Below are 57,415 nucleotides of genomic sequence, written 5' to 3' on the forward strand. Positions count from 1 at the left end.
GGGGTGTTTTTCGCCCCGCCCCCCCCACTCCTGTGGATCAATCTCTTTTATTCAGGAAATCCCACGCCACCGACGAGAGAAGAGAGGCTCCGTCGGCCAGGACCGACTCGTTCACCCTGAACTTCGGATGATGATGAGGCCAGTCCGCTCCTCCTTCGCCTCCCATCCCCAGGAAGACGAAGGCCCCCGGCACCTTCTCGAGATAGAAACTAAAGTCCTCCGACGCCATGGTCGGACGGATCTTTCTCACCCTGTCCTCCCCGAAGAGCCCCGAAGCGACCTCGGAAATCCGCCGGGCCATTTCCCCGTCGTTTATGACCGGAGGCAGGTTTTTGAGATATTCCAGCTTCGCACCGCATCCAAAGGCCCTAGCGGTGTTGACCGCCAGTGTCTCGATCCTTCCCGGCAGCTCGTCCCTTATCTCCCTAGAGAGGGTCCTGGCAGTTCCCTCGATCGTCACTACGTCGGGGATCACGTTGAACGCCTCTCCCGCCCTCAGGTTCCCCACGCTGACCACCACGCTGTCGAGAGGGTCGGTCTGACGGCTGGCGATGGTCTGCAACGCCATTAGGAAGGCTCCGGCAGCCACTGTAGGATCCGCCGTCTGATGGGGCATGGCTCCGTGACCTCCCTTACCCTCGATAGAGACCTTCCAGAAATCGGAGGATCCCATGAGGGGACCGTCCGACCATCCGAGGATCCCCGACTCCAGAGGCTGCCAGACGTGAAGACCGAATATGCCGTCGACTCCGTCCAGTACGCCGGCATCCACCATGGCGTCCGCACCGGATCGAGGCACCGAGGCCTCCTCCGACGGCTGAAAGACGAGTCGAATCCGACCGGGAAGAGATTCTTTCCTCGACGAAAGTATCTCGGCGGCACCGAGCAATATGGCCATATGGGCGTCGTGTCCGCAGGCGTGCATCACCCCTGCGTTCTCCGACTCGAAAGGGAGCCCGGTATCCTCGACTACCGGAAGGGCGTCCATATCGGCCCTAAGTGCCACGGTAGGCCCTTCTTTCCCTATCTCGGCCACTACGCCGGAGGGAAAATCGCCGCACCCTACTCGGACGTCGTCGATTCCCATCTCCTCCAGCCTCTCGGCTATCCAACGGCTCGTCTCAATTTCCCTGAAGGAAAGCTCCGGATATCTGTGTAGATGACGATACCAGTCTGTCATCTTTCTCTCTATATCGCTGGCATGGTCTTTAAACGAATTCGAAACGGACAAAACGGAGACCTCCCCTTACGCCGGACCCCAGTTTATCGCCACGGCGGCCGCCAGGAAAACCCAGCTCATGACGAGTATCTTCAGAGCCAGAGGAAAGGCAAAGCGGAACCAGCGATCGAAGGGAACTCTGGCAAGAGCGATCATGGCGAGAAGGCCGCCCAACGTCGGGACCAGGAGGTTCATCACCCCGTCTCCCACCTGGAAGGCCAGTATGGCGGTCTGACGAGTCATGCCTATGAGGTCGCTGAGGGGAATCATTATGGGCAGGGTAGCCATTGCCTGACCGCTGCCGGAGGGAATGAAGAAGTTGATGACGCTGTGCACCACCGTCATCAATATGGCAGAGAGGGTGACAGGCAGATCGGCGAGCGGGGCCGCCAGGGTCTGGACTATGGTATCGCCTATATGACCGGCGTCCAGTATGACCTGGATTCCTCTGGCCACGCCTATGATCAAGGCTCCTCCCACTATGTCGCCCGCTCCCTTTACCATCTTGGCTATAATCTCGTCCGAGTTCATACCGGCCAAAAGCCCGGCCACAACCGCCATTATTATGAAGACCGCCGAGATCTCGGTGATATACCATCCCCAGGTGAACACGCCGAACAATATGGTGGCCATCCCCAGAAGGAAGGACGCGAGGACGATCTTGTCCTTCCCGCAGAGAGAATATTCCTCTATGGGATGGGTCAGTGAAAGTCCCTCAGTGCCGATCCCTGTGACCAGGCTGGCGGAGGGATCCTTCTTTATCTTGCCCAGATATCTACAGGTATGATGGGCCACCAAAGCCAGACTCGCCACGCAGAAACCGGTCCTCAACAGGGCTCCTGAGAACATGGGGAGACCGGCTATGACGTCTCCTACCCCTACGGTGTAGGGATTTATAGGCGACGTGGCGAATCCCACACCGATACCTGCGACGGCCATTCCCGCACCGACCATGAGATCTCCGCCGAAGGCCAAAGCCACCAAAACGGCTATGGGAACCAGAGCGATGTTGTTCTCAAAGCCTACAGTAGCGCCTAGAAATCCGAACACGAAGGTCATAAGCCATATGAGGCGATTGCTCTTGTTCACCCCTATACGGCGGACTATCACTCCCACTGCGTTCTCCAAAGCCCCTGTGGCGTTAAGAAGGTTGAAAAGGGCCCCGGAGATAAGGGTGATGAATATGATGCTGGCAGCCTTGACCATCCCCATGGGAAGGGCCTTGAAAAGGTCGAAAAAACCGACTGGAGACTGCTCCACGTGATGATAGGTACCGGCTACCACTCCCATACGGGTACCCACCTGAGCCCTATCGAACTCCCCGGCCGGAACTATATAGGTCATTATCCCTGCCGCTATTATGATCATGAAAAGAAGGACATACGGATTGGGTATTTTATGATACCAACGTTTTTTCTCCACCTGGAACCACTCCCTATTTAGTTTTATAAAAAAGACTTCGGGAACTACGACGCCGTAGAGGACGGGTATTCTCGTCTTTATCGGGCCTCCTTCTCGTAAATTGAATACTATTCCTTTCTGTAGGACGCCATTCCCATTTCGAAATTCTATCAATTTGTAGGATTATGTCAATTGACTTTACCTCCCCTATGAGTGGAAAATGTTGTCTGCCTCTTGAAAAAAACGGGTAATTCGGAGGGAGGACTCTGAAAATGTCCAACGGACTGACGGGAAAGGTCATGAAGCTTCTCGAGATCCTCTTTCTGGCCGGAGGAACCATGGACCTGAAGGAGCTATCGGAAAGAAGCGACATACCGAAGAGCACGGTGCACCGCATATTGACGTCCCTCGGAAAAGACAGATGGGTTATCCAGGACCCCAGGACCAGACTCTATCGCCTCGGACCGAGGATGATGATCTTCGCGAAGGGACGTCAGATGAGGCAGGAACTTGTCAGGCAGAGCGATATCCCTATGAGGGATCTGGTGAAAGAGGCAGGAGAGACCACGGTCCTGGCCGTACCGGATGGCGAGGTGGCTCGATGCATCCACATAGTGGAGACCCCCAAGGCGATAAAGTTTTCCTTCTCGGTGGGAGGAGAGCTGCCCATATACGCCGGAGCGATGGGAAAGATCCTCCTGGCGTACTGTCAGGAGACCTTCAGAGAGTGGATGCTCGATCAAACTCTAAGACCTTTTACGGAAAACACCCTCATAGACTCAATAAAATTGAGGGAGGAGCTGTCAGCGATTCGAGAGAGAGGGTATTCCATCAGCATCGAGGAGATAAATCCTGGAGGAATGGCCATAGGAGCTCCGGTATTGTCTCCGAGGGGAGACCTCATCGCCGGACTCATCCTCTCGGGACCGAGATTCAAGTTCGAGGATAAAAGCGAAGATCTCGTGATCCCGGTAATGGAGACGGCCAAGAGGATAGAGAGAAATCTGGCGTAGATCGGACCTTGATCGAGAGATTTTATTTCCGAAAAGAAAGGAAAATGCAATGAAGGGAAACAGAAAGACCAACGCCGTCAGGGAACTGGAGAGGCTGGGGATCTCCGTAGAACTCCTGGAATACGAGGTGGACGAGGAAGACCTCAGCGCCGTAGCCGCGGCGAGCAAGGTGAGCTTACCGATCGAGAGGATATTCAAGACCCTGGTGGCCCGGGGAGACGACCCCAAGAGGGACATCGTGATGGCCTGTATCCCCGGAGCCTCGGAGCTGGACCTGAAAAAACTGGCCGCGCTGAGCGGAAACAAGAGGATGGAGATGGTCCACCTGAAGGAGCTGCTGCCTCTGACGGGCTACGTGCGAGGAGGCTGCTCCCCGGTAGGTGCGAAGAAAGGCTACCCGGTCTACCTGGACGAGAGCGCCGTAGGACACGAGACAGTGGCGATAAGCGCCGGTCAGAGGGGGCTTCAGATGATACTGTCCCCGGAGGACCTGATAAGGGCCACCGACGCCACGGTGGGGAGGATCACCAGATGAGATCCCTCTTCGGGATTCTGAAAACCCTCCTGGTGGGCTCGGCGACGGCCCTCATGGCTATATCGGCCTATGCGGCATCGGAACCGCCCTCGGATATGGACTGGGGCATGGATCTGCCGGGGATATTTAAGGGGATAGACACCGACGAAAAGGTCCTGGCCCTCACCTTCGACGCCTGTGGCAAGAGCTCCTACACCGGAGAAGAAAGGGACTACGACGAAGAGCTCATCGCCTTTTTGAGAAAAGACGATATACCAGCGACCCTCTTCGTAAACGAGCGATGGGTCAAGGCCCATCCGGACGAGTTCGCGTCCCTGGCGGAAGACCCTCTATTCGAGATAGGCAACCACGGGACCAGACACGTGCCTCTTTCCCTGACGGGAAGATCGGCCTACGGCATAGCAGGGACTAAAAATCGGGAAGAGGTTATCTCAGAGGTAAAGACCTGCGGGGACACCATCGAAAGATCGACGGGGAAGAAACCTCGATTCTTCCGGGCCGGAACGGCCCACTACGACAGGGCCTCGGTGAAGATCGTAACGGAGCTGGGATACGTCGTGGCAGGTTTCTCCGTCAACGGCGACGGAGGCGCTACCTTCTCGGCCGATCGGGTCAGAGACAGCGTATCGTCGGTCAGGCCCGGCGGAGTGGTGCTCTGCCACATGAATCACCCCGAGTCCGGCACCGCCGAGGGAATTCGGGCCGCCGTGGAGGATCTCACCAAAAGAGGCTTCCGCTTCCTAACGTTGAGTGAGCTTTACGACATGGGTTGGTAGATTACCCTCTTTTCCACGACTCGTTTAAGTGCTATCATGTTTGACAATAAAATATGCGACCCTGTTCCCATCACCGGATGGGAACTTTAAAGGCGTTCATGGTTTTGCCGTAGGTACGGCACACCGACAGGTGTGCTACAAGGCAGGCCGTGAACGCCTTTTTGTTTTAGGGTCCGAGAAACCACGAAGGAGGAGTTTACGTGAAAATCGAGCCTTTCAAGGTGGAAGAATGGATGAACGCCTACGAGGTCGGAGCGAAGTACAACATCGCCGAGACCTGCGTCGATTCCATATCGATCGACGAGCTATTCGAGCTGGTCGGGGAGGACAAAGCGTCCTTTCTGGACGCTCTTTGCTCCAGACGCTTGACCTACGGAGACATAGAGGGAGCCGCACCTTTCCGCGAAGGGGTATGTCGGCTCTACAGGAGCCTCGAGCCACAAAACGTGGTCCCCACCCACGGGGCGGCGGGGGCCAACCACCACGTCTTCTACTCACTTCTCGAGGCAGGAGACGAGGTAGTAAGCATAATGCCGACCTACCAGCAGCTCTACTCCATTCCGGAATCCTTCGGAGTGAGGACGAAGCTTCTGAACTTAAAAGAGGAGGACGGCTATCTGCCGGACCTGAAGAAACTCGGCAACTTGGTCACGTCGAAAACGAAGATGATCTGCCTCAACAACCCGAACAACCCTACGGGATCTCTCATGGACCTCGATACCCTGAGGAAAATAGTCGAGATAGCCCGTTCGGCCGACGCCTACATTCTGTGCGACGAGGTATATCGCCATCTGACCCAGGAGGATGGATGGAACGAGTCCATAGCCGATCTATACGAAAAGGGAATATCGGTCTCCAGCATGAGCAAGGTCTTCTCCCTGGCCGGGTTGAGACTGGGCTGGATAGCTACCACCGACTCGGAGGCTATAGGGAAACTTCTCTCCCACCGAGACTATACCCTGATCAGCTGCGGCCTACTGGACGAGGCCCTGGCGGGAGTCGCCCTGAGACAGGGAGACAGACTACTCGACCGAAACCGGAGTATAGTTCGTCGAAACCTCAGGATACTGGACGAATGGGTTCAAAGACAGCCGCACGTCCGATACGTCAGGCCCAAAGCCGGGACGACCGCCCTGGTCCATTACGATCTGGACATGGAAAGCTACGACTTTTGCCGTGAGATGTACCATGATACCGGAGCCTTCGTCACTCCAGGTGACTGTTTCGAGATGGGACGCTGCATGCGTATAGGCTACGGCTCCGACACGGAGACCCTGATGGATGGCCTGGCGGCAATAGACAGATACATAGCCCACAAGGTCGAAGCGGAAACGGACAAACTGAATGAACAGGAGGGAACTCTATGAGCGAAATCCGCATACTGAGCCGATCGAACATAGCTCATCTGCTCGCCCTTTCGGAGGTGATCGAGGCGGTGGAAAGAGCCTACGTCCAAAAGTCGACGGGGAAAGGATCCCTGTGGCCGATGGTTTTCCACGAGTTTCAGTCCGGTCGTGCCGATCTGGACATAAAATCGGGAGACCTGGGCGAAGAGGGAATCTTCGGCTTCAAGTTGGTTTCCTGGTTCGGAGACAACCGCGACAAGGGGCTTCCAGAGCTTTTCGGAACCGCAATGATCTTCGACATAACCTCGGGAAAACCAAAGGCCCTTCTGGACGCCGGGGCTATGACCCATCTCAGGACGGGAGCAGCGGGAGCCATAGGTGCAAAATACCTCGCCCGCCCCGACTCGAAGAATCTCCTGATGGTCGGGACGGGAGGGCTGGCTCCCTTCGAGATAGCGGCGACCCTGTCGGTATTACCGGACATTGAGAACGTCTGGATTTCCAATCCCAGGAATCCCAGACGGGCCATCGACAGGATCGACTCCATAAAAGAGAAGGTTCGCTCTATCTTGGCGGACTCCGGCACCGGAGACCATGGTGCCCGGATTTCCGTCGCTGACGACCTGAAAGAAGCCGTCGTAAAAAGTGACGTCATAGTGACTGCGACTCCCTCGACCAAGCCGATTATTCGGGCCGAATGGATAACCCCGGGAACCCATCTCAGCTGCATGGGCTCCGATATGAGCGGAAAACAGGAGCTGGAATCGTCGCTCTTTCGGAGGGCGAAGGTAGTCGTGGACGACGTGGAACAGTGCTTGGCGGTTGGGGAATGCGAGATACCGACGAAAGAGAACATCTTCTCGAGGAACTCCATTCACTGCGAGATCGGGGAGATAATAGGAGGCCTAAAACCGGGCCGCACCGATCGGGAGGAGATAACCCTTTTCGACTCGACCGGCATAGCCCTACAGGATCTGGCCTGTGCCGCTCTGGCTCTAGCGAAAGCCGAAGAGAGAAAAATGGGAACGGTGGTCGAGCTCTAAGAACGAAGCCACCGTCGAGTCGGCAGAAACTCGATCGAAACTATTCGAGTTCCTGCCGACCCAACCCGTTCAAGGCCCTTCTCTGGGTCAGTATCTTACTTCGTCGGTCCTCGATATCGTCGCATATGAACTCGTGGGTAAGATAGTCGGGCTCCAACAGATCCAGCAACCGGCGACAGGCCGAGGTACTGAACGGACGATGCTGGTCGATCTTGGACATCCTTCTCCAGGCCCTGTCCAGTCGAACCATAAAGTCCTCCTCAGGATCGTGATCCAGCCAATCATGGGCCTCCCTCATCTCACCGGACAGACTCAAGCTCAAATGAACCCCCTCTATGCGACTGCGAATCTCCTTTGGTAGCCCCCCCAAAACTGACGCCAGATAATCCATGGCATCGTCCTCGTCTCTACAGGTCGTCGTGGTGTTCAGAAGATGGCCAGTGTCCAGCAGAAAGGCCCAGTTGGAGAAGTTCAAAGACGACGCAAAGAGGTCTAGCAAATCTAGGTCAAGAAAGGTCAAGCCCTCCCACCACAAATTCTCGAAGAAAATCCTCACGGGGGGCTCCCCCTGGGGAAAAACCGACACCGCCTCGTTCACCATCTCCGCCGCGGAGAGAAGCACCGAACGGGAGCCGTTGGCCTTTACTCCCCCGAGTACCTCCCCTACGGAGGTGTTGGTTAGGTGGAATACCCCGTAGGCCGGATCGAGGGACGACGCGTCGAAGAGATAGCGTCTCAGATTGGACACCAGATCGTCCCTGGAGGAACCTCCCCTGAAGTAGACCTCCTCCTCCGGGGAGAACGATCCCTCAAGCTCCCCTCCGTTCCAAAGAGACATCCAGTCCATGCAGAATGGCAGATGGACCGCGGTGACCACGTCTTTAGGAACCTCCATGGTGCCGTCGAATGCCGTCAGGACCTCCAGACCGTCCAGCCCCAGAGACAGATGGAACTCCAGCGCCCTCTCCCAGGAACCGAAGGGCTCCAGGTCGAAGGGATACACAGATATGTTGGCCAATTCCTTCAAGATCTTTCCTCCTCCCGCCCATAGCCACAAATTCTGACACTCCATCGGTCGCACCGCAAGAAAAAACCCCGCCGAATGCTCTCGACGGGGCGATTTCGCCTATTGAAAAATCATGATCTACACAACGTGAAGAGGCACCACCAGGTCGAACACGTCGCTATCGACGTTTATCCTGTCTATTCTGACGTTCACGGAGAAACTGGAGCGCATGGCCTCCTCGTTTATTATCGACTTGCTGTCGCCGAAACTGGCGTGGCCGCAGCCGTCCATGAGAAGGGATTTCGTCGCTATCCTGAGAGCGTGGGCGGGATAGTGGGTGTTGAAGATGGAACAGATTCCCCTCTCTCTGGCCAATTTCTCGATCACGTCCAGAACGATAAGCTGATTTCTGTAATCCAGATTGGACTCCGGCTCGTCCAGGACCAAAAGCTCGGGCTCCGCCGCCAAGGCTCTGGCTATCAGGACCATCTGGAGCTCCCCTCCGCTCATCCTGCAACAGGGCTTATCCCTCAGATAACTTATCCCGACTATCTCCATAGCCATCCTGGCAGAGGCGAGATCAGCCTTGGAGGGTTGCCCTATCGTGCTCACATAGGCACTTCGACCGAGGAGGACCATCTCCTCGGCACTGTAGGAAAAAGCCATACCCTTGGCCTGAGGGACGTAGGCCACCTTCCGCCACAGTTCCCCGGCGGAGAGTTCCCTTATATCCCTACCGTCGAGACGGCTACATCCCGTGCGCCACGGCAGAAGTCCCATCATACAGCGCAGCAGGGTGGTCTTTCCCGCTCCGTTGGGACCAAGGACCGCCATGACGTCCCCCTCCTCCACGGAGAAAGAGACATCGTTCAGCACGCCGTCGCCCGAAGGATAGGAAAAACAACCTTCCTCCACATCGAAAATCATAGTCTGTTCCCTCCCGTCTTTTTAAGCAGGAATATGAAAAAGGGAGCCCCTATGGTAGCGGTCAATATGGACACTGGAATCTCCGCCGCGGTGGCGCTTCTGGCTACCGTGTCTATTACCAGCATGAACACCGCTCCCAGGCTGATGCTAGCCGGGACCACGTAGCGATTGTTGCTCCCGAAGAGCATCCTCGCCACGTGAGGTACAAGAAGTCCGATCCAGCCCACCTGGCCGCACATGGAGATGGCCGAGGCAGTTATCATGGTCGCAGCGACCACTATCACGGCCCGCAGGGTATTTACGTCCAATCCCATAGAACGGGCCTCGTCCTCCGACAGGGACAGGACGTTGAGCTTCCACCTGGTCGCAACGAGCACCGCCAACCCGAAGAGTATAAAAGGCGCCCCTATGGCGAGGCTCTTATAGGTTATGCTCGACAAGCTCCCCAGAAGCCAGTAGGTGATGGCAGGAAGCTTGTCCTCCGGATCGGCCAGATACTTCACCAAGGAGACGAAGGCCTGGAACATGGAGGAGACCACCACCCCCGACAGTATCATCATCAAAACGGACGATTGGCCTCTGCTCCTGCTTATCCAGAAGGTAAGCGAGACCGCAGCCAACCCCGAGACAAGGGCCATCGCCTGAATCCATAACAGATTGTCCCAAAAAAGCAGGGCCAAGACCGCTCCGAAGGAGGCCCCGGCAGCCACGCCGAGAGTGTCAGGGGTGGCCAAAGGATTCGTGAAGATGGACTGAAACGCCGCCCCAGAGGCCGCCAAGCCGGCCCCGCACAGAAGAGCAAGCAGGACCCTGGGCAATCTTATGTTGACCACCACGCTGTAGTTCATGGGATCCACACCGTCACGACCGAAAGCCAAGGCCCTGGCAAGCACTTTAAAGGACTCCCCTACGGTCAATGAATAGCGGCCCACGCCGATGCAGAAAAGCCCCGCCAAGAGAGGAAGCAACACCAGGGCCCAGAGCAGGACCAACCTAAAGTCGAACCGCTTCGTCACCGATCAGACCCCTCCGGCTGCCTCTCTAACGGGATGGAAGATCCTGTCCACCTCTTCGTCGGAGAGATCCATGTGATAGAACCTCCTGTAGTAATCCCGTACCTCCTTATCGAGATCCATGTCCTCGAAAAGCTCCGGGTGGTTGTGCTTGGCCAGGAACTTCAGGTTCAGAGGAGAGTCTCCCGACGGGGGAAACCAACGGTATATTCCCAGAGGAAACTTGTACACCCTTCCCTCTCTTACGGCCTTGACCCCGCTCCAATCGTGGTTCGGCAGGGCCTTGTTCTCGTAGAGATCCTCCGGCATGAAGCTGGAGAAATTCGTTATGTATATTATGTCGGGATTCCACTCGTAGACCTGCTCCATGTTTATATCCGTCATTCCCCTCAGCTCGGAGGCCACGTTCACAGCACCGGAGGCATCGCACCAGTACTGGCCGTAGAAGTTGCTCCCGGAGGTCATGAACTGGGTCTCGCTGTAGTGAAACAGTATCAGCACCCTGGGCTTGTCCTCCTCGGCCAGTCCGGCCAGACGAGACTGTATGGCATCGTAGGTCTGTCTGCCGTAATCCACTATCTCCTTAACGGAATCCTCCTTCTGGAAGACCTCACCCAAAAGCTTTACCCAGCTGTTCAGGGTATTCATCACGTTGAACTTCTCCACCGAGGTACTGAAGGCCACCGCGGGAATTCCGGCCTTCTCGAATATGGCCTTGTTCCTGAGGTTGGAGGCGTTGTAGAGCACCACGTCAGGTCTCATTTTCAACAGCTCCTCCACGTTGATCTCCCCGTTTTTTATAAAGGACGAGTCGACCTCCACGACCTCCGGAGCGATCCGGGGCAACAACGAATACTTGGCGGCGCTGAGAGAGGCGGGGTGCATCCCTATCAGCTTATCCGCCGACCCGTGAAAGAGTACGTACACCGAGGGGAGAGGCCAGGGGGAGGTTATAACCACCCTCTCGACCTTTTCAGGGATGGACACCTCCGTCCCGGTCTGATCGACCACGACCCTGCGAGAATCGGTCGCAAAAGCGGCACCCGCAGCCAGTTGGACCAAAAGAGAGACCGCGAATATGGATAAAATCGTTCTTCTCACTCTAGAACTACTCCTTTCAATAAACCATCCAAACCGTCTCCGACCAGTCTGATCGGATCGTTCCAATGGAGCTTACTGGACACAGCGACATGAGGGACATCTACGAAGATAGCGGACCGGCGAAGCAGGGACCTGTAGAGAGGATCCCCGACCACCAGCGAATACCCCTCGTCCTTCAGAACCGCCTCTACGGACTCCTCGGAGGGGAGAGACAGGACTCCGTCGCCCTTAAGAGGAGGGATCGTCATGAAGGGACAACCGACATTAACCGGTATCCCGTAATCGTCCTTAAGACATCGTCCGATAGACATTGCGGTAACCTGCTCCCCTATCAAAAAAGCGGAGGCCTCGGCTGAACATGGAGACTCGGGCAGACGGGATTCCCCTGAAAATTCGGCCTCCTCGATTAACCGGCATAGACCCTCTCTCTGGGCCCTGCCCACCGGCTGCCCCACCACGAAGGGGATGCCGTGGCGATCGAAAAACCATTCGGCCAGACGATAGCCCGAGGCGGAAATCACCACGTTCACCGAAGCTGATGCGGCCTTCGACAGATCGTCAAGAGACGATCCCATGGCGAAGGTGGACAGCACTCGATAGCCCATATCCTCGAACTCGGTCCTCATGTCGGGGACAAGGTTTTCTATGCCGAAATCCAAGGGAGTGGCCCCGAGGAGGTTCAGGGTGCCGGAGGCCCGATCTCCACAGGGACGGACGAACCTCTCGGCTATGCGGATCAGGGCATCGGAAACCCCTACGTCGTACAGCTGTAACCCGGTCGTGGCGAAACCGAAGGAAGGGATCCCGCTCCTGGCCTCTATCTCCCTGGCTATGCCGTGGAAATCGACGCCTATAACGGTGGGAACGGGACTGCCCATGAGACCGATAAACCTCGGATTCAGGTCCTCAGCAGCCTCCAGAATTCTGTCTATCAGCTTATCGTCGTTTCCAAGAACGGCATCCAGCTCCCTAAGAGCCGTACAGTACACCTGGGCCCTGGAGCCGTACCATCTGGGCTCGTCGTACCCCGTGTAGTTTCCCGTACAGCCCGAGGCATCGTGGATAAGCAGCATGCCCCCCAGCTCGAACAGGGCGGAACAGACCCCGGAATAATCGGGCGAGAAGGGCGGAAGAGAGACCGTAAGCTTATGCATGGCCCTAGACCACTATCCCGTAATCGTCCAACAGAGCCCTGAGGTCCGTGGGACGCTCCACCGCCCGAGCCATCATGGCCGCCAACTTGGAGACGCCGTGATAACCGTACAGGGTCTCGTCGTTGGCCACGTTGGCCACGTACCGCGCTCCGGAAAGATACGCCCCCTCGAACCCCACCGCCAGGCGGAACGATTCGGCCTCCCTCGCAATGGGAGACCTATGATGCTCCGGCTGAAGCACCTCGGTATCGGGAAAATTCTCCGATATCCATTCCAGATAGGGCCGGTCCAGCGGTATGCACTTCTGGGCGTAGACCGTCTCAACCTTGAAACCGTTCATTAGGAGGGTCCTGGCCAAACAGAAGGGTCGGACCGTGGCGGAGGCATCCACCACCACAGGCAGTCCGTCCAGCCTATTCGCCGTCTCGTCCAGCGATCTCTGGGCCTCCCTACGGTAATCCCCCAGATCCATGGACCTTCCGGACCGAGAGAGCAGTCTGCCGTAGCACTCGTCTATCTCGTCGAAATCGTAGCTCACGGGAACGTACTCGGAATCGATTCCCAACGCCCTCTCTGCGTCCTTCGCCGCCAGCCGCCCGGTCGGGGTCGGCGCCAGGTTAAGGGACATCCTGGAGAGCTCGTCAAAATCGTCGAAATCGGAACAGCCGGAGATATGACGTACGTCGTGAAATCCGGAGGTCCTGAGGACCTCGAAGATCTCTCCTTCTTCGTCCAGAGGCACGTTGTTGCCGTAAAAGGCCGCAGTCCCAGGGATGGACGGCTCGTCGGAACGTTCCAGAAGACCGTACATGGACCTCTGTATATTGACCGCCGGCGGAACGTTGCCGTCCAGGGAGATGGGGTTCATATGCCCTACTCCCACTCTTAGCCCCGGATGACGTTCTCTTATGACAGCCAGAAAAGCCTCGTGGTCGGTACAGAGCAGGTCGTCCAGACAGCTGACCACTATCATCAAGGCCCTCGGCTCCTTAACCAGACGATCCAGAAGACGATCCACCGCCTCGGGGATCAACTCCTCGTAGCCACCGGAGACTATGTCGGCCTCGTCGATATAGAGGTAGGAAAGTCTGTCCTTGAAACCCTGAACTAAAGCCCCCAGAGCTCCGTGACGACCGCAGGCGAAGGGTGACACGAAAAGCTGATGACACTCGGGAACAAGCATGGCGGTCCTCACTATGCCCCATCCGCCGTGAGAGGGGGAACAGTAGCGCACCGTATTTCGGAATATCCCCGACGCGACTGGACAACCGCAACAGCTACGCATCGTCGACGCTCCTCTCCAGGACCTTCTCGGCCAGTGAAACGTACTCCTTCGCCATGGGGCTGTCGGGGAAAAGGCCAACGACGGTTCCGTTCCCGTCCTCGGCCCTCTGAACCATGGGGCTTCTGCTGAGCACCTCCACCACGGACGTACCTATGCGGCCAGCCAAATCTTCCACCATCTCGACCTCTTTCTCGATGTTTCTCGAGTTGAGGATCAGGCCGGAGAGCCTGGCATAGCCCCTGGACTTGAAGTTAGACAGAGCCGTGGCTATGTTGTTCGCCGCGAATAGGGCCATCTTCTCTCCCGAGGTCACTATGAACACGTCTCTGGCGTAGCCTCCCCTTATCGGCATGGCGAATCCTCCGCACACCACGTCGCCCAACACGTCGTACAGGACTATGTCGGGCCTGTATATCTCGTAGGCGTCCAGCTCCTCCAGCTTCTCGAAAGCCGTTATTATCCCCCTGCCGGCACACCCTATGCCGGGGGTCGGTCCTCCCGCCTCGACGCAGAGAACCCCTCCTGCCCCCTGGACGACTATATCGTCCAGGGTCACTCCTTCCGGGTTGTTTCTCAAAGCGTCCAGAACCGTCGGAACATCCCTTCCGCCGTTCAAACCGGTGGTCGAGTCGGACTTGGGATCGCACCCTATCTGCATGACCCTGTACCCCATGGACGACAGAGCCGCAGAAAGGTTCGAAGTCGTCGTGGATTTTCCTATGCCGCCCTTACCGTATATAGCTATTTTTCTCATGACCCCTCCAAAGTAATTCCTATAACAAAACTATGTTTGGCATATCAAACACAAGAAGTCTAACCTTTTTCCTTCGGACAGTCAATAACGGGAGAATCGCTGGAGGGGACGATAAAGATATCGGGCCTCGTCCAAGTGCGACGAGACCCGATATCCTTACGAATCTTATTAAAGAAAGAATCCGTTACCTATTGTTTTCTCACTTAAAAATAGACATGTCACCGACGGAGAAGGACAGACCGACCATCTCGTCGTTCTGGAAACCCTCCCTGTCGGTCGGCAGATCGACCTTGATCGGTACGTCGACCTCATCCAGCTTCACAGAGTAACGGACAACCGCCCCCATGAAAGTCCTCTTGGCTATCCTTCCAACGGGATATCCTTCGGCTGGACGCGATAGATCGATTTTCTCCGGCCTTATAGCCACGAGGCAATCCGACGGCAGAGAATCGAGGTCTTTGCTAAACGATCGGAAAATCGAGGGATCGAGCATGTTCACCCTTCCCAGGAAATCGGCGACGAACGGGGTTGCCGGTCTCTGATAGAGGTCTCTCGGCATTCCCTGCTGCTCTATACTTCCGGAATTCATCACCACGATACGATCCGCTATGCTCATGGCCTCCTCTTGATCGTGGGTAACCAACAGAGTGGTCACCTTCAGATCCTCCACCACCGTTCTGAGGTCCTCCCTGAGATCGGATCGAAGCCTGGCATCCAGGTTCGAAAGCGGCTCGTCCAGGAGCAGCAGTTCCGGCTCTATAACCAGAGATCTGGCCAAGGCCACTCGCTGCTGCTGTCCCCCCGATAACTCGGATATCCTTCTTTCCTCGTACCCTTTCAGACGGACCATGGAAAGGGCCTCTGCAACCTTGGCCGCGATCCTCTTTTTGGAGAATCTGCGCCGTCTCAGACCGTAGGCCACGTTTTCGTACACGTCCAGATGAGGGAAAAGAGCGTAGTTCTGAAAGACCATTCCTATATTTCTAGCGCCGGGAGGCAGTTTTGTTATATCCCTTCCTCCGAGCAGGACTCTGCCCTCGTCGGGAGCCAGAAGTCCCGTGACTATGCGGAGAGCCGTCGTTTTTCCACATCCCGACGGTCCCAGAAGGCAACAGAGCTCTCCTGAAGGGACCTCCAAGGAAAACCCCGACAGGACTTTCGTCTTTCCGTACCCCTTGGATATTCCGTCCAATCTGAGTCCTTCGGCGTTCATCTCGACACGTTCTCCCTGAACATCCAACGGTTACCCTCCCTTTTCCCCGATAAAAGCACTATGGCGGACATTCCTGCCGCAGAAAGACATATCATGACCACGGAGAGGGCGGCGGCAATACCGATATCTCCCTTAAAGACGGCCTCGAAAACGTCTATCGACAGGAGTTTCGTGCCTGGAGAGACTATAAATATCAACGCTCCTACGGTCTGAACCGTTGCCACGAAAGAATGAAGAGCTGTGACGATCATAGCGGGTCGAGCGATGGGAAGCACTACCCTGAAGAAGACTCCAGAGGGGGAGTCTCCCAGCGAGACCGCCGCATCCTCCACCGCGCCGTCCATCTGACCCAGCATACCGACCCCGGCCCTAACGCCCAGAGGAAGCTCTCTTACGACGGCAAGGACCAACACCAGGACCCACGTTCCGGACAGAAGAAGAGGAGGTCCGTTAAAGGCCAGTATGTAGCCGACACCGAAGAACGTCCCCGGTATGGCGAAAGGGACGGTGGAGAGGAAGTCGAGAACCCTTCTTCCGAAAAAAGTCCTCCTCGCGATCAACCAGGCTATGACCATTCCGATCATCGCGGACGCAAAAGCGCTGGAGGAAGCGAAGATCACCGTGTTGACCATCCCACGCCATCCCCGTTGAAATGCGGCGACGAAGTACGACATGGTAAAGTCGAAATTGGCCCCCAGATGTTTCGTAAAGGCCGCTACGAACACCGATAACAGAAGAAACCAGACGGAGACGGAGAACAAGGCAGAGGCGGACCAGATGCAGGCGGAGGGCAAAGCCGGAAAATCAATCGCCTTGTGCGATCCTCCCGATGAACGTCGCACCCGGTCGGAATTCCTCTGGAACATCCGAAAGATCCAGAAAGCGACCAGACAGATGAAGAGCAACATGGCGTTCATGGTCGAGGCCATCTCGAGATCGTAAGACCCTATAAGCTGAGTGTAGGACGTAGAGGCCAAGGTCCCGAATCTCCCCCCGAGAAATAGAGGCGTGCTGAAATCCGCCATGGAACACATGAATATCAAGACCGCCGAAGCGGCCAACCCGGGACGCAAAAGAGGAAGTGTCACGGTTCGAAAGACATCCCACTCGGACGCCCCCAGCGTTCTGGCTGCGTCCTCTTCCCTGCCGTCGATGGAAAGCAGGGCCGCCGAGAGGATTAAAAAAGCCGTGGTCGTGAAGTTCATCGTCTGGACTATAGCGACGCTTTTCCAGCTGTATATCGCCAGCTTGAGATGAAGCATCTTATAGGTTATAAGGCCGTTTCTACCGAAGAGAAACAGATAGGCGAGTGAGGCCACGAAACCCGGAATGACCAGGGGAATTACCGCCGCGACCCTGAAGAAGGGACGCAGCGGTAATTCGGTCTTGAACACCGTAAGAGAGAGACACAGCCCCATCGCGATGGAGCTGAACGCCACAAGAAGAGCCACGAGAACGCTCTGCCAAAGCACCTGAAAGAGGTGCGGCTGGGTCGCGAAGGACACGAAATTATCGAATCCCGGCGCTCCGTCCACAAAGAAGCTCTTCGTCAACACCATACAGGATGGATATACGACGAAGGTGATCAGAAAAACGAGAAGAACCGACGGAAGCGGAGCCGGCTTTTCTATTACGGAATTTCTCCAGGAAATCACCTTCGAAACCTTAGTTGAACTGCGGGAAAAGTTTCGAGAACTCCGCCAGGACATCGGCCCTGGAGGTCCCCCATTTGACGTGATCGTACGGAATCAGGTTCAGGTCCTTCAATCTCGGGACACCTTCCAGAGGCTCCACGTCCGTCGTGGGAACTCTGGGATTCGCTCTCATGAGAACCTTCTGTCCCTCCGGCGACAGGGCCCAATCGACGAATTTCTCGGCTCCCTCCATGTTCTTGGCTCCCTTGACTATCGCAACCGGAGAAGGCCATGCCAACACACCGTCTTTAGGGAAAACCGTCTTTACCGGGGCATCCGGGTTGTTCATCTTTATGCTGTGAGGATCGGGGACTATCCCTACGGCAAACTCGCCCTGAACGGCCTTGGTGCCAGGCGTACCGCCGCTCTTCTCGAGAAACGGAATGTTCCCGTACAGCCTCTCGAGATAACTCCACCCCTTCTCTTCGCCGAACATCTGCAACACACCGGAAACGGTGGTATAGGCGGTACCGGACGTCTTCGGATTGGAGGCCAGGACCTCGTCCTTAAAGGAGGAATCCGCTATGGCCTCCCACGAATCCGGAATCGGCAATCCCACGGACTCCGCCCTCTCAGTGTTGACCAGCAATCCGACGACCACGAGGGAAACTCCGGTCCAATAGCCTTCGCCGTCCCTGAAGGCATCGGCCACCCTCTTGGCGTTCGGCGAATCGTAGGGGACTATCAGTCCGTCGGCCTTGGCCTGTATAAAGGCATCCGAACCGCCTCCGAACCATACATCCGTCCTAGGATTGGAACGCTCGGCCTTGAGCCTGGTCAAGACCTCTCCCGAGGACATCGGCAGAAATTCGACCTTTATGCCGGTCGCCTTTTCGAACTCGGAGGCTATAAGCTCAGGATGGCTGTAAGCCACGTACATCCTCAAGGTTCCCTCGTCGGCGAAAACCGTACCGACTGCCAGGACCAAGACCACGATAGACGAAAAAAACACGGCGCTTATTCTCTTCAAAACAAAACCCTCCAAATTTAAGTATTTGTTATAAACCCTATGAAAAATACAACGGGTTACGGGAAATTATATTCGTACACCGGCGAAATCACAACCGGCACGGGGCAGTACGACGCAAAAAAAGGAGAACCCCGTACGGGGCCCTCCATGAATTAACGATATACATCGGACGTCGCTATCCTCTAGACAAACGGTCCACACCGCGGCAGCGCCGGAAAAACGGACAGCTTTCGCAGCGCTCCTCTCTCTTCGGCCAGGGACCGGCAGCCGCGTCCAGCGAATCCTTACGGATCTCCTCGGCCAGACATTCCCAGTCGTCGAAGGGGCTCAGGAAAACTTTCTCCGATCGTCCCCCTTCCCTGAGACGCCACAGGGCCAGGTCGACGGACGAAGCGTCCATACCGAGGGTCACGGCCAAGCCGTAGAATCTAAGCTGGTCCTCGTATAGCCCTTCGGGAGCCCCTCCCTCCAGGGTTATCTTGTAATCCCGAATCGAATAGGCTCCGTCGCCTCCGGGCCACATAACGTCCACAGCCCCTACCAACAGGGGGCCGTTCCTCAAGGGAACCCTGAACGGAGCCTCTCTCATGAGAACTCCCGAATCCCTCAGAGGGCGAAGCTTTCGCCCCTCCTCGGAGGAGATCAGGTCGACGAGCCACCCTCTCAGCCTCTCCTTGGTCTCCAGATCGCCCCATATGGGTCTAAGATCTCCTGGGAGCGAGGATCTTTCCGAGGAAAGCAGTTTTTCCAGCCCCTCGACGGAGAAGTCCCACCGGGCCAGGATCCAATGGGCGAGGCTTCCCATGTCCGGACCGCCTCCCGTCTCGCCGTCGGGCTGTTCCCAGGTCAGGTCCAGGCCCTGACGAAAACGGAGCCTCCAACCGTAGGGACAATGACGGTAAAGGGCCCAGGAGGTGGCGCTGATTCTCTCCAGTCCTCCGGACGATCCGGATATGGTCACTATCGGACCTCTCTCGGGCAGAGACCTCTCGACCGACCTTTCCGGGGGATCTCCCTCCGCATCGGACGCCTTATCGACCTCTCCGGAGCGGATCGCCATGTCGAACCAGGAGTCCTCCGGGGGATCCCACGAACCGCTCAACACCAGACAATCTCTGGCCCTGGTGCAGGCCACGTAAAAGAGCCTCTCGCTCTCCTCTTTCTCGGCTGTCTCCTCCAACAGTCTGTGGACCTTTCTGCTGATAGGGTCTCCGTCACCGCCGTCGTCCCTGGAAAGAGCGGCTCCCAGATAGGCGGAGGGCATGAGCGACGACGGAAAACCCTTTCCGTTGGAGTCGCAACCGGCGACTACCACCACGGGAAACTCCAACCCCTTCGAGGCGTGGACAGTCATCACCCTGACGACGTCCTCATCCGGCCCGACCGCCCCGGCCTCCTCTTCCTTGGCCCTCTTCCTCAGGGCCTCCCCCAGCCACGAGGCGGCGCCGGAAAGTCCGTTGCCCAGGGTAGACTCGTATTCCCGAAGGAGGTCCACCGTTCTCCTCAGATTCGCCGCCACTCCCCGCCTCTTCCACTCGGCGAAACGGTCGAGAACGGCTCCGTCGGCGACCAGTTCCTCCATGACACGGGAGGCCCCCTGGACCAGCCCTATCTCCCTCCATCTCTCGAGCCGGGTGAAGATCTCCGGATACCGACCCTTCAGTTCCTCCGACAGGTCCTTTCCGGCGGACCGGTCGAGCAACCGCGATCCGTCCGCCAGAGAGAGACCGGAAAAGGGAGAACAGATGTATCCCGCCAAGGAGAGATGGTCCTCTCGGTCGAATAGACACCGCAGCAGGGCGACGCAATCCTGCACCTCGGTCCTGGCGTAATAGCCGGTGTTCTTCTCAAAGTGGAGGGGGATGCCCCAGAGATCTCCCAGCACCCTCTGGATCGATGGGAAGAGAGTCCTGGAGGGAACCAGTATGGCTATATCCCTCCACCTCATTGTCCTCGCCGACGATTCCGCCTTGTCCCAGATCGTTTCCTCCCCTACCATGCCGGTCAGTTTGGCCGCCAGAAGGGATGCGGAACGATCCCGTCTGTCCTCGGCGGATAGACTTTCGTCCTCTCCCGCTTCCAGTACTATGTTTTCCCAGGGAACGACCGATACGTCTTGTCTGGCCCCGTGCCAGGGTTGATCCACCGGCGGTCTGAGCGATTCGTAACGGTGATGCAGAGCGGCTCCCAGGCCGTCTCTCCATATGTGGCCGAACAGGCGGTTCACTCGGTCGAGAAGGACATCCCTGGTCCTGAAGCTGACGTCGAGGGATACGTAACGCCCCCCATTCCGGGCTTTCGATATATAGCTCCCGAAGAGGGACAGGTCGGCGTGACGAAACCGATAGATGGACTGTTTCAGGTCCCCCACCAGAAAGAGCCTTGCGTCCCCGTCCGATACCACCGAACGGATGAGCCTGTCCTGAAGACCGTTGGTGTCCTGAAACTCGTCCACCAGGACCTCTTTGAACCGCCCGGCGTATTCCCTGTTTCTCTCCAGGGCTCGACCGGCGTGGAGGAGCATGTCGTCGAAGGCTATGAGCCCTCTTCCGCTCTTTCTGCTTTCCCAACAGAACCAGCACAGGGCGACGAGTCTCAACAGCCCTCTGGTAAGGTCCAGCTCTCTCTGACTCCAGCCCTCCTCCGCCAGACTCCAGATGAAGGATCGGTTCAATATGCTCTCTCGATGGTCCTTGACCTTCTCCTCCGGCAGGAGCGACGCTATGGAGTCGGCCAGCTTTCCCCGTGCTCCCTTTATCGCCTCACAGAGGTCCTTAAGAAAGGCTATATAGCGGTCCTCCTCGACCTCCTCGCACCACCGGTCCCTCAATGCGGCCAGACGAATTCCCAGCTTCGTGTCGCCCAGGGCCAGATCGGACAGTATCCCCCTCGGGCCGCACCACATCCGGTGGATCGACCGCCATTCCTCAACCGAGGCCGCGATCAAGGGGGCGATCACCGCCTCGTGACGTTCGTCGAGATCCTCCGCCCAGGAGAGCAGGTCTTCCGGACGGTCCCCTCTGCTGGAGGATATGTCCATAAGACCTTTTGCGAAATGGACCACGCCGGAGGGCCCGTAGTTTTCAAGAAGCTCCAGTGTCATGGGATGCTCCATCAGGGCCATGCCGAAATCCCTGACCTCGCCGGAGAGATTGCGGCCCACCCAGTGACGGTCCAGCCTGTCCAGACAGTCGGTCATCTGAGCCCAGAACAGGTCCTCCTCCGGAGCGGAGACCACCCGGCTGGCCGGATCCAGATCCAGAGAGAGCCCCGACTCCCTTATGACCCTGGAGGAAAAGGAATGTATGGTCGATATGTAGGAATCCTCCAGGCTTTCCAGTCCCTCCCTTAGAGCGGCGGAAACGGTCGGAAGTCCCTTCGTTTTGGGAAGAAGCCCCTCCATCAGGAGTCGGATCCTCTCGGCCATCTCGGTGGCGGCCTTGTCGGTGAAGGTGAGGGTTAGGATCTCCCCCGCCCTGGCCCTTCCGGTGGCCACGGCCCAAACGAAGCGCCAGGCCAAGGTCCAGGTCTTGCCGGTGCCGGCTCCGGCACTCACCACCACCAGAGACTCCTCTGCCGTAATGGCCTCCTTCTGTGCCGGGAGGGTCGCAGAGGTCACCATATCGGTCAGAGAGGTTATCTCCCTATCGATCGTCATCTTCGTCGTCCTCCCTTCCGTGGAGCTCGCCTCTGCGACAGAGGCCGCTGTAGGGACAGTTTCTACAGGCCTGGTCGTTATCGTAGTTCGGAGGGAAAAGCCCGGAGTTGGCGGCGAATGCGGCTCCCTCCATGACATCCGAGGCGTCTTTCAACCGGGTGTCCAGGGCGACCCTGCTCCTGGGAGAGATCCCCAGAAACTCCCGAAGGTCCTCGTCGGCGGCTCCTACGACCTTCTGATCCCTCTGACAGATAAAGCCGTATCCCCCCACTCGGGACATCTCGAAGGGCAGGCTGTCCGAGAGCTCGAGAGACCTGGCGTAGCAGGCCAGCTGAAGAGAGCGACCGTATTTCGAGGAGCCGCCGGATTTGTAGTCCCATATCAGCACGGTTCCGTCGTTCAACAGGTCTATTCTGTCCGCTATGCCCGTAAAGGGAACCCCGTCGACATCGAGGACCGGAAGCTCCCACTCGAGAAATGACGTGGTCCTCCTGTCTCTGAGTCCCGTATTCTCGAGTTCGCTCAGATAATCGGCTGTTTTCAGGATGTCCTTCAAAAGGACGTCGCCCCTCCGTTTGAGATCCGGAGAGTAGAGCAACCCTCTGTAGACCTCCTCGAGGACGGAGGGCCAGATATCGCAGGCCAGAGAGGCCAGATCCGCGTCTCTATCGGCTTCGTAGGCCTTCCAGACGTCCCGCCATAGCCTGTGGGCCGCCGTTCCCGCCAGCCGTCCGTCGTATCCCGGCCTTTCCGGCGGCTCGAGTCCCAGTATCTGGGAGCATCTGAACATGAAGGGACAGGCAGCGAAGGAGTCTATCGAGCTGAGCCTTATGGAGCGGATCTCCGCCGTGACCGGATCCGAGGGCAGCCGACGGTCCGGCCTGGCCGTCACGATCCCCCTGGGCGGCTCCTGGACCTCGGAGGGCAGTAACGCCGGTTCCTCCCAGCGGGGAAGGACGTTCCCCACCGAACGGACCTCCCTCCCCAGTTCGTCTATCCAACGATCTCTCAAGGCGCCGCCGATGAAGGGGCTCTCCGGCAGTGGGCGCCCCGCCCCGTCCAGAGACGGAGAAGACAGTATCACCAGGTCGTCGCCGCAGGCCAGGATCCTCCTGAAAAGGACCTCCCTCTGAGCCCTTTTCTCCGATATGAGAGGCAGATGGGTCCTGTCCAGCCTGCTGCCCCTGAGATCCATATCGTGAAGAAGTTCCTTGTGGCAATCGCCGAGAAGGGGCGACTCAGCCATGGGTCCGGGCCAGTTCTTCGCTGTAACCCCGCAGAAGGCCCAGATACGATGATGGGCCAACACCGGAGGAGTTCCTCCGTAAAGGGTCATGGTTCCGCTTCGGGAGGCTCCGGGCCAGACGACTGCGCTCTCTGCCCAGACGGAGAGGAACGCTATTCCGTCGCCGCCTTTCAAGACCGCCTTCCCCGGATCGCCCAGGTCGGCCTGGAGCTCGGCGATTCGGTCGAGCTTTCGATCCAATTCCTGGACCGCCGATCCGAGCTCCAGGACGACCTCGTCCAGTTCGGGACGATCCTCCAGCCGTGAGGACAGCACTTCCCGCCAATCCGGAGAGGAGGTCGCCAGTCGTTTCATCGCAAGAAGAAACTCCTCGGCGGTGCCGCCTTTACCGACGGCCTCGGCGAAGGCGACCACCCTCTCCAGAGGTTCAGCCAGACTCTTCTCCGAGGAGGCCAGATCCCGCCACCCCTTGAGACCTCTGGGAGAGGCCATAACAAGCCTCCGCTCCGAAAGACCGTGGCAAAACCAGGGCAGACAGAGAAGCTCCGCCGTAGGTTCGGGCTGCCATCCGTCCCTGTAGCAGTCCCAGGCCCTCCTGACAGTGTCCCACAGGATCGTCTCCGCCACGGTGCGGCCCTCGGACCTCCTGAACGGAACGGAGTAGCGCCTCAACACCTCCGAGGCCAGAGAGGTCGACCGAGAGTCTACTGTCATCCCGACCTCCCCCCAACCGGGGAATTTTCCCGTATCCACCAGAGGGCCTTCGCAGGAGCTCCAGAGGGCCAGGTCCCTGACCACTGTCTCCATCTCGCCTCTGGCCGCCCCTCCCGATATGACGAAACATCCCGCTTGGGAAGGTTTCGATCTTAAGACGTCCGCTCCCTCCAGCTGTGAAGGGGCTCCGTACTCTCCGTCCAGCCCCGCCTCGGGGGACAGCAACGTGACGTCCGCCCCATTTCTCACCATGGCCCGTACCATGCCGAGCTGAGAGTGGGTAAAACTGTAGAAGCCCACCAGGACGATCCTCCATCGCCTAAGCCATTTTGCCGCCTCCGGATTTTCTTCGATAAGGGAGGCCATCTCGGTGGAGACCGCGGCGCTGTCCATAAGGCCTCTGGATCTCAACAGCTCCAGGTAACGACGGTAGAGGTTCGCCAGCAGCCAGGACGGCTCTTCAGGATGATCCTCTCCGTCGGGGTATAGAGCCTCCGACAGGGCCTCCGGAGGGACCTCCTCCCTTATAAGCTCCCTGACCGTCTGCCCCAGGGTCTGGACGAAACTCGATTGTCCCGTGCCGGGAGGCATGGAATCGCCCCATTTAGTCAGGCTTTCCCGAACCAGATGGTGAAGGGCCAGCCAGTGGTCGGGCGGATCGATCTGCACCATAGGTGCCGATCCCGCGGCGGAGCAGGCCTCTCGATATAGGTCGTCCCAGCGCCAGATTCGGAAGGCTTCCCTGCCGAAGGCCCCTTCCTCGAGCAGGATATCCTTGAGCCACTCCCGATCCGACGATCCCGGGACGAGGTAGACCACCGGGTTGCCCGGTTCCCTCGAAATCCTCGACAGGATCGGTTTCATCGATCCGACTTTTCTGTATTCGTATATCCTCAAAGCCATAAAAATCCTCCGATGCAGGCAAATTAAAGAGGGAGGCCATCCCGCCTCCCCTGACTCCACCTATCGTCAGGTCATCACCAACCCAGCGACCGACTTCATTTTTATAGTATCTACCAGTAGAACGGAAACTTCAAGTTTCATATCGATCTAACTGATGTTACAATGGTGAAAATCTACGTAATCGAAGGAGGACTTGAAATGGGAACATCGGCGATCATATTATCGGCGATTGCGGCAGTCGGGGCTCTTTGGGCCGTCACGGCCTACAACGGTCTCGTCAAGAAGAGGACCATGGTCGAGGAGGCCTGGAGCGGGATATCGGTCCAGCTAAAACGCAGACACGACTTGATACCCAACCTCATGAACACGGTAAAGGGATACGCATCCCACGAGAAAGAGGTGTTCGAAAAGGTATCCGAGGCCAGATCGGCTTCCATGTCGGCCGGATCGGTAGGCGACTCCGCAAAGGCCGAATCCATACTGACCGGAGCTCTGAGAAGCCTCTTCGCCGTGGCCGAGGCCTACCCCGACCTGAAGGCCAACGAGAACTTCGTCCAGCTTCAGGGACAGCTTTCCTCCCTGGAGGACGAGATCCAGATGGCGAGACGTTACTACAACGGCTCTGCCAGAAACCTGAACATCGCGGTACAGACCTTCCCCACCAACCTGATCGCGTCGACGTTCGGATTCAAGAAGGCCGAGTTCTTCGAGCTGGAGGACCGCTCCGAGGGAGAGGTTCCTCTGGTGTCCTTTTAGCGACATGAGGTCAAATATAAGGCCGGCGAAAGCGGTCGCCCTTTTTCTTCTGGGGCTGCTCCTCTGCGCTCTGCCCGTAGAGGCGACGGAGGTCATATCCGACTTCCGAAGCGACGTATCCGTCGAGATAGACGGAACCGTTAAGGTGACGGAGACCATATCGGTCATGGCGGAAGGCCGGGACATAAAAAGGGGTATATTCAGGGATTTCCCCACCGTCTACGAGAGACCAGAAGGAGAAACCGTGACGGTCCCCTTCGAGGTTAGCGAGGTGACGAGAGACGGAAGACCCGAGAAGTGGAGCACCGAGGGGCTGTCCAACGGAGTCAGGGTGAGGATAGGAAACCCGGATCACATTCTGTCCAGGGGGGAGCACCGCTACACCATCTCTTACACCACCGCCCGTCAGATAGGCTTTTACGAGGAATACGACGAGCTATACTGGAACGTCACGGGAAACGGCTGGATGTTCCCCATCGAAAAGGCATCCTGCACGGTAAACCTCCCGGAAGGAGCCAGGATACTCCAGACCGGAGCCTGGACCGGAATTCAGGGCTCGAAGGACAGACACGCCGTAATGAAGGCGGAGGGAGGCGAGGCATCCTTCACCATCACCAGACCCTTAGCTCCGGGAGAGGGGCTTACCATAGCTCTGTCCTGGCCTAAGGGAATCGTAGCTCCTCCCGCAAAAAACGCCTATTTCATGACCGATCACGGTCTGGACCTGGCGTTCGGGGGGACCACCCTGATCGGTCTGATCTACTTCTTCTGGGCCTGGCTGAAGGTCGGCAAAGACCCTAAGAAGGGCATCATCGTTCCGAGGTTCCTGCCTCCCGAGGGAATGTCTCCCGCAGCGGTGAGGCAGCTGTCCATAATGGGTTTCGACGGCAGGTCCTTCTCCTCCGCCATAATATCCCTGGCCGTAAAGGGGTATCTGGTGATATCCGAGGAGGAGGGGTTCTTCAAAAAGTACAAGATAACGAAGACCCCTGAAGACAGGCGAAAGGGAGCCCTTCCTCCGGAGGAGAAAAGGCTGTTCGACACCCTACTGGGCAGCAGGGAGAGCATCCTTCTGAAACAGGAAAATCACGAGACCCTGGGGGCGGCGAAGGAAGCCCTTTCGGACAGCCTTAACGCCGAATACGGAAGGCTCTACGATAACAACCTCGGCTACGGAATAATAGGGACGTTGATCATGGCGGCCATCCTGGTTCCGTCGTTCTTCCTGTTCGGAAGAGGAGACGAAGAGATCTTCTTCGGACTGGGCACGACCGTGGCCACGTTGGTCATGGGCTTCATGGTCATGGGGCTGATCAGGAACCTGCGGAAGACGTGGAGGGAGAACTCCGGTTTCAAGGCATTCTTCAAGATCCTGATAAAAACGCTGGGATTGCTTCTGACGCTTTTCTTTATGCTGATGACCATATCTCTGGCTTTCTACATACTATCGCCCATATGCGCCATGACCATGCCGATAATAGCCTTCATACCGGTGTTCTTCATTCCCATACTGAGAGCACCTACCAAAGCGGGCAGAATCCTGATGGACGAGATAGAGGGATTCTCCATGTACATTAAGGTCGCGGAGGAAGATCGCCTCAACCTCCTCAACCCTCCGGAGAAAACCCCCGAGCTGTTCGAGAGATACCTGCCCTACGCCCTGGCTCTGGGACTGGAGCAAAAATGGGGAGAGAAGTTCGCATCGGTGCTCTCCTCCGTCGATTCGGGCGACGGCGGATATAACCCGACGTGGTACGTAGGATCCGCCCCTCTGTATGCGGCAGGCATGGGAGATTTCGCGTCCTCTCTGGGGTCCTCCTTCTCGGACGCGATCTCCTCGGCCTCTACCGCCCCGGGGTCGGATTCCGCCTTTTCCGGGGGAGGCGGAGGCGGCTCTGCCGGAGGAGGCGGAGGCGGCGGCGGAGGAGGCGGCTGGTAGACGAAAGAGAGAGTGCGGGGATCACTCCCCGCACTCTTCGTTCAAAAACCTCAAAGCTTCCTCGAAGCGATATTCCTCTATCATCACGCCTATCATCTCTGCATCCTCCTGGGACAGATCACCTCGATCGACCATCTCCTCGAGAGCCAACCTGGACTCTCTCGGTCGATGTCCCGCAAGGGATTCCTCGAGAGAGTAGACCATATGGGGTACCTTCGGTTCCCCCTTCCGACCGGAATCCTCCAACCCCGACTCGGCCCTCTTGAGATCGCTACCACAGTATTCCTCCTTGAAGAGAGGCAAATACATAGAAACTATGGTTCCCTTTCTTTCCTCCGTCTCCATGGAAAAACCTCCACCGTGGGACCGAACTATACCGAAGACCTCCGGCAATCCCATACCGATCGAGTTCATCTTGGTGGAGAAGAAAGGCTCCATTATCCTGGAGAGATCGCTTCTGCGAATTCCCGAACCGTGATCCTCCACCGATATGCGGATGAAATCGCCCGGTGAGGGATCTCCCAACAGTTCCGCGCAGCTTTCCTCGTCCAGACGGGCAAAACCGGTGTAGACTGTGACGACGTCGCCTTCGGGATCGGCCTCCTTGGCGTTCAAAATCAAATTCATGAACGCATTGTACAGCTGCCCCTCGTCGCCCAGCACTCGACCGATAGGGGCCTTCAGATACAGCTTGACCTTGGGGCCATCTTCAAATCCGTGGGAAAAAAGGCCTTGCAGCTTCAATAAAACATCGTGTACGTCCACCGGGCAGAAATCCACGTCTCCCTTTTTGGAAAACGCCAGAAGCTTCCTTATGAGCGACAAGGCCCGTTCGGAAACGTCGAGAATCCTGCTCCCTATGATCCTGGCCGAGGGATCGCTGGAATCCTCTCGAAGGGTCTCGCCGTAGCCGGAGACGGCCTGAAAATAGGCAACGAAATCGTTGGCGATCCCACCGGTGAGCTCTCCCAGAGAACGGAGCTTCTCCGTCTGTCGGATAAGCCTCTCCAGCCGTCTCTCCTCCGTAACATCCCTGATCAAAAGGGCGAACTGCCCCTCTTCCGGCGAGAACACCACCATGTCCCAGACCGTTCCCTTTTCGATAGAGGAATGGACGAACCTCTTAGACTCTCCCGAGGCGGCTACCGAATGATACAGATCGAAAAGAAGAAAATCCTCGCCGGGAAACAGCTCCAAGGCGGTTTTTCCCACGAGTTCCTTCTTTTCTTTACCGGTCAGCTTCTCGTAGGCCCGATTGACCTCCAGCAGCCTGTAGTTCCACGGCTTGCCCTCTTCGTCCGTCATTATCTCGTTGAGGGACATGGCGTCCACCAGATTATCGAACAGCGATTCGTATCTTTTCTCGGCAAATCGCACCCTGCTGGAGGCCCTGACTTTATCCGAAAGATCCCTAACGACCGTCATCACGACGGGGTAATCCCACAGGGGGATGACCCTGGCCGATAACTCCGCCGGAAAGATCCGGCCGTCCTTTCTCAACAGATTCAGAGTAAGCAGCAGCTCCCCTTCGTCCAGGAGCCTGTCGAACATACCCTCCGCCTCGTCCCTGGAGCTGGAATCCACCATATCTATAACAGGACGACCGACCAGCTCCTCCATGGAGAAACCCAACATACGGCAAAAACCGTCGTTTACCTCCGATATCCTATTCGGCATGCTCGAGCGAATGGTACCGCTTATGAAAGCACCGTCGCCCATGGAGTTGAAAAGCTGCCAGTATTTCTTCTCGCTCTCCCAATGAGACTCCTCCGCCCTCTTTCTCATGGAGATGTCCCTCAGGAACATAAGGGTTCCTCCCGCCCCATCCGGTTTCATCGGAAATATCTCTATGTCCACCGGAGCCGAAGATCCGTCCTTTCTAAGGAGCCTCTCCTCCCCCACCACTATATGCCTGGTGGCGGCGTTGGGGATCCTATCCCGGATAACGGCCCTGTCGTCGGGATGTATAAGGTCGATCAGGGGACGACCGACTATGGCTTCCTGATCCTCGTAGCCGAGGATGCTGACGGCCTTTCTATTGGCGAACGATACCCCGTCGCCATCGTAGACCAACAGCCCGTAGAGTACCGAATCCAGTATGGAAAGACACATCTCGCCTTGGGGGAAAGGCAGCACCATCTGGAGACCTCCTTTTTTTACAAAAGTTCAATCCAATATTTTTTATGAATAAGGGTTGACAGGTTCACGGCCGAGGTATATCATAAACTCAACTTCAAGAACGACACCAAAATAAACTATACTAAGGAGGAACGGACCATGTGGAACAAGGACGACTGCGGGAACTGGTATCCCCTGATGAGCTCGGTAACCGAGATCGAATCGACGTCTTCTCTGTGGGACAAGGACAGCGAGGGGAACTGGTATCTCCGAAGAGTCGTCCAGGAAAACACCGTTTCGGTTCACTGATCCGTAAAAACATAAACGCAGGACGGGGCCTTTAAAGGTCCCGTCCTTTTTTCAGGGCGCGAACCCCGCGTCTCTACAGATTTTAAGGTGAACACAGTCGCCTCTGGAGGCGAACTCCTCGCAGCTGCACCGAAGACGAGGCAGATCTACGAAATACCGTCCATCTCCGTCGGAGAAGACGACTATCTCCACCACCGCCTGCCGAGGAATCTCGTCCTTCCCGGAGAACAGGTCGTCCGAGGGAGCCAGGCCGTCCATGGCGAGGTTGGCCATGCGGTCCGCCTCGGAGTTATCCTTCCTGGGAACCCAGCGGAACCTCACCGACAGGCCCTTAGCCAATGCGTTGAACTCCTCGGCCAGAACGCCCAGCCTCGGTTCCTTTATCTTCCAGGCTCCCGAGAGCTGGTTGATCACCAGCTTGCTGTCCCCGCAGAGCTCTATCTCGCTCAAGCCACGACGAAGCACCTCTTTAAGGGCCAAGATGGCCGCCATATATTCCGCCTCGTTGTTGGTCCTCTCTCCCAGGGGCTCTGCCCCCTTCCATACGAGACGTCCTCCGTCGTCGTACAGGGCCGCCCCCGCTCCGGCTACGCCGGGGTTGCCTCGAGAACCGCCGTCGAAATGGGCCTTCCAGACCATCTCAGCCTCTCTTGCCTCTGAGCTGTCCGCAGGCGGCGTCTATATCCGTTCCCTTTTCCTTCCTCAGCTCGACCTCCAGCCCCAATTCTCTCAAGGTCGCCATAAAGGGGTTTATCCGGCTGGCCGAGGGTCTGCCGTAACGGTCCACCACCGGGTTGTAGGGGATCAGGTTTATGTAAACATCCAGATCGGACAGAAGAGCCGCGATCTCGTAGGCCATGGAGGGCTCGTCGTTGATCCTCTTGAGCAGGACGTACTCCACGGTGATCCTGTTGCCGGTCTTTTTCTGGAACTCCTGAAGGGCCTCTATCACCTGCCCCAGAGGGTAACGCTCGTTGACCGGCATGAGCTTCGAGCGAATTTCGTCGTTCGGAGCGTGCAGAGAAAAGGAGAGTCTAACGTCGAGCCCCGAATCGGCCAAGGCCAGAATGCCCGGAACTACCCCTGAGGTCGATATGGTTATCCTCCTGATCCCCATTCCCCTCATCTTGGGATGGTTAAGGATTTCGATGGCCTTCTTTACGTTCTCCCAGTTGAGCAAAGGCTCTCCCATTCCCATGAAGACTATGTTCTTTATGTCCTGCCCCAGCCAGGATTCCATCGCCAGGAAATGCCCCACTATCTCTCCCACGGTGAGGTTCCGAACGAAACCCTGTCTTCCGGTAGCGCAGAAATCGCACCGGAGAGGGCATCCTACCTGGGTGGAGAGACAGGCGGTATGGTGGTTGCCGTGGTCCATCAGGACCGACTCCACCTCCTGACCGTCGAGAAAACGCCACAGAAACTTTACCGTTCCGTCCGAAGATTTCTGGACATCCACGGCGAAGGGCGGCTGAACGTACAGATGCCCCTCCAGCTTCGAACGAAGTTCCTTGGAGAGGTTCGTCATTCTGTGTATATCGAAAACCTTTTTCCCGTATATCCATTGACAGAGCTGATCCGCTCTGTAAGACGGCTCTCCCGTCTCGTCGACGAAATTCCGCCACTCATCGTAATTGAACTCTAGACCGTAGGTCATATCCGACATGGTGTTCCTCCTCAAAAAATAAACCTCTGTATGCCTCCCCATTGTAACCTACATGGACAAAAGATAGCGATAAAAAAACGATCCCGTTGCAAAAACCCTACCGGCATGCTATGAATAGTGGGATAGATTTACGATGAAAAGAGAGGTGACCTTTACGATATGGAAAGCTTCGTTCTGCTGCATCCGGTACTTCAGGCGCTTATAGGGACCCTCTTCACCTGGGGAATGACCGCCGCCGGATCCGGGATGGTGTACGTAAGCAAGGAACCGGGGCAAAAGACCCTGGACGTCATGCTGGGCTTCGCGGCTGGAGTGATGATAGCAGCCAGCTACTGGTCCCTTCTGGCTCCGGCCATAGAGATGTCCGAGGAGATGGGGATTCCCGGCTGGCTTCCGGCAGCCATAGGCTTTCTGGCCGGAGGCGGCGCCCTGAGGCTGGTGGACCGATATCTGCCCCACCTCCACCTGGGACTTCCCACCAGCGAGGCCGAGGGCGTACATACCAGATGGAAGAGAACCACCCTGCTGGTACTGGCCATAACCCTGCACAACATACCGGAAGGGCTCGCGGTTGGAGTAGGCTTCGGAGCCGTGGCCTACGGTCTGCCGTCGGCAAGCCTGGCCGGGGCAGTGGCCCTGGCGCTGGGAATAGGGATACAGAACTTTCCCGAGGGCATGGCGGTATCCCTGCCTCTCAGAAGGGAGGGGCTTTCTCAGGGGAAAAGCTTCATGTACGGCCAGCTATCCGGCGTGGTCGAGCCCATCGCAGGGGTGATCGGAGCCGCCATAGTGGGGATATCCAGGCCGATCCTTCCCTACGCTTTGGCCTTCGCCGCCGGAGCCATGATATTCGTTGTGGTAGAGGAGGTCATTCCGGAATCTCAACAGAGCGGAAACGGCGACCTCGCAACGATGGGAGTCATGCTGGGGTTCACCGTTATGATGATCCTCGACGTGGCTTTGGGCTAGCAGGATGAGGTTAAAAACCGTTCGATCGACCGCTGTGGCTATGGCCCTTCTGTGTCTCCAGCTCCCCGCCTGGGGACTCGGAGGCATAGAGGGGATACCACAGTCGCCCATATATCACGCCGTATCCCAGACGGACCGACCGATAATACCCAAAGAAATTCAGCAAAGACAGTACGAAAAGCTCAAAACGCGTTTTTACTCTCCCTGGGACCAGGACGAGCCGAGAGAGGCCAAAGAGGTTATACAATGGGCTCTGGACCGTTACTGTAGAGACGGGATATACGGCGAAAACCTCTCCCCTCGCACCGACGAATGGAAAAAGAGGATGGCCGAGTCATGCCGGGTCGACTCGGTCGGAGAGCTGGGGACGAAGGCCATCTCCTTGAGGGAGACCTCCTTGAGACTGTTCCCTACGGGATCACCCGCCTTTCTGTCTCCCGACCTGCCGGGAGAGGGGTACCCCTTCGACTACCTACAGAACAGCCTGGTCCACGGAGGAGAGCCTCTCTACCTGTCTCACCTCTCCGAAGACGGACTTTGGGGATGGTGCGACACGTCCTACGCCTCGGGATGGGTGGACATGGCCGACCTGGCGACGGTGAACGACGAAATGGCGACGCGATGGAGATCCATGGAGCTGGCTGCGGTAGTGAGAGAAGACGTCGTTCTGGCACATCGCGGTAGGTCGCTCTTCAAGGCCAAGATAGGGACTCTGCTGCCTATGAAATCCAGAGGGGCGACCACCGTCACGGTGGAGATTCCCATGACAGGACCGGACGGGATAGCCTCGTCCGTCGAGCTGAGGGCGCCGATGACCTCCGTGTCCCCGACACCACTAAGCCCTACCGCCTGGAGTGCGGCGGCCCTGGCGGAGCAGTTGATGAACGAGATCTACGGCTGGGGAGGCTTTCTGAAAAACCGGGATTGCAGCGCCACCACCAGAGACCTTATGCTGCCTCTAGGCATCTGGCTGCCCAGAAACTCAAGTGCTCAGGCCAAGGAGGGCAAGGTCATATCCCTGGATGGACTATCTCGGCAGGAGAAGATAGATACGATCTCGAGAGAGGGAGTACCGTTTTTCTCCCTGATAGGCCAGCCGGGACACATAATGCTCTACGTGGGAACCTACAGGGGAAAACCCTTGATACTTCACGACATGTGGGGAATAAGGACCGAGAGAAAAGGCCGTGAGGGACGCTATATAGTGGGCAAAACCGTGATATCCACACTGGACCTGGGAGAGGACCTTCCGGACCACGCCCCGGGCAAACTGATACTGGACCGAATCGACAGATTGACGATTCCATGGCTCCCCGAAACATAAGTTGACATTTTATCTCCAAGAAGATATAAAGTAAGCCATATCGTTTTTGGAGGGAGTTGCTCACAACTATGTTCACCGATTTACTCGCCGCTCTTGCGGTGGTAGTCAACGGAATACCTCAGGGGCTGTTGGCCCTCATGTTCGGCTTCGCCGCCCTACCGACGGCGTTGGCCTTCGGGGTGGGAATAGCCGGGTCCCTTTACTTCAACTCGGTAGCCACCATATCGTTCCAGGCCGAGACCATCACCCTGGCAGGCACCATGGGGAAGGATCTGTCCGAAAGGCTCAGCATGGTCTTCTGGGGAGCCTTGTTCCTGCTGATCCCGTCTATGCTGGGCATGAACGAAAAGATAGTCTCGGCGATAGGCCCTGTGGTGGTCAACTCCATGATGGCCGGGGTGGGCCTGATGTTGGCCAACGTGGCCATAGACCTCTTCTCGTCGGAACGCTGGTCCGGTTCGGCCTCGGTAGCCGTGGCCCTCGTGGTGTGGTTCCTGACCAAAGATTTAGCCAGGACAATCATCGTGTCAGTCCTGGCCTCGACGCTTCTGTACAACTACCTGCTGAGATGCAGGGGGATGGACCTGGACGTTCACGTGATAGACGGGGCAAACGAGAAGTTCCGCTTCGGCATGGTCAAGTGGGATATATGGCGCCATCCCAGGATACTCTACGGAGCCCTGGCCATGGCCTGCCTCAACATAGGGGCCAACATCTCCTTCGGAAAGATAACCGGCAGCATAGCAGGGGTCGGCACCGACATAGATCACCTGGCCATCTACTCCAGCCTCGCCGACATGGCCTCCACCCTGTTCGGAGGGGCTCCGGTGGAGTCCATCATATCCGGAACCGCCACTGCTCCGAACCCGGTTAGATCGTCTGTCATGATGATGGCCATAATGGCCGCCCTGCTGCTGTTCAAGCTGCTGCCCACCATAGGACGGTACGTGCACCGCTCGTCCATCGCCGGCTTTCTGCTGGTGCTGGGGGTGTTCGTGACCTTCTCCACCAACATGGCCGCAGCGGTATCTCTGGTTCCGGATTTCCAGGGCCCCTTCGGCATGACCCCCTGGGGAATGGTGATCGGAGCTACCGTGTTCGCCTCGGCCAGATGGAATCCCTTCTTCGGATTGCTGGCGGGAGTGGCGGTAAGACTGGCCTTCGGGATATAGGAGGGTGGATTCGATGGACTTTTACGAACTACACCTGGCGGGACTGGTCAGGCGACTGCCCAAGGTAGCGATCTCGAAGAACCTGTCCATAGCGTCTTTCGTGATGATGGGAGATACGGAACTGGTGGAACGATGCGCCGAGAAGCTGACCGAAAAGCTGGGCGATACATCCCTGGACGCACTGGTCTGCCCCGAGGCGAAGGCGATTCCCCTGACCCACGCCATGGCCAGGATCATGAAGCTTAACTACGTCGTCATAAGGAAATCGGTGAAGGGCTACATGGTGGAGCCTCTGGTCGAGACGGTGAGATCGATAACCACCACAGAAGAACAGACCCTCGTCATGGACGGATCGGACGTGGCCAAGATAAGAGGGAGAAAGGTGTGTCTGGTGGACGACGTGGTGTCCACAGGGGCGTCTCTCCGATCGGCCAGACAGATACTCGACAGGGCCGGAGCCATAACGGTGGCTCAGGCAGCGCCTCTGCTCGAGGAGGGAGGTCACGACGGAGAAGGAGTGACCTTCTTGGAGACTCTGCCGGTATTCCCCACGGGAAAATAGATCGACCGATAGACAGGAGGGACCCACGATCGGGTCCCTCCTTTTTTTTCAATCCACCGCTTTCCAGAGCAATCGCCCCCGGTCCTCCAGAGGTTCCACCTCTCCACGGTCTATCAGATAGCTGAGATGAGCCGAAAGGGCCCCGAGGTTCAAGACGTATCTCAGGGGATCCATCTTCTTGTCCAGCCATTCCATCAACTTTCCCAACAGATCGTCTCTGGTCATCGGGGTTCTGCAAAGGGAGAGGACCCTGTCGGATATATCCAGCAGATGCCGTCTCGTCACGGAGATAAGCCTGGAGGGATCCTCCACGGTCGAAGCGTGGCAGGGAACGAACCACCGGGCCTCCAGCCTCTCCAGAAAATCGAGGGTAACGAGCCATTCCGCCACGTCCACCACGTAAAGCATTCCGTGAGCCTCCACCATATCGGAGTCGAACAACGAATCCCCCACGTAGGCGACCTCGTCCGGCGTAACGTAGCCCACCATCCCCGGGGAATGCCCCGCCAACGAGACCAGTCTCAGGCCGGTTTCCTCCCACTCTCCACACTGAGGCAACCGTCGATCCACCTGACACACCGGGGCCATCAGAAACTTGTTCTTGAGAGCCCCGAAAGGCGACGCCCCCCACAGGAACGACGGCTCGTAGATCGTCTCCTCCAGAAACGGACTCTCGAAGGCCGGCATAGCCACGGAACATCCGGTGGACTTCTTCAGATAGGCACATCCGCCGACGTGATCGGCGTGAAAATGGGTGCAGGCTACCCAGTTCAGGTGCCGGTCTTCCCTTTCGATCATGCGCCTCAAAGCCCTGCCGGACGATTCGTCCATGCCCGAATCCAGAAGAACCGTATCGTCCTTAGGTCCCCAGAGCCCCAGCTTTATGCGCCCCTCCACGACATAGCTATCTCCCAAGAGATGTGTCAATTTCAGATCCGCCATGGCGACTCCATCCCCTTCATGTCTATCTACCCCCGAAGAACCGGTCCAGATCGGATTTAAGAACCGCCTTGGCGGATGGATTGGTGTACATCATGTGGCCGCCGTCGTAGGTCCTAACCGTGACGTTCTTCTTCAGCCTCTCCACGGGAACGTCCAGACGTCCCAGTGTATAGAGGATGGAATCGGCGGTACAGGTCATATCGTAAGCTCCCATGGCCACGAATACCTTGAGAAAATCGCACCGTCTCATAGCGCTGGCCAGGAGATCCACCGTGTTCGGGTACCCTACGAATGCCTCCGAGCCGGACTGGAAGTTCCAGCGGTAGAGGGCCTCGTCGTTGCCGCTCAGATATTCTCTATCTGTGGAAAAATCGAGATCATCCCTGAGATAGGACATGAAAGCCGTGTAGTAAGGGGCACCGACCAGGGTGAACATGGGATCCTCTCCGTAGTCGTACCAGCCGCCCGGGCCGGTGAGCCTCGTATCGTAGCGACTGATCATGAGACGATCATCCTGGAGAAGCCCGGATAGAAATACTGCAGGGGGGACCCTCAAATTCAGGCTTTTTATGTCTCTCTCAGGAAGAGATGTGTAACGGTTCAGCCCCTCCAGCACCGCATCGAAATCCTCCTCGGACAACCCGTTGCCGGCCCATAGGGCCTTCAGATAGGCGCCGGAGGCCCAGTCCCTGACCTTGGAGAGGACCTTCTCCAGAGGCAGGCTTTGAAGATCCTCCGGAAGCTTGCCGTGATACCAGGCCGCTGCCGCCATGGCGGGCAGGGCGTGGATGTAGGGCCTGTCGTTGCTGCTGTCCGGCACCAGGTCGCCGTAGCTCGCCACCGGAGCCACCAGAATGATACCGGAAGGCATTATGCCCATGTCCATCAGAGCCGACGCCAGCCCGGTGGCCCTGATGCCGCCGTAGCTCTCCCCGGCGATATATATAGGCGATCCCCAACGGCCCTCTCTGGTCAGATACATCCTTATGAACTGGGCGACCGAGGCTACGTCCTCGGAAACTCCCCAAAAACGTTCGTTCGACTCGGGATCGCTCCCCCTGCTGAAGCCGGTTCCTATGGGGTCCACGAAAACCAGATCCGTATCCTCCAGGATCGTGTCTCCGTTGTCCTGAACGACGTAGGGCGGCCTTGGAAGGCCTATCCCTTTAGGAGACGACTTCACCACCTTGGGACCGAAAGCCCCCATGTGGAGAAAAAGAGACGAAGAACCGGGGCCTCCGTTGAAGGCGAAGGTCACAGGTCTGTCCTTTCCGGAGACCTTGGTCCTGGAGTAGGCCACGTAGAAGACCCTGCCAAGCTCCTCGCCCTTATCGTCGAAGACCGGCATCAACTCAGCCCTGGCCCGATAGTTCAACTTCTTGCCTGCCACCGTCACGGTGTGGTCGGTGACCGAGGCGTCCAAAGGCACGATCGCCTTTTCCGGAACGACCTCCTGAGACCTAGGCTGTTCCTCCGGGGCAACTACATCCTTTTCCGTCTCAGCCCATCCTATGGAGGACAAAGCAGTTAATATAAACGCCCCCAATAACAGAGCCAGATAAGATTTTTTCATTTTTCGACTATCTCCTCTCGGTAGAGGATGCCAGAGCAGGAACCCCTGAACCCTTTCCGGAACACTCTCGGGCCAAGTCCATCAACAGAGAGGCCAATCGAGAGCTTACATCTCTCGCCTCCATCGTAGTCTTCTCAGCCGCCCCCTTCCTTCCCTCGGAAAGGTGGGCCTCTATTTCGTGACCCATGTGATGGAGCTTATCGTGCAGAGAAACCACCTCTTTCCACCTGTCGGTCAGGTGATCAGGAGGGGTCGCCGTGGAAAGGAACAACCCGAAGCGACACTTGGTCGGGTCGGTCTCGAGATCCCAGAGACCTCCCTCGAGCAAGGACTCCAGACGATTCATCCATGCTCTGTGAGCATCAACCGCCTTTGACACAACCGACATCATGTCGGCACAGGTACCCAGGTTCATCTTTGAAAGCTCCTCAAGAAGCTCCTCGCCTTCCCTGGCCCCGTCGTTCACCCTGCCGGACAAATCGTCGACCATGCCTGATAGGGACTTGACCGACTCCCCGGCGTCTCCTATAACCTGGTTTATCTCCGACGCGAACCGGGAAACCGACTCGGCTCCGGATGCCATCTCCTGAGAGGAGGCGGAGAGTTCCTGAGCGCTGGCGGCAACGGTCTGAGATACCTCGTTGGTGTTGTCCATGCCCTCAAGTATCACAGTTATGGCCTGGACCACTCCGGAGATCCTCTCGGCCACTCCCTGCATCTCGTCCGACATGGACATGACGTCTTTGGATGTACCGTCGACGCCATCCATAAGTCCCGTCAGGTTATCGCCTATCTGAACTGCAGCACCTTTGCTCTCCTCCGCCAGTTTCCTGACTTCTTCGGCAACTACGGCGAATCCCCGCCCCGCCTCGCCAGCCCTGGCCGCCTCTATAGCCGCGTTGAGTGCCAGTAGGTTAGTCTGCTCCGCTATTCCCTGAATGGTCTGTACCACCTGGTGTATAACCTTAGCCTTATCCGCCAAGGATAAGGCCCTCTGGGATACCTGCTCCGCCTGTCCTCTGGCTGATTCCATAGCGACGGAGGTCTCTCCCAAGGCGGCCTCTCCCTCTTTGGCCTTGGAAACCACGTCCGCCACGGTCTGGTTGAGGTCTTCCGCCATACGGGCCAAAGCCTGAGAGGTGGAGGCTATCTCCTCCGAGGTGGCGTACTGGGTCTCAACAGCGCTGGAGACCTGATCCACCGCCTTGGCGCCTCGCACCACCCCCTCCTCCATGGACCTGAATGTACGGGAAAATAGCTCCAGAGAACGGGCCAGAGAGTTGAAAGCCGCCAGGAAGTCCTGGGTTCCCTGGGAGGTCTCCCAAAAATTGGTACGAAGGAGCTCCATAAAGTCGTTAAAACCCGATGCCATCCGTCCGGTCTCGTCAGCGGATCGAACTGGAAGACGCCATGTGAGGTCGGCTTTCCCCTCGGTGGAACGCCCCATGAAGAGATTCATCTCCCTTATGGGGGTTACCAGGGATTTACGATAGAAAACCACACACAGAAAAGCGATCAGAAGGGCCAGTACCAGCGAGACCTCCTGTATCCTCTCCAAGATTATGACCTTCCGTCCGGCGTAGGTCTCTATTGCAACGGTCGCCTTAGCCGCCGCGGCGAGTACGGACTGAGCCTTCTCGACGACGTCTTTCCAGGCCCCTTCGTCCGAACCGGACAACACCTTATCCACCGCCTTAAGATAAGAAGAGAAAGATTTGTCCACCTCCCTGAGAAGCGCTACCACCTCGGGGGAAGCGGCGGGAATATCGGTCCAAGTGCCCGCCTTGGGATCCAGCGGAGCTTTTCCCCCCGATATCAGAACACGGTTGGTCTCCTTGAAAAGGGAGATGGAGGACAAAGCCTCCTCCTTATACTTGCTATCGCCGGATAATCCATAGGCCAAGGAGGCCTTGGCGATACTCTGGGAAAGCATCCTCTGCCTGCCTGCCAGGTTTATGACCATCCCGTCTTTGTCCTGACCGGAGGTTATAACCAAGGTAGACCCCAGTGACAGGGTGAACAGCCCCACCAAAACCCCTAAGGGCAACACCAGCTTGAGAAGAAGACTTCTTTTCATTTTTCATCCCTCCATATCGTTAGCTCGACAGACAACGAAGATGAACGTCATATGTTCGGTAATTATACACGGAAGAGGCTACAAAGCCCAAGAGAGCGATGGGCTACAGTTACAATCCTTTATGATTCCCTCCATGTGATGTATAATTTCTTGTTCTAGGGAGGTTCCTGGCCTTTGACCTCCCCTTTCATACTGAGACATATCGGGAGGATTCACATGACCGTCAGCAATTCCTCGGAACTTAAAAGACAGATAGAGCGTCGCAGGACCTTCGGTATAATAAGCCACCCCGACGCGGGAAAGACTACCCTCACGGAGAAGCTCCTGCTCTTCGGAGGAGCCATAACCATGGCGGGAGCGGTAAAATCACGCAAGGCCTCCCGTCACGCCACCAGCGACTGGATGTCCATCGAGCAGGAAAGGGGAATCTCCGTCACCAGCTCGGTGATGAAGTTCGAATATCGGGACTACGAGATAAACCTGCTGGACACCCCGGGACACAAGGACTTTTCCGAGGACACATACAGGGTTCTCACCGCCGTGGACAGCGCCGTGATGGTTATAGACAGCGTCAAGGGGGTCGAGGAACAAACCAGGAGGCTCATGGAAGTCTGCCGGATGAGAAACACACCCATCATGACCTTCGTGAACAAGCTGGACAGGGAGGGAATGTCTCCCTTAGAGGTGATGTCCGACATAGAGGAAACCCTACAGATAGAGTGCGCCCCTCTCACCTGGCCGGTGGGAATGGGCAAGGGCTATAAGGGGACCTACGACATATACAGAAAAAAGCTCACCCTCTTCCGTGCCGGCTTCGAGTCCCTGAGGGAACAGGACATGGTGACGGAGATATCCGACCTGTCCGACCCCAGGCTGGACGAGCTTCTGGGATCCCAGGCGGACGACCTGAGAGGCGACGTGGAACTTCTGGAGGGAGCGGCCAACCCCTTCGACCTGGACGACTACCTTAAGGGCAGCCAGACCCCGGTCTTCTTCGGAAGCGCCGTGAACAACTTCGGCGTCAAGGAGATGCTGGACAGCTTCGTGGAGATAGCTCCCTGCCCCGGCCCCAGGGAGACTACGACCAGGACGGTATCTCCCGACGAGGAGGAGTTCTCCGGCTTCGTCTTCAAAATACAGGCCAACATGGACCTGGCCCACAGGGACCGCCTGGCCTTCATGAGGATATGCTCGGGAAAATTCCAGAGAGGGATGAAGGTCAAACATCACAGAATAGGCAAGGACATAACCATGTCCAACCCCACCATATTCATGGCCCAGGACAGAGAGCTGGTCGACGAGGCCTGGCCGGGAGACATCGTGGGCATACACAACCACGGCACCATAAAGATAGGGGACACCTTTACCGACAAAGAACCCCTTCAGTACACCGGAATACCGAGCTTCGCGCCGGAGCATTTCAGAAGAGTCAGGCTGGACTCTCCCATGAAGTCCAAACAGCTTCACAAGGGGCTGTTGCAGCTATCCGAAGAGGGAGCCATACAGGTCTTCCGGCCGATAAACGACAATATATTCATACTGGGAGCCGTCGGCGTGCTTCAGTTCGACGTGGCTGTGGCCAGGCTCAAGGCCGAGTACTCGGTGGACGCAAGCTACGACTCCACCCCCTACTCGGTGGCCCGGTGGGTCCGTTGCGACGACCCCAAGAAAATGGCCGAGTTCGAGAAAACCCAGCAGAACAACCTGGCCAAAGACAGCGCCGACCAGCTGGTTTACCTGGCGGCCAACAACTGGGACCTTAAGTACGTGGAGAACCACTGGCCGGAAGTACAGTTTCTGAAGACATGTGAACACTCGGGGGAATAACCTAAACATTACGGAGGAGGAAGCGGGATGCTCACTCTAAAGGACACATGCAGGATCGCTGTGGTCCAGGCGGCACCGGTCATGTTCGACAGCAAAGCCTCTACGGAAAAAGCAGTCGACCTCGCTAAGAAAGCCGCCGAGAAAGGGGCTGAGCTGATCGTTTTCCCCGAGCTTTTCATTCCAGGCTATCCCTACGGGATCACCTACGGGTTCACGGTGGGAAGCAGGACCGTCGAAGGTCGGGAGGACTGGAAAAAATACTACGACAACTCGATCGTCGTGCCAGGTCCGGAGACCGAGGCTCTCGGTAAAGCCGCCGAGGAGGCCGGTGCGTTTTTGAGCATCGGAGTGTCGGAACGGGACTCCCTATCGGCGACGCTCTACAACTCCAACCTGCTGTTCTCCCCGGAAGGAGAGCTGCTCTTCTCCCACAGGAAACTGAAACCCACCGGCACAGAGCGGGTGGTATGGGGGGACGGTGACAAAGGGCTCTTTCCCGTGGCGGAATCGCCCTGGGGACCGATCGGAAGCCTGATCTGCTGGGAAAGCTACATGCCCCTGGCCAGGGTCGCCCTCTACGAAAAGGGAGTGACCCTCTACATCTCTCCCAACACCAACGACAACGAGGAATGGCAGTCCACCATCCGCCACATCGCCATAGAGGGACGGTGCTACTTCGTCAACTGCGACATGTACTTCACAAAGGACACGTACCCCAAGGACCTGAACTGTTCCGACGAGATAGCCAAACTGCCGGAGACGGTCTGCCGTGGCGGAAGCTGCGTCATAGATCCCTACGGTCACGCCGTGACTGAGACCATATGGGACGAGGAAACAATCATATTCGCCGAGCTGGACATGCAGAAGGTGCCCGCCAGCCGAATGGAGTTCGACCCCTGCGGCCACTACTCCCGACCGGACGTGCTGAAACTGGTGGTGCAGGATAAATAATCGATCACCTCGTTTAGGTTATCGTACGAGACAGTCGGCTTTCTTGGAAAGCCGACTGTCTTTTAGTCACAAGAGGACTACTACCGTTTATCCGCAGGAGAGTTGTCGAGATACCCATCCACCAACGTCATCAAATCGTCCTCGTCTTTCGGATTATCGGCTTAATGTTACGAGATCTTCGGTCTCATCTACGCCCATACCGTGAGTCCTCCTAACCTTGGATTGTCAGGAACTAAGCGAAAGTTCCACTTCGACACCCTTTATGCTACCATCCTACCTAACGGTAGGAGAAAATCCATCAGGAGGCATCTACAATGAAAAACTCTCTGGATAAACTGACTATAAGAGGTTTTAAGTCGATTCAGTCCCTCGACAATTTTGAACTTAGAAACCTAAACGTTTTTATCGGTGGCAACGGGGCTGGAAAAAGCAACCTGATAGACTTTTTCCGACTGCTTAGAAACCTCATAGATGGCAACCTGAACTATTACGTCCGTATGTCTGGAGGAATCAGTGATCTGCTCTTTAACGGTCGCAAGACCACCCATAAAATGGAGTTCGAAGCTTATTTCGGCCAACGAGGCTATCGTTTCAGCATAACTCCCGGCCCGGCAGAAGATTGCATATTAACCGAAGAGGCTCGATACTATGACAACAGCTCTAGCGGTTGGTGGAAACTAACGGGAGAAAGAAGAGAAAACGAATCCTTGTTAGTGAAAGAAGCAAAGAGCAAAATCAAAGATTCAGAGTACAGCAGCCCTGTCTACGACGCTATTTCATCCTGGCAGATATATCATTTCCACGATACCGGCTCAACGGCAGGTATGAGGCACTACGAAATCGTCCAGGACGACAAAAATCTACGCTTCGACGGATCAAACATCGCACCATATCTCCTTAGGCTCAAGAACGAACACGTACAGGAATACCGGGAAATCCTGGACGCAGTGCGTCTGGTTACACCCTTTCTCGATGATTTCATCCTTGAGCCATCGTTATTCGGCGAAAGGGAGAAGGTCAATCTTTCATGGACTCAAAAAGGATCGGACTACCCCATGCAACCGTACCATCTTTCCGACGGTTCAATACGGTTCGTCTGTCTCGCAACGGCGCTTCTTCAACCGGCCCCCCCATCCACGATCATAATAGACGAACCAGAACTAGGGCTTCACCCTTTCGCCATAGCTATACTGGCGGAACTAGTTCAAAATGCGTCGGACAGAACGCAGTTGATCGTAGCGACACAATCGCCAAAATTCATAGATCACTTCGAGCTGGAAGATATCGTAGTAGTCAACAGGAAAGACGGCTCGTCCGATTTCAAACGTCTACAGAGGGCGGAATATGCCACCTGGCTGGATGATTACTCGGTAGGAGAGCTGTGGGACAAAAACGTCATCCCCGGAGGACCTCGCCATGAATGACTACATCGAAGTAGTCGCTATTGTGGAAGGACAGACGGAACAGGCCTTCATAAATTATATTTTAGGAGAGTATCTCTACACAAAGAACATCTTCATAACCCCTATCATGGCATCTAAGCCAGGACAAAAGGGAGGAGATGTTAAATTTGCCAGAGTAAAAAGGGACATTAGTCATCAACTGAAACAACGAAAAGATACGTTTTTAACTACCTTCATAGATTTCTACGGTATAGACAAAAAATGGCCCGGTGTCGATAAGGCGGTGGGACAGACAACACCTTCGATACAAGCGAAAACCCTAAACGACGCCACTAAACGGGAAATCGGTGAAAGTTTCCCCGACTTAGACTCAGATAGACGATTTATCCCTTACGTATCTATACATGAGTTCGAGGCTCTGCTTTTCAGCGACACGGAGGTTCTCTCGAGACACCTTGACGTTCCCTTAAAAAAGATCGATAAAATCATAGGACAATGCAAGGAACCAGAAAGAGTGAATAACTCACCGGATACCGCTCCGTCTAAAAGACTAAAAAAACTAAGCTCCAGGTTCCAGAAAACGACCATGGGAATAGCGATAGCGAAAGAGATAGGGATTCCCAAGATGCGTAAGAAATGCCCGGTTTTCAATGCCTGGCTCTCTGAGATAGAATCCTTGAGATAAGACGATTCAGACGAATCCATTTTCTCATCCTTGACATCTCCCCCTGCATGCCCTAGAATCCTCCTCAACTTACCGAACTCTGAAAGGAGAACCGCGAGATGAATATAAACGTAATCGTCAATAGCCTCGCCCTATCGCTAACCATCGACCGCGGAGTCTCCCTCCGGAGTCGTCGGTAGCGTTTACCTCGTCTATCGATAACGACCTTCCAAGGGCCGATTTCGCACAGTCTTGCGGATCGGCCCTTTTCATTTCTCTCGGGTCCTCCCAAGACCGTGCGCACAAAAACGCAAGGAGGACAACATGAAGAGAACCCTCGCATCTCAGATAATAGCCAGCCACACCACGGATCCCGTCAAAGAGGGAGCCATCTGCCGGGTATCGGTGGACTTCGCCTTCGTAAACGACATCACCGCTCCTCCCGCCATAGACGCCATGGCGGCCATGGGAAGAAACCGGGTATTCGATCGGAAGCGATGCGCCATAGTTCCGGACCACTTCACCCCCAACAAGGACATAGCCTCGGCGGAGCAGGCAAAAAAATCCCGTATATTCGCCTCGGAGCAGGAAATGCTCTACTGGGAGGTTGGACGGGCCGGCATCGAGCACGCCATGCTTCCCGAAAAAGGCTACATACTCCCTGGCGACATCGTTCTGGGCGCCGACAGCCACACCTGCACCGGCGGCGCCATGGGAGCCTTCTCCACGGGGATGGGTTCCACCGACCTGGCCGGAGCCTGGGCCACAGGCGAGACCTGGCTCATGGTCCCTCCGACGGTACGCATAGATTTCCGGGGCTCCATATCCAGACACATCACGGGAAAGGACCTCATATTGGCGGTCCTGCGCGAGATATCGGTACAGGGAGCCAGATACATGGCCCTCGAGTTCGGAGGGGATGCCTTGGCCTCCATGTCGATGGACCACCGATTCACCGTGGCAAACATGGCGGTCGAAGCAGGAGGCAAGGCCGGGCTCTTCGTCCCGGACGAGACCACCCTGGCCTACGCAGAGGCTAGAGCCTCACGCCCCTTCACCGCCAGATATCCCGACGAGGGATGCGAATACGCCAAACGGGTGGAGATCGACGTGGACAAGCTCACGCCGCTGGTGGCGGCGCCCCACTCTCCGGACAACGTAAGGCCAGCATCCACCTTCGGAGACACCGAGATACAGCAGGTCTTCATCGGATCCTGCACCAACGGAAGGCTGGAGGACATGGCGGCGGCGGCATCGGTGCTCGAGGGGAAGAAGGTCCATCCGTCGGTCCGGTGCATAGTCATACCGGCGTCCTACGAGGTATATAACGCCTGTCTGGAGAAAGGCTACATCCGGACCTTCACCGAGGCAGGGGCGGCGGTCTGCACTCCGACGTGCGGCCCATGCCTGGGAGGACACATGGGGATACTGGCGGAAGGCGAGAGATGCGTGTCCACCAGCAACAGAAACTTCGTCGGCAGAATGGGACACCCGAAGAGCGAGGTATATCTGGCCAGCCCTGTGACGGCGGCCTGGAGCGCCGTCAAGGGACACATCGCCGATCCGGCGCAGGAGGAGGCATAGCCATGAGAGGAAAAGCCTGGAAATTCGGAGACCACGTGGACACAGATGTAATAATACCGGCCAGATATCTGGTCACGGCCGATCCTGAGACGCTTGGCGCCCACTGCATGGAGGACGGCGACCCCGATTTCGCTAAAAAGATATCCCAGGGGGACATCATTATCGGAGGAGAGAACTTCGGCTGCGGATCCAGCAGAGAACACGCCCCCATCGCCATAAAGGGAGCGGGGATCTCCTGCGTCATAGCTAAATCCTTCGCCAGGATCTTCTTCCGCAACTCCATAAACGTGGGGCTGCCCATCTTCGTCTGCCCCGAGGCGGCAGAGAGAATATCCCAGGGCGACGAGGTGACGGCGGACATGGAGGTCGGAGTCATCTCGGACGAGACGACCGGGGAAAGCTGGACCGTACCGGCATTTCCCGAATATCTCCGTGGAATAATCGCCGCCGGCGGACTGGTGCCCTTCGTGGCGTCCGGAGCGGGGAGATAGGGCCATGACAGTTAAGATAATAGCCCAGATCGCAGGAGACGGAATAGGTCCGGAGGTAATCAGGCAGGGACGAAAGGCGGCGGACGCCGCCACGGCCAAGACGGGGACGGATCTGGAATGGAGGACCTTTCCATGGGGAGCGTCCCACTACCTCTCCACCGGTGAGATCCTTCCGGACGACGCAGTGGAGAGGCTTTCGGAGTGCGACTCCATATATCTGGGAGCCATAGGGGATCCAAAGGTCAAGCCGGGGATACTGGAAAGAGGCATCCTTCTGACGCTGCGATTCGGCTTCGACATGTACGTGAACCTCCGTCCCGCCAGAGCCTTTCCCAAGGTACCGGTTCCGATAGCGGGAGCGGACGGCCATTCGATAGACATGCTGGTGGTCCGGGAGAACACCGAGGACCTCTACATGGGGCTCGGAGCCACCGGAGACGGAAGCATCGACGAGGCCATAGAGGCGAAAAGAGGGCTCTACGACCTGACTGGCAACGTAAAGCTGGAGACTGGACACAGGATGGCCATGCAGATGGGAATAGCCACAGAACCGGCTATCAGAAGGATAACCGCCACGGCCTGCCGCTTCGCCAAAGGACGAGGAGACGATTCGATACTTCTGGCAACCAAGGCAAACGCTATGCCCCAGCTTTACGGCTTCTGGGAGGAGATAGCCGCCGACGAGGCCAAGGCTCAGGGAATGCCGATGGAGACGATGAACGTGGACGCCATGTGCTACCACGCAGTCAGAAGCCCTTGGGATTTCGGCACCGTGCTCTGCCCCAACCTGTTCGGCGACATAGTCAGCGACCTCTTCGCCGGAATAACCGGAGGGCTTGGAGTGGCGGCGGGAGGCAACCTGGGAGACGGGCTGGGGATGTTCGAGCCCATACACGGCTCGGCCCCGGACATTGCCGGAACGGACAGGGCCAACCCTCTGGCCGCCATCCTATCGGCGGGACTGATGCTCGACTCCCTGGGAGAACACCGGGCCGCCAAGACGATAGACCGAGCGGTGGAGACCTTCCTTAGCGAAAACGACGGAGACGACCTTCCCAGAGAGATGGGAGGCCAGGCAGGCACAGAGGCGGTCGGAGACAGGGTCGCCGAGATAATAGAGAGAATCGGAGAGGAGACTCCTTGACATGAAAGACACGGTTCGCATCTTCGACACCACCTTGAGAGACGGAGAACAGGCGGCGGGCATAAACCTCAACGGAACGGAGAAACTTCAGATAGCCAGACAGCTCGCAGCCCTAGGGGTGGACGTCATAGAGGCGGGCTTTCCTGCTTCCTCACAGGGCGATTTCGACTCGGTGAGATCCATCGCCTCCGAGATAGACGGTCCGATCATAGCCGGATTGGCCAGGGCAAACGAAGGGGACATAAGAAGAGCCGCCGAGGCCGTCAGGGAAGCATCTAGAAGCAGAATACACACCTTTATCGCCACCAGTCCCATCCACATGGAGCACAAGCTCAAGATGTCTCCCGAAGAGGTCGTTAAAAGGACGACCGACGCGGTTTCCCTGGCCGCCTCTTTGGTCAAGGACGTGGAGTTCTCCGCCGAGGACGCCAGTCGATCCGATCCGGAGTTTCTCATGGAGGTCTTCACCGCAGCCATAGCCGCGGGAGCCACGACGATAAACGTCCCGGACACGGTGGGCTACGCCACCCCGGGAGAGTTCGGCGACTTCCTCTCCCGCATAATGGAGGGCACCGAGGGATCGGAAAAGGCCATATGGTCCGTCCACGTCCATAACGATCTTGGGCTGGCTGTGGCGAACTCGGTGGAGGCGGTAAGACGAGGAGCCAGACAGGTGGAATGCACCGTCAACGGCATAGGAGAGAGGGCGGGCAACGCGTCTCTGGAGGAGATAGTCATGGCCCTCAAGGTCCGCCGGGACGTTTTCTCGGTGGACACCGCGATAGATACCACCAGGCTCTACGACACCAGCCGAATGGTCTCCCGGCTCACCGGGGTCCATCTTCCGCCCAACAAGGCCATAGTGGGAGACAACGCCTTCGCCCACGAAGCGGGGATACACCAGCACGGAGTCCTCTGCAAGAGGGAGACCTACGAGATAATGCATCCCAAGGACGTTGGGGCTCCGGAGACCAAGCTCGTCATGGGGAAGCACTCTGGTCACCACGCCTTCGCCAAAGAGCTCGAATCGATGGGATACTCCCTCACCGACCAGGAGCTCAAGAGGGCCTTCTCCCTCTTCAAGGAACTCTGCGACAAGAAGGAGATGGTGACGAAAAGCGACATGGAGGCCCTTGTTGTGGACGAGATCCTCTCGATCTGCCCGGACAGAAAGTTCTCCGTCAAGGATTTCGCCGTCCACTCCGGCAGAGGAAGGGCGACCGCAGCCATATCTCTGATCGAGGGCAAAAACGAGATTCAAGACGCCGCCACGGGCAACGGCCCTGTCGACGCCTCCTACGCGGCGATAAGGAGGATCGTGGGAATAGAGCCGGAGCTGGCGGCCTACAGGATAATATCGGCAAGCGAGAAATCGGACGCCCTGGGAGAGGCCAGAGTCACCCTGCGGCACGACGACATGGAGGTCCAGGGACGGGGAGTCAGCACCGACGTGATAGAGGCCAGCATAAAGGCATACGTAAACGGCATAAACCGACTGTATCAGACCGCCGCCGCCAGAGGGGTGGAGATAGTGCGACAGAGGCAGGCCGTTTAGATTTCTAAATAAGGCGGCTCGAATCATATACGGTTCGAGCCGCCTTTTCGTATATAAACACAGGCTCTTGCGAAGACCTAATGTTTTTATAGACCCTCTAAGTATCTTTTACGGTAAAAGTCTTTTTATCTTGGTACATCGACATGGTAAATATGCTATGATCTACACATTCCAAAACAGGCAAAATAACAAAATGATCTACTTTGTGAGAGGAGGCTTTAGATTGAAGCTAAAACAAAACTTAATTTTAATCTGCATCTTGGCACTTCTGACGACGGCGTTATTCGGAACCGGAGGATGTGGAGGAGGAAGCTCTCTTCCCACAACTCCCAAGGAGATCGAACCGGGATCGGAATATGAGGGAACTCTGTCCTTTAACGATAACGGAGAGGAGACCATCCTTATGAGCACTAGGTACGAGGCTCATAATATCGAGACAAGCGCCAGCCTGCCTCCCGCAGTGGCCTTGTTCGTGACTGAGGAAAAATATCTCGACGAGACCTCCGGGAAACTGAAGGCATCGTCCAACACCTCCTTCACCACGGAAAACGACGTGGAAACATTCCTTAAAGACAGCTGGGATCCTTTTTACGATGGAAAGGACGATGAAGGAGTTAACGCTCAAGAGTTTCTCGACTTCTTGACCGAGTACAACATGCCTATGGATCAGTTCTTCCGCTTCCTCAAGGCTACAGGCGATTCCGTAAGCGAGTTGGACGACATCGTGAAGGTTTATTCGTCTCAACTGGAAGAGCTGGACGGAAAGGACGTCTTCAACGAAATAGAGTCGTTCTGCGATCTTACAGGTATAGAACTGGGTACCTATTTCACCGATGTCAAGGAGACATTCGCGACCTACTCCTCCTTTTGTTCGAAGCTTGTGGAACTTGGCACGGGACAATCGGGACTTTACAGCTCCTATGTCGACTGGTACATGGACCAAGAAACAGAGCTGGCCGACCCCTTCGACTCGTTTTTGAGCTATCTGAAGAACAAATCCAACAACGCTAAAAACGGAGAAGATAAGATCGATCCGGTAAAGATAGCAAAGTTGGGTTTGGAGGTAGTGAAGTTCGGATGGGACGTCATAAAGGACGGCAAACCCCAGCTTTCGGCGGACGGGGCCTTTACCTCCGTCCTGAGAAAGGACACCTCGGGACTGGACTACGAATACGCCAAGACGAACAAAACAGGGACCATAGAGTACAAGGTCACCGACGCTTGGATCAAGTCGTGGGTCCTGATAGATGCGAAGATGAAGGGCGTAGCCTCCTATGCAGCGACCAACCCCAATTTCGGGGGACAATATCTTCCGAACGTCCAACTGGACGTGGAAAACTCCTATGCAATATGGGGCATGAATCTCAACATAAACGCCCAGGTATCAAACGTTATAAACGCCTCTTCGGTGGCAAACCCCGATCCCGAGATAGACGTTATAGCTAAAGTCAACGCAGGATGGCTATTTCAATCGTTCGGACAATCCGCCTATTTCAAGGTCCAGGGAAGCAGAGGTATCTCTTTTAAAGGATGAAAATAAGAAAGTTTGACGTTTAGCGAAAACTTCCCCTGTTTTTTCGGGGGAAGTTTTTACTTGAAACTCAACTGAAAAAGGAGGAGCCACAATGAGATATGCTCTAGCGATACTGTCACTTTTCTTCTTATCGATAGCACCGTCTCTGACGGAGGGATCGGAAAACGGGACTATACCGAAGGGACTATCCAGGGGAGAGATTCTCCTCTCGTATTTTCAAGACACCGAGATGGATTTTCAGCTTCTTAGAAGTCTCGGAGCCGACGCGACAGGAGGAGGTTCTCCCGGAGAGATTCTTCTGGCGGCCAAAGATATAGAGGAGGGTGACCCAGCTTCCTGGTCAGCTGCCTTTCTTTCCCTCGCAGAAAGGGTCGAGACGGACGGAAGGACTCGCCTGAAAAGGGGCCACGAAATAAGCGCAGGGGAAAGCCTTCTGAGAGCAGCGTCCTATTATCGTGCGGCGGAATACTATGGCGATCCGACCTCTCCCGAAACCGCAAAGTGGGGAATGAAATGTCGAAAAGCTTTCATCGATGGGATGAAACTATCTCCCTGGGAAATAGAGGAACTGTACATACCTTTTGGAGAGGACTCTCTTCCGGGATATTTCATATCGTCTCCTTCGAACGATACGCCGAGAAAAACCCTGATAGCCCAAAGCGGTTTCGACGGTACGGCGGAGGAAATGTACTTCGCCGTGGGAGAAGCCGCCCTCAGAAGAGGATACAACGTCCTTCTCTTCGAGGGCCCGGGACAGGTGGGGAAACGTCGATTCGACAAAGAGTCTACCTTCGTTCCAGACACCTCCCCAGCTCTCAGGGCGGTGGTGGATTTCGCCCTGTCCAGACCTGAGATAGACCCTGAAAAGATCGCCCTTTACGGGGCCAGCTTCGGAGGCTATTTCGCCCTGTCCGGAGCGGTCGGGGAAAGTAGGCTGAAAGCCCTTATAGTAAACTCCCCTATAATAGACGCTCGGGAGTACTTTTTCGCCGCAGTAGGCCCCAAGTTCGTGGAGATGTTCGAGAAACAGGACCTGACGGTGGAGGAAATCCTGAAACTGCCAAAGGAAGAACTTCCTCCCAAATATCGTTTTTCCCTCCTGAACCTGTGCATCCGCTACGGCAAGCCATCCGTAAAAACCACACTGGAGGCCATGCAGGCGTTTCATGTCGACGAGGATCGTATCGAAGCCATGGAATTTCCGGCCCTGGGAATGGTGGGGGAAAAAGAGGGAACGGTACCGCTGAGCCAGGCGAAACGGTTCGAGAAACTGGCCCAAAAGGGAAGCCTCCACATATTCGAGGAAAAAAGCGGAGCCAACATCCACTGCCAGCTGGACAACATGCCCCTGTCATGGGCGGTAGCCCTGGACTGGCTTGACGAACAGTTCGACTAAAGCGATAAAGGCATGCGACAGGCCTAATCGTCGGTCGCATGCCTTTCTGCTTTTTGCGTAAATTGTCTTATACCATCCCGAAACATCTTGAAACTTTGAGATCTGTTCGTCTCAACGTCGAGGTTGAAATCCCCCTGATCCTCGTTTACTCCTTCCTCTTGCCCCTTCCAAGCGAGTCCCTTTCCATGCTCCAGAAAAAGAAAAGAAAAAGGCCAACCACGCTTCTGTCCCTTACGGCGCTGTCTAAGACACTCTCTAAGGACATAGGGTCTGCCTGAAGAGTCAACGTCTATCGATAAGACAACACAAAACATGCATCTATCGCTACTATACAAGGTAATTGGACCTTCCCACACGAACATGTGTAGACATACCACTATTTGGAGTCAAAACGGTACACCATTTTTAGCTATAGACCACCATAAGTCTGTCGCTCACGGTGGAGACCAGCTCGTCGGCGCTCTCCCTCACCAAGGGCATGACCCTGCGGTGACAGCGGAAGAACAGAAGGTACGACCACAGCACCTCGAAACCGCCTCTGTCGAACTCCGCCGCGGTGGGCAGGTATCCCCTGCACCCGTTGGTGTAGCCTCCGAAGAAGACCAGTTCGCTGCCCGCCCTCTCGGCTATATCCAAGGCTATCCCGCACATGGCCTCCTCCGGAACACCGCAGATACAGCCTTCGTCCAGAAGAAAATACTGAATCTCCATGTTCACCCTACCCTCGGTCATTCCGGCCTCTCTCAGCCCGGCGACCTCCGCCAGCCAGGAGGATCCGTCTATTCCGCAGATATCCAGAGCCTCTTTGGCGATATCCTCGGCACGGACTTTCGAGGGGATCTCGAATCTAAAATCCTTCATCTCCGACAACATCCTCAGCCTGGAAACGGGACGGACCACTATCCCGGACATCACGTCACCCACGGCCCGCTCTATCTCGTCGGCCATCTTTTCCAAAGCCTCTACGTTCTCTTCTTCAAGCCCCTTCAGAATATCCTCACCGAGGGACTCCGCCTCTCTGGAATATATCTCCAACCGCTCCCCCATGGAATTACGGAAACGGGGTCTCACGTCGCCGGAGGCACCCTGAGTGATCATCACAGGGCAGCCGTAACGTTTCTTTAGCCTCTCCCTGGCGAAGCCCACGTAGTCCGAGGAGATCTTTCGATTGTCTCCGACCAGCACGTTGGCGTGGGCGGTACACCTGAGCAAAAGGGCCTTTACATCTCCGGAGGATTCGTCCACCACCTTCAGCACCCCTACCCGCCTGTCGAGACATTCGGCATCTCCACGGCGGTTCAGGCCTATATCGCCGTAGGCCACTCCCCATCCGGCATGAACGGGAGACAGGTCCGCGACGGCTCGTGACACTCCGTCGGTCAGGCTCGACAGGAGAAAATCGACATATTCCCTCTCGAAAAGGCCGTCGGGAGCCGAATGGGTATGGGTGAAACAGACCATTATCCTCTCGGCCGGTATCCCCGACGATTGGGACAGCTCCGACCTGAGCCAGGTCGTTATCTCCACCGTGAGCCCTATGCTGTCCACCGAGATAAGGCAAAGACGCTCGCCGTCCTTCTCCCATAGGAACACCTGAGCGGCCAGGCCGTCCAACACCCCTACGGAGGTCTGATCCGACCTGTCGAACCCCACCATTGTCACCGGGTTCTTGGGGGTGATGTCCACCTCGGCACAGCCCATAGAAGTTTTTGAAGTTTTATAATTCATGGCACCATCTCATTTCATAAAAAATCGAGTTCATTATAGACGGAATAGGCTAAAAGACCAGTCCTACAGCTACGCTCCTGTGCATCCGATATAAATTCAACGACAATAGGAGGTGGAAGACATGCCCCACATAGAGGGTGAAAGAATCGTACTGAGAGAGTTTAGGCTGACGGACAAGGAGTCCATCATAGCGTGGGTGAACGATCCGGAGGTGGTCGGAACCCTGTCGGACCGTTTTCTGCTTCCCCGCACCGAGCCTCAGATAGAGACATGGATAAAGACCCTCACCGAGAAGGAGACCGACAGAGAGGCCCATTTCGTGATAGCCGACAGGAAGACCCTTGCCTATATAGGTCAGATAGACTTCCACGTAATAGACTGGAAAAACCGTTCGGCGAGGATAGGGCTCGTCGTAGGCTCCCCCGGCAACAGGGGAAAGGGCTACGGATCGGAGGCCCTGAACACCCTGGTCGATTACGGCTTTCGTTTCATGAATCTGCACAGAATGGACCTGCTGGTAAGGGAGGACAACCTGTCAGCCATAAAATGCTACGAAAAATGCGGTTTCGTGGAGGAAGGCAGGATGAGAGAGGCAATCTTCAGGGACGGACGTTACCTCGATATGATAGTCATGTCCATTTTGGAGGGATAGAGCCCTTCACTTATTCCTACTTATATGGTATGTTTTTATCGTGCACCACGATAAAGCACCGTAAAAGGAGGGATCGATTTTGGATCTTGGACTGAGAGATAAGACAGCCATAGTGATGGCCTCCAGCGGAGGTCTCGGCAAGGGTATAGCCACCGAGCTCGCCAGAGAGGGAGCCAAGGTGATGCTGTTCAGCCCGTCGGAGGAAAAGCTGGCAGAAGCTCAAAGGGATATAGAGAAGGAGACCGGCAACAGGCCGTCCTTCTTCGTCGGAGATATCACCGCGGCGGAGGACATAAAGGGCCTGGTGGACGCCACCGTGAAAAAACTAGGGCCTGTCTACGCCCTGGTGAACAACACCGGAGGGCCTCCTGCCGGTACCTTCGACGACTTCGAGGACACGGCCTGGCAAAAAGCCTTCGAGCTCACGCTTTTGTCCTATATCCGTACCGTCAGGGCGGTCCTTCCGTCCATGAGGGGCAACGGAGGCGGCAGGATCGTGAACTCCACTTCGTCCTCGGTAAAATCGGTCCTGGACAACCTGATACTGTCCAACACCTTCAGGACCGGGGTCATGGGGCTGACGAAATCCCTGTCCCAAGAGCTCGGAAAGGACGGCATTCTGGTCAACGTCATAGGTCCGGGAAGGATAGGTACCGCCAGGATAGAGCATCTGGACTCGATCAGGGCGGAAAGGTCGGGGCTGTCGGTCGAAGAGGTCCGACGCAAGGCCTTCGACTCCATCCCCCTGGGAAGATATGGAACAGTGGACGAATACGGCCGATTGGCCGCCTTCCTCTGCTCCGAGGCCAACACCTACATAACGGGACAGACTATCCTCCTGGACGGAGGGATGGTCAAGGCGTTCTAGCAAAGGAAGTTCTCACACAGGGGGCCGAGGCAAATTTTCGCCTCGGCCCCTTTAGGTCACCTCAACAACGGCATGGCACCGGTGAGGCTGTTCACCTTCTTAGCGTCGCCGCAGATGGCCAACCCCAGATAGACGTAACAGCTCTCCTCCGTAGAGGCGGATTTTTCAACGTACTCTCCGTAGGTCCTGCAACCTCGGGCAACGTCGGAAAAGTCCACCACGGTCAGATCGTCGTAATCCTCCCGATAGAGCATGCCGCGGAGCTCCTTCAGCTTTTCCTCCGACCCTTTCAAGACCGGAACAGGGATCTTGACTATGCCCTCGTGGGAAAAGCCGCTCCCATCGGTCACGTCCTCCCCCACAGCCTCGGGAAACCTCATGGCTCATTTGATGTAGCAGTATCGCCCCAGTAACCTCCGGTGTTTACAACATCTCATTGGATTTCAGTGTAGCAAACGACAAGGCACAAGTTCGCCCCCAAACACAAGGGGAAAAAGGCAGATAGGAGAAAGAAAGGCGATTGCTTTGGCTTAGAAGCCTTTTTTCCACTAGCTCAATTGAAACAGACAACGCCCAAAATCCTTTGACAAATATTAGAATAGCTCGGACATAAGATCTTTCTCTTTTGGCAAATGATTTCTCCTTACAATAGCATGCATTCCTTCTACAAGAAGGTGCCAAGCTCTTAGCAATTGTTCAAAAGTAACATCAACGGTCCTGCCATGAGCCACATTAGACCTAATTGTATAGCTAACCCTTGAAGCATCATAAACTTCCTTTCGCTCTTCACCCACTAGAAGAGACAATAACAATGAAACTCGAAAAGAAAGTTCTTGTGAAATTTCAAATAACGACTCAATTCCCTGCCATATTTGCATTAAGCACATGCCCGAATCCTTAATAGTAGGTGCCACAGAAATAGCCTTCCTTGCTAATCTAAGCTGGGGATGTTTTCTTTCCATATCAAGCCATTTTTTTGCAATATCAATAGAATCAATAAAAAACTTACTATTTATTTTTTGTTTGCCGTTAAAAATAGTATAGCTATAGAAGTTCTCAAAATCAGATATTTTAACAGAACCAATTTCTGCAACTTCCATTTCTTTTATCCAGTCTGGCAACTGATCTCTACGATGTTGGCTTTATAGTGGACCCGGAAAAATGGACCACCGAGTAAGTTGCTAGGTTAAGGTCAAGAACAGGCTGCTGTATCATAGGTCTCAGAAAGAGGGGGACATAA

At 56.2% G+C, this 57,415-nt stretch carries 47 protein-coding genes; 24 read left to right on the forward strand and 23 right to left on the reverse strand.

All coding sequences use genetic code 11. The features are described 5' to 3' along the window. Positions 1-37 precede the first annotated feature (37 nt). Positions 38-1,231, reverse strand: a complete 1,194-nt coding sequence (locus L2W58_RS05825) for a M20 metallopeptidase family protein (RefSeq protein ID WP_236102351.1) — start codon at positions 1,229-1,231, stop codon at positions 38-40. Between the two features lie 15 nt (positions 1,232-1,246). Next, positions 1,247-2,641 (reverse strand): YfcC family protein, encoded by a 1,395-nt coding sequence (locus L2W58_RS05830; protein WP_338033073.1) that lies wholly within the window; start codon positions 2,639-2,641, stop codon positions 1,247-1,249. A 251-nt stretch (positions 2,642-2,892) separates the two neighbouring features. Here L2W58_RS05830 and L2W58_RS05835 point away from each other — a divergent pair, with 251 nt between their 5' ends. From L2W58_RS05835 to L2W58_RS05855, 5 genes are all read left to right on the forward strand, one after another. Beyond that, a complete protein-coding gene (locus L2W58_RS05835; RefSeq protein WP_236102355.1) occupies positions 2,893-3,633 on the forward strand; it encodes an IclR family transcriptional regulator in 741 nt (246 codons plus the stop codon). 49 nt (positions 3,634-3,682) lie between these two features. Next, positions 3,683-4,168 (forward strand): Cys-tRNA(Pro) deacylase, encoded by a 486-nt coding sequence (ybaK, locus tag L2W58_RS05840; protein ID WP_236102356.1) that lies wholly within the window; start codon positions 3,683-3,685, stop codon positions 4,166-4,168. Further along, positions 4,165-4,944 (forward strand): polysaccharide deacetylase family protein, encoded by a 780-nt coding sequence (locus tag L2W58_RS05845; protein ID WP_236102358.1) that lies wholly within the window; start codon positions 4,165-4,167, stop codon positions 4,942-4,944. Before ybaK ends, L2W58_RS05845 begins: the two co-directional genes overlap by 4 nt. Positions 4,945-5,144: 200 nt before the next feature. Next, on the forward strand, positions 5,145-6,311 hold the full coding sequence (locus L2W58_RS05850) for an aminotransferase (protein ID WP_236102360.1): 1,167 nt from the start codon (positions 5,145-5,147) through the stop codon (positions 6,309-6,311). After that, a complete protein-coding gene (locus L2W58_RS05855; protein ID WP_236102362.1) occupies positions 6,308-7,333 on the forward strand; it encodes an ornithine cyclodeaminase family protein in 1,026 nt (341 codons plus the stop codon). The genes L2W58_RS05850 and L2W58_RS05855 overlap by 4 nt, the downstream gene beginning before the upstream one ends. 40 nt (positions 7,334-7,373) lie before the next feature. Here the strand turns inward: L2W58_RS05855 and L2W58_RS05860 are convergent, their stop codons facing one another. The 12 genes from L2W58_RS05860 to L2W58_RS05915 form a co-directional block, all read right to left on the reverse strand. Next, positions 7,374-8,360, reverse strand: coding sequence for a hypothetical protein (locus L2W58_RS05860; protein WP_236102364.1), 987 nt, complete (start codon positions 8,358-8,360; stop codon positions 7,374-7,376). A 117-nt stretch (positions 8,361-8,477) separates the two neighbouring features. Beyond that, positions 8,478-9,266 carry an ABC transporter ATP-binding protein gene (locus tag L2W58_RS05865; protein WP_236102366.1) on the reverse strand — a complete coding sequence of 263 codons (789 nt, stop codon included), beginning with the start codon at positions 9,264-9,266 and terminating at the stop codon, positions 8,478-8,480. Then, the gene (locus L2W58_RS05870; protein WP_236102368.1) at positions 9,263-10,282 is read right to left on the reverse strand and encodes a FecCD family ABC transporter permease; all 1,020 of its coding nucleotides are present in this window, start codon (positions 10,280-10,282) and stop codon (positions 9,263-9,265) included. Before L2W58_RS05870 ends, L2W58_RS05865 begins: the two co-directional genes overlap by 4 nt. Before the next feature lie 3 nt (positions 10,283-10,285). Beyond that, positions 10,286-11,380 (reverse strand): ABC transporter substrate-binding protein, encoded by a 1,095-nt coding sequence (locus tag L2W58_RS05875; protein ID WP_236102370.1) that lies wholly within the window; start codon positions 11,378-11,380, stop codon positions 10,286-10,288. After that, a complete protein-coding gene (locus tag L2W58_RS05880) occupies positions 11,377-12,534 on the reverse strand; it encodes a nitrogenase component 1 (RefSeq protein WP_236102371.1) in 1,158 nt (385 codons plus the stop codon). Before L2W58_RS05880 ends, L2W58_RS05875 begins: the two co-directional genes overlap by 4 nt. Before the next feature lie 4 nt (positions 12,535-12,538). Beyond that, entirely contained in the window at positions 12,539-13,819 is a 1,281-nt protein-coding gene (locus L2W58_RS05885; protein ID WP_236102373.1) for a nitrogenase component 1, read from the reverse strand. Beyond that, positions 13,812-14,573 carry a nucleotide-binding protein gene (locus tag L2W58_RS05890; RefSeq protein WP_236102374.1) on the reverse strand — a complete coding sequence of 254 codons (762 nt, stop codon included), beginning with the start codon at positions 14,571-14,573 and terminating at the stop codon, positions 13,812-13,814. Before L2W58_RS05890 ends, L2W58_RS05885 begins: the two co-directional genes overlap by 8 nt. Before the next feature lie 199 nt (positions 14,574-14,772). Beyond that, entirely contained in the window at positions 14,773-15,813 is a 1,041-nt protein-coding gene (locus L2W58_RS05895) for an ABC transporter ATP-binding protein (protein WP_236102376.1), read from the reverse strand. Further along, positions 15,783-17,441 carry an ABC transporter permease gene (locus L2W58_RS05900; RefSeq protein ID WP_236102378.1) on the reverse strand — a complete coding sequence of 553 codons (1,659 nt, stop codon included), beginning with the start codon at positions 17,439-17,441 and terminating at the stop codon, positions 15,783-15,785. The genes L2W58_RS05895 and L2W58_RS05900 overlap by 31 nt, the downstream gene beginning before the upstream one ends. A 10-nt stretch (positions 17,442-17,451) precedes the next feature. Beyond that, a complete protein-coding gene (locus L2W58_RS05905; RefSeq protein WP_236102380.1) occupies positions 17,452-18,450 on the reverse strand; it encodes an ABC transporter substrate-binding protein in 999 nt (332 codons plus the stop codon). A gap of 175 nt (positions 18,451-18,625) precedes the next feature. Next, the gene (locus tag L2W58_RS05910; protein WP_236102382.1) at positions 18,626-22,108 is read right to left on the reverse strand and encodes a UvrD-helicase domain-containing protein; all 3,483 of its coding nucleotides are present in this window, start codon (positions 22,106-22,108) and stop codon (positions 18,626-18,628) included. Beyond that, entirely contained in the window at positions 22,095-24,971 is a 2,877-nt protein-coding gene (locus tag L2W58_RS05915; protein ID WP_236102383.1) for a PD-(D/E)XK nuclease family protein, read from the reverse strand. Before L2W58_RS05915 ends, L2W58_RS05910 begins: the two co-directional genes overlap by 14 nt. 198 nt (positions 24,972-25,169) lie before the next feature. On the opposite strand from L2W58_RS05915, the gene L2W58_RS05920 reads away from it, so the two are divergent. Beyond that, positions 25,170-25,727, forward strand: coding sequence for a LemA family protein (locus L2W58_RS05920; protein ID WP_236102385.1), 558 nt, complete (start codon positions 25,170-25,172; stop codon positions 25,725-25,727). Positions 25,728-25,731: 4 nt separating this feature from the next. Then, entirely contained in the window at positions 25,732-27,666 is a 1,935-nt protein-coding gene (locus L2W58_RS05925) for a DUF2207 domain-containing protein (RefSeq protein ID WP_236102387.1), read from the forward strand. A gap of 21 nt (positions 27,667-27,687) precedes the next feature. On the opposite strand, the gene L2W58_RS05930 is transcribed toward L2W58_RS05925, so the two are convergent. Continuing rightward, positions 27,688-29,805: a PAS domain-containing sensor histidine kinase gene (locus L2W58_RS05930; RefSeq protein ID WP_236102389.1), complete on the reverse strand. Its 2,118-nt coding sequence runs from the start codon at positions 29,803-29,805 to the stop codon at positions 27,688-27,690. Positions 29,806-29,943: 138 nt separating this feature from the next. Here L2W58_RS05930 and L2W58_RS05935 point away from each other — a divergent pair, with 138 nt between their 5' ends. Continuing rightward, on the forward strand, positions 29,944-30,093 hold the full coding sequence (locus L2W58_RS05935; RefSeq protein WP_236102390.1) for a hypothetical protein: 150 nt from the start codon (positions 29,944-29,946) through the stop codon (positions 30,091-30,093). Positions 30,094-30,144: 51 nt separating this feature from the next. Here the strand turns inward: L2W58_RS05935 and L2W58_RS05940 are convergent, their stop codons facing one another. Both L2W58_RS05940 and rlmN read right to left on the reverse strand, forming a co-directional pair. Continuing rightward, positions 30,145-30,732 carry a ribonuclease HI family protein gene (locus L2W58_RS05940; protein WP_236102392.1) on the reverse strand — a complete coding sequence of 196 codons (588 nt, stop codon included), beginning with the start codon at positions 30,730-30,732 and terminating at the stop codon, positions 30,145-30,147. 1 nt (position 30,733) lies between these two features. Further along, on the reverse strand, positions 30,734-31,759 hold the full coding sequence (rlmN, locus tag L2W58_RS05945; protein ID WP_236102394.1) for a dual-specificity RNA methyltransferase RlmN: 1,026 nt from the start codon (positions 31,757-31,759) through the stop codon (positions 30,734-30,736). 159 nt (positions 31,760-31,918) lie between these two features. Here rlmN and L2W58_RS05950 point away from each other — a divergent pair, with 159 nt between their 5' ends. The 4 genes from L2W58_RS05950 (at position 31,919) to L2W58_RS05965 (ending at position 35,786) form a co-directional block, all read left to right on the forward strand. Further along, positions 31,919-32,728: a ZIP family metal transporter gene (locus L2W58_RS05950; RefSeq protein ID WP_236102396.1), complete on the forward strand. Its 810-nt coding sequence runs from the start codon at positions 31,919-31,921 to the stop codon at positions 32,726-32,728. A 4-nt stretch (positions 32,729-32,732) separates the two neighbouring features. Then, complete coding sequence (locus tag L2W58_RS05955) at positions 32,733-34,052, forward strand: SH3 domain-containing C40 family peptidase (RefSeq protein ID WP_236102398.1); 1,320 nt, start codon at positions 32,733-32,735, stop codon at positions 34,050-34,052. Positions 34,053-34,120: 68 nt separating this feature from the next. After that, on the forward strand, positions 34,121-35,224 hold the full coding sequence (locus tag L2W58_RS05960; protein WP_236102400.1) for an NCS2 family permease: 1,104 nt from the start codon (positions 34,121-34,123) through the stop codon (positions 35,222-35,224). A gap of 13 nt (positions 35,225-35,237) precedes the next feature. After that, on the forward strand, positions 35,238-35,786 hold the full coding sequence (locus L2W58_RS05965) for a phosphoribosyltransferase family protein (protein ID WP_236102402.1): 549 nt from the start codon (positions 35,238-35,240) through the stop codon (positions 35,784-35,786). A gap of 48 nt (positions 35,787-35,834) precedes the next feature. Here the strand turns inward: L2W58_RS05965 and L2W58_RS05970 are convergent, their stop codons facing one another. The 3 genes from L2W58_RS05970 to L2W58_RS05980 are packed head-to-tail and all read right to left on the reverse strand — an operon-like array spanning position 35,835 to position 40,378. Beyond that, complete coding sequence (locus L2W58_RS05970; RefSeq protein WP_236102404.1) at positions 35,835-36,728, reverse strand: MBL fold metallo-hydrolase; 894 nt, start codon at positions 36,726-36,728, stop codon at positions 35,835-35,837. Between the two features lie 22 nt (positions 36,729-36,750). Then, complete coding sequence (locus L2W58_RS05975) at positions 36,751-38,301, reverse strand: S10 family peptidase (protein ID WP_236102406.1); 1,551 nt, start codon at positions 38,299-38,301, stop codon at positions 36,751-36,753. Between the two features lie 7 nt (positions 38,302-38,308). Next, positions 38,309-40,378, reverse strand: a complete 2,070-nt coding sequence (locus L2W58_RS05980; RefSeq protein WP_236102408.1) for a methyl-accepting chemotaxis protein — start codon at positions 40,376-40,378, stop codon at positions 38,309-38,311. Between the two features lie 216 nt (positions 40,379-40,594). Here L2W58_RS05980 and L2W58_RS05985 point away from each other — a divergent pair, with 216 nt between their 5' ends. The 10 genes from L2W58_RS05985 to L2W58_RS06030 all read left to right on the forward strand — a co-directional run bounded on the left by L2W58_RS05985 (position 40,595) and on the right by L2W58_RS06030 (position 52,927). Further along, complete coding sequence (locus L2W58_RS05985; RefSeq protein WP_236099317.1) at positions 40,595-42,205, forward strand: peptide chain release factor 3; 1,611 nt, start codon at positions 40,595-40,597, stop codon at positions 42,203-42,205. 27 nt (positions 42,206-42,232) lie between these two features. Then, entirely contained in the window at positions 42,233-43,156 is a 924-nt protein-coding gene (locus L2W58_RS05990; RefSeq protein ID WP_236102410.1) for a carbon-nitrogen hydrolase family protein, read from the forward strand. Positions 43,157-43,470: 314 nt separating this feature from the next. Next, positions 43,471-44,580, forward strand: a complete 1,110-nt coding sequence (locus L2W58_RS05995) for an AAA family ATPase (protein WP_236102411.1) — start codon at positions 43,471-43,473, stop codon at positions 44,578-44,580. After that, the gene (locus L2W58_RS06000) at positions 44,573-45,244 is read left to right on the forward strand and encodes a DUF4276 family protein (protein ID WP_236102413.1); all 672 of its coding nucleotides are present in this window, start codon (positions 44,573-44,575) and stop codon (positions 45,242-45,244) included. The genes L2W58_RS05995 and L2W58_RS06000 overlap by 8 nt, the downstream gene beginning before the upstream one ends. A gap of 303 nt (positions 45,245-45,547) precedes the next feature. Beyond that, on the forward strand, positions 45,548-46,807 hold the full coding sequence (locus L2W58_RS06005; protein ID WP_236102415.1) for a 3-isopropylmalate dehydratase large subunit: 1,260 nt from the start codon (positions 45,548-45,550) through the stop codon (positions 46,805-46,807). A gap of 2 nt (positions 46,808-46,809) precedes the next feature. After that, positions 46,810-47,298 carry a 3-isopropylmalate dehydratase small subunit gene (locus tag L2W58_RS06010; protein ID WP_236099311.1) on the forward strand — a complete coding sequence of 163 codons (489 nt, stop codon included), beginning with the start codon at positions 46,810-46,812 and terminating at the stop codon, positions 47,296-47,298. A 4-nt stretch (positions 47,299-47,302) separates the two neighbouring features. Continuing rightward, positions 47,303-48,442, forward strand: coding sequence for an isocitrate/isopropylmalate dehydrogenase family protein (locus tag L2W58_RS06015; protein ID WP_236099310.1), 1,140 nt, complete (start codon positions 47,303-47,305; stop codon positions 48,440-48,442). A 1-nt stretch (position 48,443) separates the two neighbouring features. Then, positions 48,444-49,997, forward strand: coding sequence for a 2-isopropylmalate synthase (locus tag L2W58_RS06020; protein WP_236102417.1), 1,554 nt, complete (start codon positions 48,444-48,446; stop codon positions 49,995-49,997). A gap of 223 nt (positions 49,998-50,220) precedes the next feature. Then, on the forward strand, positions 50,221-51,531 hold the full coding sequence (locus L2W58_RS06025) for a hypothetical protein (RefSeq protein ID WP_236102419.1): 1,311 nt from the start codon (positions 50,221-50,223) through the stop codon (positions 51,529-51,531). Positions 51,532-51,622: 91 nt separating this feature from the next. Beyond that, complete coding sequence (locus L2W58_RS06030) at positions 51,623-52,927, forward strand: alpha/beta hydrolase family protein (RefSeq protein WP_236102421.1); 1,305 nt, start codon at positions 51,623-51,625, stop codon at positions 52,925-52,927. Positions 52,928-53,332: 405 nt separating this feature from the next. Here L2W58_RS06030 and L2W58_RS06035 read toward each other — a convergent pair whose 3' ends face one another. Further along, positions 53,333-54,655, reverse strand: a complete 1,323-nt coding sequence (locus tag L2W58_RS06035) for a hypothetical protein (RefSeq protein ID WP_236102423.1) — start codon at positions 54,653-54,655, stop codon at positions 53,333-53,335. Positions 54,656-54,776: 121 nt separating this feature from the next. Here L2W58_RS06035 and L2W58_RS06040 point away from each other — a divergent pair, with 121 nt between their 5' ends. Together L2W58_RS06040 and L2W58_RS06045 are read left to right on the forward strand one after the other, a co-directional pair. Further along, positions 54,777-55,307 (forward strand): GNAT family N-acetyltransferase, encoded by a 531-nt coding sequence (locus L2W58_RS06040; protein WP_236102424.1) that lies wholly within the window; start codon positions 54,777-54,779, stop codon positions 55,305-55,307. Positions 55,308-55,386: 79 nt separating this feature from the next. Continuing rightward, entirely contained in the window at positions 55,387-56,175 is a 789-nt protein-coding gene (locus tag L2W58_RS06045; protein ID WP_236102426.1) for an SDR family oxidoreductase, read from the forward strand. Positions 56,176-56,231: 56 nt separating this feature from the next. On the opposite strand, the gene L2W58_RS06050 is transcribed toward L2W58_RS06045, so the two are convergent. Both L2W58_RS06050 and L2W58_RS06055 read right to left on the reverse strand, forming a co-directional pair. Further along, positions 56,232-56,555 (reverse strand): DUF2000 domain-containing protein, encoded by a 324-nt coding sequence (locus tag L2W58_RS06050; RefSeq protein WP_236102428.1) that lies wholly within the window; start codon positions 56,553-56,555, stop codon positions 56,232-56,234. A gap of 213 nt (positions 56,556-56,768) precedes the next feature. Further along, a complete protein-coding gene (locus L2W58_RS06055; RefSeq protein WP_236102430.1) occupies positions 56,769-57,296 on the reverse strand; it encodes a HEPN domain-containing protein in 528 nt (175 codons plus the stop codon). Positions 57,297-57,415: the final 119 nt, after the last annotated feature.

Source organism: Dethiosulfovibrio faecalis, from assembly GCF_021568795.1.
In the GTDB taxonomy this organism is placed as follows: Bacteria; Synergistota; Synergistia; order Synergistales; family Dethiosulfovibrionaceae; genus Dethiosulfovibrio; species Dethiosulfovibrio faecalis.

Bases quoted from the DNA above. Each gene is read 5' to 3' on its own strand.
- L2W58_RS05855 (WP_236102362.1), top strand. From the start codon at position 6,308: ATGAGCGAAATCCGCATACTGAGCCGATCGAACATAGCTCATCTGCTC.
- L2W58_RS05915 (WP_236102383.1), bottom strand. From the start codon at position 24,971: ATGGCTTTGAGGATATACGAATACAGAAAAGTCGGATCGATGAAACCG.
- L2W58_RS05885 (WP_236102373.1), bottom strand. From the start codon at position 13,819: ATGCGTAGCTGTTGCGGTTGTCCAGTCGCGTCGGGGATATTCCGAAAT.
- L2W58_RS05990 (WP_236102410.1), top strand. From the start codon at position 42,233: ATGCTCACTCTAAAGGACACATGCAGGATCGCTGTGGTCCAGGCGGCA.
- L2W58_RS05910 (WP_236102382.1), bottom strand. From the start codon at position 22,108: ATGACGATCGATAGGGAGATAACCTCTCTGACCGATATGGTGACCTCT.
- L2W58_RS05880 (WP_236102371.1), bottom strand. From the start codon at position 12,534: ATGCATAAGCTTACGGTCTCTCTTCCGCCCTTCTCGCCCGATTATTCC.
- L2W58_RS06050 (WP_236102428.1), bottom strand. From the start codon at position 56,555: ATGAGGTTTCCCGAGGCTGTGGGGGAGGACGTGACCGATGGGAGCGGC.
- L2W58_RS05835 (WP_236102355.1), top strand. From the start codon at position 2,893: ATGTCCAACGGACTGACGGGAAAGGTCATGAAGCTTCTCGAGATCCTC.
- L2W58_RS05930 (WP_236102389.1), bottom strand. From the start codon at position 29,805: ATGGTGCTGCCTTTCCCCCAAGGCGAGATGTGTCTTTCCATACTGGAT.
- L2W58_RS06010 (WP_236099311.1), top strand. From the start codon at position 46,810: ATGAGAGGAAAAGCCTGGAAATTCGGAGACCACGTGGACACAGATGTA.
- L2W58_RS05950 (WP_236102396.1), top strand. From the start codon at position 31,919: ATGGAAAGCTTCGTTCTGCTGCATCCGGTACTTCAGGCGCTTATAGGG.
- L2W58_RS06040 (WP_236102424.1), top strand. From the start codon at position 54,777: ATGCCCCACATAGAGGGTGAAAGAATCGTACTGAGAGAGTTTAGGCTG.
- rlmN (WP_236102394.1), bottom strand. From the start codon at position 31,759: ATGTCGGATATGACCTACGGTCTAGAGTTCAATTACGATGAGTGGCGG.
- L2W58_RS06005 (WP_236102415.1), top strand. From the start codon at position 45,548: ATGAAGAGAACCCTCGCATCTCAGATAATAGCCAGCCACACCACGGAT.
- L2W58_RS05970 (WP_236102404.1), bottom strand. From the start codon at position 36,728: ATGGCGGATCTGAAATTGACACATCTCTTGGGAGATAGCTATGTCGTG.
- L2W58_RS05985 (WP_236099317.1), top strand. From the start codon at position 40,595: ATGACCGTCAGCAATTCCTCGGAACTTAAAAGACAGATAGAGCGTCGC.
- L2W58_RS05925 (WP_236102387.1), top strand. From the start codon at position 25,732: ATGAGGTCAAATATAAGGCCGGCGAAAGCGGTCGCCCTTTTTCTTCTG.
- L2W58_RS05940 (WP_236102392.1), bottom strand. From the start codon at position 30,732: ATGGTCTGGAAGGCCCATTTCGACGGCGGTTCTCGAGGCAACCCCGGC.
- L2W58_RS06020 (WP_236102417.1), top strand. From the start codon at position 48,444: ATGAAAGACACGGTTCGCATCTTCGACACCACCTTGAGAGACGGAGAA.
- L2W58_RS05845 (WP_236102358.1), top strand. From the start codon at position 4,165: ATGAGATCCCTCTTCGGGATTCTGAAAACCCTCCTGGTGGGCTCGGCG.
- L2W58_RS05890 (WP_236102374.1), bottom strand. From the start codon at position 14,573: ATGAGAAAAATAGCTATATACGGTAAGGGCGGCATAGGAAAATCCACG.
- L2W58_RS05935 (WP_236102390.1), top strand. From the start codon at position 29,944: ATGTGGAACAAGGACGACTGCGGGAACTGGTATCCCCTGATGAGCTCG.
- L2W58_RS05955 (WP_236102398.1), top strand. From the start codon at position 32,733: ATGAGGTTAAAAACCGTTCGATCGACCGCTGTGGCTATGGCCCTTCTG.
- L2W58_RS06030 (WP_236102421.1), top strand. From the start codon at position 51,623: ATGAGATATGCTCTAGCGATACTGTCACTTTTCTTCTTATCGATAGCA.
- L2W58_RS05975 (WP_236102406.1), bottom strand. From the start codon at position 38,301: ATGAAAAAATCTTATCTGGCTCTGTTATTGGGGGCGTTTATATTAACT.
- L2W58_RS05960 (WP_236102400.1), top strand. From the start codon at position 34,121: ATGTTCACCGATTTACTCGCCGCTCTTGCGGTGGTAGTCAACGGAATA.
- L2W58_RS06015 (WP_236099310.1), top strand. From the start codon at position 47,303: ATGACAGTTAAGATAATAGCCCAGATCGCAGGAGACGGAATAGGTCCG.
- L2W58_RS05980 (WP_236102408.1), bottom strand. From the start codon at position 40,378: ATGAAAAGAAGTCTTCTTCTCAAGCTGGTGTTGCCCTTAGGGGTTTTG.
- L2W58_RS05865 (WP_236102366.1), bottom strand. From the start codon at position 9,266: ATGATTTTCGATGTGGAGGAAGGTTGTTTTTCCTATCCTTCGGGCGAC.
- L2W58_RS06035 (WP_236102423.1), bottom strand. From the start codon at position 54,655: ATGAATTATAAAACTTCAAAAACTTCTATGGGCTGTGCCGAGGTGGAC.
- L2W58_RS05965 (WP_236102402.1), top strand. From the start codon at position 35,238: ATGGACTTTTACGAACTACACCTGGCGGGACTGGTCAGGCGACTGCCC.
- L2W58_RS05995 (WP_236102411.1), top strand. From the start codon at position 43,471: ATGAAAAACTCTCTGGATAAACTGACTATAAGAGGTTTTAAGTCGATT.
- L2W58_RS05920 (WP_236102385.1), top strand. From the start codon at position 25,170: ATGGGAACATCGGCGATCATATTATCGGCGATTGCGGCAGTCGGGGCT.
- ybaK (WP_236102356.1), top strand. From the start codon at position 3,683: ATGAAGGGAAACAGAAAGACCAACGCCGTCAGGGAACTGGAGAGGCTG.
- L2W58_RS06000 (WP_236102413.1), top strand. From the start codon at position 44,573: ATGAATGACTACATCGAAGTAGTCGCTATTGTGGAAGGACAGACGGAA.